A 56,492-nucleotide genomic window follows, 5' to 3' on the forward strand; every position below is an offset into this window, starting at 1 on the left:
GCGCTCCCGCAGGAGCCGGGCCCGGTATTTCAGCTTCGACGCCGTCACCGTGCCCGCCGACTTCAGCACCACCGCCTCAAACGCCGGCCTGGCCTCGGCCGGCACCGACCACGCCTGATCGATCACCGCCCGCGCATGCTGGTAGCTGACCTCCCCAGCCGCCAGCGCGACCCAGGTGGCGGGGAGCTCCTCGGCCAGAGCGCGGCTCTCCGCGATCAGGTTCTCCGCCGTGCGCCGCGGAATGCGGATCGTGCACGCCAGCTCGCTCACGAACTCCCGCTCCGCGACCTCGGCCGCGTCCCACCGGGACCCCGGAAGCCGCACGACCGCATTCGCCCGGGACTGCCCGAACCTCCGGCCCACCTCAACCAGCTCCGCCCGCCGCGCGAAAGCCGCGGCAATGGCCCGCTCGGCCTCCGCGATCGCCTCGAAATGCGCCGCGAGAGCCTCCTGCTCGGCAAAGAATGAGGGCCTCATGACACCCACGCTACGGGCACCCACCGACATTCCACGCGGCATCCGCTCGACTCCGAACGCCCTGTGGACAACCCGATCAGACGCGAATTGTGGAGGAACCAAGGCCGAGGAACTCCCGCAGCTGATCCACGCCCTCGACTCGCAGTTCGGTCTCGGACCGGTTCAGGGTGTCTGGTGTCAGAACCAGTCTCTGGTTCAGGGCCAGTTCGTCGTCGCGCCTCTTCACACGGCTGACTCCGTTCTCCCGGTATCCGACTTTTCTCGACACGGCGAGCGACGCCGGGTTGTCCAGGAACGCGGCGGAGGTGACCTCGGTGGCGTCCAGGTGGTCGAACATGAAGGTGCAGAGCGCCTGCCGCATCACGGTACCGATTCCCCGGCCGTGGTGCTTCAGGCCGAGCCAGGAGCCCGTTTCCCCTGTTCTCGTGACGAGGTAGTCCCTGGTGGATATGCTCTGACACCCCACGATCTCACCGTCGAAGCGAACCGTGGTCTCGAGGGTCCAGGCCTTCGGCGACATCTCGGCTCGTTGCGCCCAGTGGTACTGCGCGAGCCTCACTCGAACCTCGCCCGGGGAACCCACGGTCCAGGGGAAGAAGAACGGCATCTCAGTCGGCGCGTGGATGCCGGCCGCGACGAGCGCATCGAGTTCGGGCAGGTCTGGGTCGCGAACAGGAGACAACGTCACAGGCCCGCTGGTGATGGTCAGCCCAAAAGGCGGCCACAGCTCATCGAGCGATGTGGACAGGTGCACGTTTTCCTTCATTCCTGACGGAGTCGGCTTCGTTCTCGCCGGCCCGGTGCTCTTCGATCCGCGCACTGGTCGCGAAACCCTTCGTCGGCAGATTCGCGTGCTTCTGGAGCACCTCAAGCCAGACCCGGTATTGCCTGAGCGTTTCAAAGTAGTGGAGTTGCACGCGATCGATCGCTTCCACTGGCGGAGGTCCCGGTGCAACCTGCAGTTCCAGATCGAGCGACCGCCAGCTCTCCGCGAGCAGTACCAACTGATCCGCCAGGATCCAGCCGGGGCCCAATTCATCGTTCGCCGCCGGAACGGTGATCATAACGGGCGCCCACTCAGCCATCGATTCCTGCAGGCGACGCCTGGCGGAGGCCGTGACGCGCAACATCAGACCAACGAACTCCTGGTGCGTGCAGAGCTGACCAAGATCTGCCGCGAGCTTCCGGTCATCGATGTGGTTCCAGAACCCGCTGGTTGCTCCGATCTGGGGCTCGATGCCCAGCGAGCGGAGCGTGGCAAGGTTCTTCGCATGATCGGCCGCTACGAAACCGGGTATGCCCCCGGCATAGAGGTCGGCTCCGATGGCGGGAGCCAGAAGCATCCGTCCGACGTCGTTCACGGTTTGGGACAGACCACGAAACGCAATGGTAGAGATGCCCTGAAAACGTTCCTTGTCTCTGGCATCGGCCCGACTCTTGCCGAGGGTGTCCACGATTCGAGCGGTGATGAAGATGCCGATGAGACCGATGACCGCATCCCTGGTGTGCCCGAAACTCTCCGTCGCCGTATCCACGGCCGTGAAGTCCAGGAGGGACGGACTCAGAATCAGCACGCAGGCCGCCAGGACCAACCAGATGTGGCGGGCCACCTTCCCGATGCCACGTATCATTTTTGCCAATTCTTCCCCCAGGATGCAGTACCCACGTGCCTCTCCAGATGCTAGCAAGGAACCGTGCAGCGGCTGCAACAAAACCGAGGGTCTGATCCGTGGCGTTAATACCCCAGGGGGTATGTTATCCTCGATGCGACGGACCAGGAAAGAGGGCCACCATGTGCTATCAGATCACGTGTTCCAACTGCAATAAGGCAACCTGGGACGGCTGCGGCCAGCACGTCGACGATGCGCTCTACGGCGTAACCGCGTCCGACCGCTGCACCTGGCGTGATGGAAGCTGACGAGCAGACCGCTCTCACCAGGACGGACATTCTGCACGCCCGTGCCGAGGCCTCGCACGAGTGGTCGAGACTGCTCGGCGACACGAACTCGTGCGCCCTGGCGAAGGATGGCCGCTCACACCCCGCCGCCAAGTTCCAGGAGGGCCGGGTCGCTGCCCTCGGCGAATTGGCGCGCCGCATTGACGATGACACGGATGCCGGAAACGTCGCCGCCGAGGCCCTCGCCGTCACCATTCGCTGGGTACAACAAACACTGCCCGGCGCTCGTCAGGACCGCGACTGGGCGGCATACCGCACCGGAGGGATCGAGGCCATGACCGAGATTTCAACCGTGCTGGAGACGACCGACTGACGACCCAGGAACCGCCCGTCATCTTCGAGAGCTGACCCGCTCCGCGGACTACCCGGTCAGGGCCGGCTACCGGGCCAGGGAGGTGCACTCCGGCGCGGCGTCGAAGGCCTGCCCGATCGCGCTCGTGCCGTCGGCGGCGGCCGTTCCGATCGCCGTCACCGTGGTGGCGAGCGCTGTCAGGGAGGCACCGGCATCGCTGGCGACCGTACCGAGGGCCGCGACCAGTGCGGTGCCGGTGGCGCCATCCACGGATGCCACGCTCGACTCCAGATCGGAGATCGACGAACTGAGGTCATCCGAGGATTCCCTGACGGCGGACACCTGGGGATCATCTTCGCTGCCCCTCGGCACCGCCTTGATGGAGTCCGCGAGTGCGGCCGCCGACTCCTTGATGGTCTGCATCTGGGTGTTGAGCCGGGCCGACACGTCGGCCCCGCCCGCCGCCGCGGTCGATACCAGACCCTGAACATCCGTTTTCAGGGTGGCCGTCGACGAGCAGACGTCACCAGCCCACGCGGTCTGCTCCGCGGTGGGGGGCGTGCCACTGGCGGCCTCTGACGAGGTGGCGGATGGCGTGGGTGACGCGGTCGGCTCCGACTGGGTGCACCCGGAGAGAAGAGCGGCCGCGGCGAGAAGGCCGATCAGGGCTGCTGCGTTCAGCTTGCGGGCCGATTTCGTCATGGGAGCTCTCTCCTTCGGTGACTGACGGCATCCGGCCCGCTCCCCCGGTGGTGAAACGGGCCGGACACCCTGGACCGGGGTTTCCTTCTACTCAGTGTCGTCCGAGGTCAGCTGGATTGCCAGGCCCAGGGCCTCGGCGATCTTCCTCACGGCGGCCGCGGTGCGCGCGGTGCCGATGACCGGTGCCACGGCAACGAGCACGTCCTCGACGTCGTCGACGGACAGGCCCGGTTCCTCCGCCGACCCGATGTGCAGCAGATAGGACATCATCGGGGCCTCGACCGCGTCGAGAACCGCGATACCGATAGTGGAACGAGGACCCTGCCACGACACCACCCGAGTCGGGTGAACCGTTGCTTCCGGCGGCCATGGGTGTCGGCGGTCGTGGGTAACTCAGGACATCCGTCGCCGCCATGTCAAACCACTGCGGAATTAGGCGCAATCATCACGGATGTCCGGCCCGGCAGGACGGATCTCCTGAGTTAGCAACAACACCCGCCGGGGGCGCCGGGTGCGCCGGGGGTCCACGACGAGCTGGTCCCGCTGCGCGAACGTATTCGACGGAGATTTTGCCCGAAACAGACCAGAACTGGCCAAAACCCGGCCCATTTCCTAAAATCTCCGTCGAATTGGTTCGACCGGCTCTACGCTCTCGGTCTGCACAGGGTGCTCCGCCGGGACGCACCCGGCCCGTGCCGGCGGGTTACTCCTTGGCGACCAGGGTGAGAACGTCGTAGGTGGCGACGACCTCGTCGTTCTGGTTGTGCAGCACGGCGTCCCAGCAGACCTCGCCGTATTCGTCGGTCTCGCGGGGGGTGATTCGCTTGGCCGTCAGGGTGACCCGGATGCTGTCGCCAGGCGACACCGGGGTGACGAACCGCAACTTCTCCAGCCCGGAGTTCGCGAGCACCGGCCCGGGGGCCGCGTCGACGAACAGCCCGGCCGCCCAGGACACGAGCAGGTAGCCGTGCGCGACGATCCCGGGGAAGAACGGGTTCGCGGCGGCCGCCTCGGCATCGGTGTGCGCGTAGAACTTGTCGCCCGTGTCCTCCGCGAACGCCGTGATGTCGGCCAGCGTGACCACGCGCGGTCCGCCCTGCGTCTGGTCGCCCACCCGCAGCTCGGCCAGTGACTTGCGGAACGGGTGGATGCCCGTCTGCACCGCGGCACCGGTGTGCCACTCCCCCGTGATGGCGGTGAGCATGTCGGGCGAACCCTGGATGGCCGTGCGCTGCATGTGGTGGAGCACCGAACGGATGCCGCCGAGCTCTTCGCTGCCGCCGGCGCGCCCAGGTCCGCCGTGGACGAGGTGGGGAACGGGCGAACCGTGACCCGTGCTGCTACGCGCGTCGACCCGGTCGAGCATCAGCACCCGACCGTGGTGCGCGGCGATGCCGAGCACGAGTGCGCGCGCGACATCGGGGTGGTGGGTGGCCACGGTCGTCACCAACGAGCCGCCGCCGCGGGCGGCCAGCGCCACGGCGTGGTCCAGATCGGTGTATTCGATGATGGACGCCACCGGGCCGAAGGCTTCGATCTCATGCACGGCCGGGCTCTCCGGGTCGTGGAAGGCCAGCAGGATGGGCGCCATGAAGGCGCCTTCCGGGTCAGCTCCGGTCGGCAGGTCCTGCGAGCCCATCACGATGCGTCCGCCGCCGTCGATCAGGCGGGCGACGCTGGCAAGCACCTCGTCGCGCTGGCCGGTGCTGGCGAGGGGCCCCATGGTGACCCCCTCGGTGCGCGGGTCACCGAGGGTGACGCGGCGGGCCATCCGTTCGGACACGGCAGCGACGACCTGGTCGCGGCGGCCCGCCGGGACGATCAGCCGACGGATGCTGGTGCACTTCTGGCCGGCCTTGCTGGTCATCTCGGTGACGACAGAGGCGACGTAGGCGTCGAACTCGGCCGTGCCGGCCGCGGCGTCCGGGCCCAGGATCGCGGCGTTGAGCGAATCGGTCTCACTGGTGAAGCGCACGCCGCCCTCGACAACGTTCGAGTGGGCCTTGAGGGTGCGGGCGGTTCCGGCCGAGCCGGTGAATGCGACCAGGTCCCGGTAGTCGAGGTGGTCGATCAGGTTGCGGGCGCTGCCGGAGATGAGCTGCAGGGACCCGGGCGGCAGGATGCCGGAGGCGAGGATGTGGCGCACGACGGCCTCGGTGACGTAGCCGGTGGGCGTCGCCGGCTTCACGATGGTCGGCACACCGGCGATGAACGCCGGGGCCAGCTTCTCGAGCATTCCCCAGACCGGGAAGTTGAAGGCGTTGATCTGGCAGGCGACGCCGGGGATGCGGGTATAGATGTGCTGGCCGCTGAAGGAGCCGTCGCGGGAAAGGGCCTCTACGTCGCCGTCGATGTAGACCTGGCTGTTGGGCATTTCACGCCGACCCTTGGAGGACAACGTGAACAAAACCCCGATGCCGCCGTCGATGTCGACCATCGAGTCGTAGCGGGTGGCGCCGGTGCGGGCGGAGAGCTCGTAGAGCTCCTCTTTAACCCCGCCCAGGTACTGGCCGAGCTTCTTGAGCAGGATGGCGCGCTGGTGGAAGGTCAGCTCTCCGAGGGAGGCCTGACCGACCGTGCGGGCGTGGGCCACCACTGCGGCGAGGTCGAGACCATCGCTGCTGACCCGGGCCACCTCGGCCCCGGTGCTCGCGTCGAGCACGCTCTGGGCGCCTGAGTCGTCGGCGGGCGCCCACCAGGCATCCAGAACGTAGCTTGGCACAACTGTGCCGATGGTCTTATCAGTGCGTGAGTCAGTGCTTGTGCCATTGTTTGTGCCATTGCTGAGGAGTGTCATGATGCGTCCTTCCAATCGAAGAAGCCGCGGCCGCTTTTGCGTCCGAGGTCACCGCGGGCGACGAGGTCGCGCAGCAGTTGCGGCGGGGCGAAACGGTCGCCGAGCGTCTCGTGCAGGTGCTCGGCAATGCCGAGGCGAACATCGAGGCCGACGATGTCGGTGGTGCGGAGAGGGCCGACCGGATGCTTGTAGCCGAGCACCATGGCCGTGTCGATGTCCTCGGGGCTGGCCACGCCCTCCTCGACCATGCGGATCGCCTCGAGCGCGATCGCGACGCCGAGACGGGAGCTGGCGAAGCCGGGCGAGTCCCGCACCAGGATGGGCGTCTTGCCGAGCGCGGACACCCAGGACTGCGCCAGCCGGGCGAGCTCCGGGTCGGTGCTCTCCCCCGTGACGACCTCGATCAGGGTCGAGACCGGCACCGGATTGAAGAAGTGGAGTCCGATGAACCGTTCCGGACGGTCCAGCGCCTCGGCCAGATCGGTGATCGACAGCGAGGACGTGTTGGATGCGAGCCAGGCGGTGGGTGCGAGGTGCGCCTCGACCAGGCGGAGCGCCTGCGTCTTCAGCGCCACAACCTCGGGGACGGCCTCGACTACCAGGCCGGAGGCGGCGAACGCGGCAGCATCCGTTGCCACGGCCAGCCGGTCGACGAGCTCGGCGCGGGTAGCGGTGACACTGCCGCGACCGAGCGATGTGTCGACGGCTGCCAGCACCCGGTCTCGGGCGGCTGCGGCTGCGTCGTCACTCTGCTCCACGACGGTGACGTGGGCGCCGGCGATCAGGAACGCGTGGGCGATGCCGGCGCCCATCCGTCCGCCGCCGAGCACGCCGACCCGGTCGGGCACCGCCGGTCGGGCGAGGTCAAGCACGGCACCGGTCGCGGTGCCGGTCCGGGTGCTGTTCCGGGTATTGAGCGTCATCGCTGCTTCCTCTCCAGAAATGCGGTCATCCGGGCGAATTTCTCCTCGGACTCGAAGAGCCGGGCCTGAGCCGCGTCGTCGGCCAGCGGATGCGCGGCCGCCGGTAGGTGGAAGACCTCCTTGGCCAGCTGGGTGGCCAGGGGGTCCTGCGTGGCGATCCGGTCTGCCAGCGCGTGCGCGGCCGCCAGCAGGGCGTCCGGCTCATGCACCTCGGTGACCAGGTGCACGGCCAGCGCCTCGGCGGCGGTCAGGATGCGGCCCGCGAGGATGATCTCCTTGGCCACGGGTTCGCCGACCAACGCGGCCAGCCGCCAGAGTGCACCGGCAGCCGGGATAATGCCGAGCCCGGTCTCGGGGTTGCCGAGCCGGGCCGTCGTCGAGGCAAGCCGGAAGTCGGCGGCGTAGGCCAGTTCAGCCCCGCCGCCAAGCGCCCAACCGTCGATGGCGGCGATGACGGGCAGTGGCAACTTGGCGATCCGGCCGAACAGGCTGGAGTTGATGCCCTTCAGGGCGTCTTCCGCCCGGCGGTCCCGAAGCTGTGCGATGTCGGCCCCGGACGCGAAGACACCGTTCGTTCCGGAGAGGATCAGAATGCGCGGCCCGCGTTCGACCTCGCCACAGACCAGGTGCAGTTCGTCGATCAAGGTCTGGTCGATCGCGTTGCGCACGTGTGGGCGGTTCAGCTGCACGTGCACGCGGTCCGGACGGTATTCGACCAGCAGGGTCGTGAACTCCCGCGACACCTAGACGCGCTCCACGAGCAGGGAGGAGCCCTGGCCGACGCCCACGCACAGGGTGGCGACGCCACGGCGGGCACCCTCGCGCTGCATCCGGCCGAGCAGCGTGATCAGAATGCGCGAGCCGGACGATCCGAGCGGATGCCCGAGGGCGATCGCGCCGCCGTGACGGTTGACGATCTCCGGATCCAGACCGAGCCGGCGGATGCAGGCCAGGGACTGGGTTGCGAACGCCTCATTCAGCTCGACGGCGTCGACGTCGCCGATGGTCAACCCGAGGCGGTGCAGCAGCTTTTGCGTGGCCGGGACGGGACCGAGGCCCATGGTCTCCGGCGCGACGCCGGCACTGGCCCCACCGACCACCCGGGCGCGGGGCGTCAAGCCGAGGCGCTCGATCGCGGCCTCGCTCGCCACCACGATGGCGGAGGCGCCGTCGTTGAGGGAGCTGGCATTGCCGGCCGTGACGATGCCGCCCGGCCGCACGACCGAGCGCAGCCCGGCCAGGCGTTCCAAGGTCGTGTCGGCTCTGGGTCCCTCGTCGATCTCGATCACTCCGCCGCGGGTCGGAACACCCACGATCTCGGGCGAGAAGACGCCGTCCCGCTGCGCCTCGAGGGCCAACCGGTGCGAGCGCATAGCGAACGCGTCGGCATCCGCCCGGCTGATACCGTCGACGACGGCGACCTCTTCGGCCGTCTCCGACATGGAGAATGTTGCTTTGTCGCGGGCTTTCAGGCGCGGGTTCGTGAAGCGCCAGCCGATCGACGTGTCGACGATCTCGCCCGGTTTGGCGAAGGCCTTCTCCGGCTTGGCGAGAACCCAGGGCGCGCGGGTCATCGATTCGACGCCGCCGGCGATCACGAGGTCCGCTTCGCCGGCCTTGATCATGTTGGCCGCGAGGTGCACGGCCGACAGACCGGACGCGCAGAGCCGGTTTACCGTGATCCCCGGCACGCTGTCGGGGAGACCAGCCAGGAGCACGGCCATGCGGGCGACGTTGCGGTTGTCCTCGCCGGCCTGGTTCGCGGCACCGAGGATGACCTCGTCGATCAGCGCGGGGTCCAGGCCCGCCCGGGACACGACCGCTGCGAGCACGACGGCGGCCAGGTCGTCGGGACGGATGCCGGCCAACACCCCGCCGTACCGTCCGATGGGAGTTCGAACACCATCAACCAGGAATGCTTCGGGCATGGCTTCATCACCTTTGATCGCCGTGTTTACCAACTGACCGTTCGTTTTGTAAAGAATGACATACAAGGCCCCTCCCCGGCAACCGTGTCCGAGGACCGTGCCCTGAGACCCGGACTGAGGCAGACTTGGTATGTGAACGCAACGCCTGACACCGTCCCATCCGCCGCGGGCCCGGCTCGTCGCTCGGTCCCCCGCCTCGGAATCCGCCGCAATCTGCTGCGCCCGGACGATTCCGAGCAATCGGATCGGGTCACCTACATCGAGCTGTTCTTCGACCTGATCTTCGTATTCGCCCTGACCCAGCTATCGCGCCACCTCTACGAAAACCAGTCCTGGCAGGGCACTGCCGAGTCGGCCGTTCTGGTGCTCGCCCTGTGGTGGATCTGGGTGCACACCACCTGGGTGACCAACGTGCTCGATCCGGCACGTCTGCCCGTGCGCGGAGTGGTGCTGGGGCTCTCGCTGGTCGGACTCGTGGTGAGCGTCTCGATCTACGAATCTTTCGGCGACCGGGGGTTCATTTTCGCCGTCGCCTATGTCGTGCTGCAGCTCGGCCGCACGGCCTTCATGGCCCTGGCTCTGGCCCGCCACGACCGCGCCCTCCATCGCTCCTTCGTTCGGATCTTCGTCTGGTTGGCCACTGCCGGGCTCTTCTGGATCCTCGGCGGCCTGCTCCCGGCCGACTACCGGCTGCTGGCCTGGGCGATCGCGCTCGGGATCGAGTTCATCTCGGCCAGCTCCGGGTTCCCGGTGCCGGGCCTCGGCAGGGCCGCTCCCGGCGATGCCGAGCTCTCCGGCCCGCACATCGCGGAGCGCAGCGCCCTGTTCGTCATCATCGCGCTCGGGGAGTCCTTCCTGGTGACGGGATTCGCCTTCGTCGACCAGGACGTGTCCGTGCAGGGCGTGATCGGGCTGCTACTGGCCTTCGTGAGCGGAGCCGCCATGTGGTGGCTGTATTTCGACCACGGTGAGCGCGCGGGCAGCAAGGCGCTCGCCGCCAGCACCGATCCCGGCCGGATGGCCCGGCTCGCCTATACCTATGTGCACGCCCTGATCATCGCCGGCGTAGTGCTGACCTCGGTCGGTGACAAAGAAGTGCTGGGGCATCCGGATTCCCCGGTGAGCTTCGGGGCGGCCGTCGCGATCACCGGCGGCCCGCTGCTGTATTTGCTCGGCCTGGCCCTGTTCCGATTCGTGGTGGCCCGTGAGGTGCTGGTGTCGCACCTGGCGGGCATCGCGCTGCTGCTATTGGCGCTTCCCGTTGCCTTCGCCCTGTCGCCGCTCTCACTGGGGGCCGTGTGCGCGGGCGTGCTCACACTCGTCGCCTGCTGGGAGACGATCGTGCGCGTGCGGAACGGTACCGACGACGAGAAGGCCGGCTAGCCGAATCCGTTCGGAGAAACGACGGCAAGGAGGGGTGGCACCGGAGCGACAGTCCTCATTCCTGTCGGTTCAGGCCCACATCTTCGGCTTCTGCGATTGCGGCCGTTGCTAGAAGAAGTCGTCGGGGGTGCCGGCGGCCTTCGTGACCGAGTCGGTGCCGATGCGGGCGGCGGTGAGCTGAGCCATCGCGACGCGCAGCCCGGATTCCATCTGCGATGCCCAGACCTCGGTTTCGCGGCTGGCGGCGTCGGCGGCATCCGCTCGGGCGATCGCCTTCTCTTTCTCGGCGCGTTCGCTGCGCACCTGCTGGATGCTGAGAGTGATGCCGTAGTAGGCGGCCACCATGGAAGCGATCGGCGTGGCGAAGACGGCCAGCGCGTTGATGCTCTCGCTGGACACCCCCACCAGGAGCATCACGATGAAGGCCACGGCCAGGGCCGCGATGCCGGCCAGCACGACCAGAGAGGTGCGCTGAGTGGCCGTGGTCGTCAGTCGCGGGGCCGGCTTGGGTACAGGCCGGGCGACGGATGCCGCGGTGGGCTCGGCCTGCACTGCGGGGTCCAGGGACTCGAGGGTCTCGGTCTGATCACTTTGATCCGACAGCGACATGGTGCGGGTGGGCGTACTCGCGGAGGAGAAATCAGTCATGGTGCGGGCTCCGTCATCAGTGTGCATCGGGGGAAGAGGTGCTGGGCTGGGTGGGGATATTGTCTGCTGCCGGTTCGACGCGGTCAAGGCGGGCATCCGGATCGCCGTCGAGGAACACCCTTTTGTAGCTGCGTCCGTCGGGGAGTTCGATGGTTCGACCGGAGACCTTCCCGCGGCTCAGCTGCAGGTAGATCGCCTGGGCCGTCACCCCCAGCTTCGCAGCCGCCTCCGACACCGACAGCCCGGGCAGATCGGTGGGCACCGCGCTGGGCCGCGCTGCGCGCTTGCGGCCGGCCGCCTGGCGGGAGGCGATCTCGGCGTCGGTGCCGCTCCAACGCCACTTCGCCGCGGCCGGCTTCAGCTCGGCGGCGTCGGAGATCTCGTCCCAGCTCTGGCCCACGCGCAATGCGTCGCGCACGCCTACCAGGGTGGCCGGGTCGGCGTCGAGCTCGAGGAGCAGAGAACGGATGGCCTGGATCCGGTCCAGCGGCGCCGAACCGGGGCTGCCGTCCACAGCTGCCAGCCGGGACAGTGCCGCGCTGGTCGCGGGAGCGAGGAAATAGCCCATAGTGTCTCCCGGGCTAATCAGGGGTGCAGGGTGGAGGGACGATGGGCTTCCGGGCCGGCTTCGCCGCCGATGGCTGCCGCGAGGCGTTCGCGGGCGCGACCCAGGTGCTCATCGAGCAACCGGGCGGCGCCCGGGCCGTCGCCTTCGGCGATGAGTTCGAGCAGACGCTGGTGTTCGGCCTGGATCAGCGCCGTGTCGAGCAGATTCATCGACTGCACGCGGGTCATGCACAGGCGAACCTCGCTGACCAGGGAACGGTACATCTTACTGATCCGCTCGTTGCCGACGGCGTCGATCAGGCTGGTGTGGAAGCGCATATCGGGTTCCACCACGGCGAGCGCGGAGTCTCCGGCGACGGCTGCAATGTCGAGGTTGGCCTGCACGGCTCCGTCGGGGACGGTGCGGGTGAGGGCGAGGCGGCGCAGCACCTCGCTTTCGAGATAGGCGCGGGCCAGGTAGATGTCACGCACGGAGTCCGGGCCGAGCTCGGCCACCCGAGCGCTTTTGTGCGCACCGCGCACCAGCAGGCCCTCGGCTACGAGCTTCTCGATGGCCGCTTTCGCCGTCGGGCGCGCCACGTCGTAGCTGGCTGCCATGTCCGTCTCGGTCAGTGCCACCTCGGAGGTGAGCTCCCCCTCGAGGATGCGGGTTCTCAGGTCGTTCGCGATGGCATCCACAATCGATGTTGCCGTTACTCGCGCTACCACGGAGCCCACCTTTCCCTAGTCCGAATCCCATCCTGCCAGACGACACCACCTTTTTTGTTGACTTACTTGCACACTCGCTAGACCATCGTGGAGGTGTCACGATGGCGTGACCATGACCTCAGTGTGGAGACCTCATCTTTCAACAGATAGTCGCTCCAATTCTCGGATCCCTCGTCCTCTCGGTCATCTGTGCCGCATTGCCGCTCATCCTTCTCGTCGTCCTTCTCGGCGTGTTCCGGGTCAAGGCGCACACGGCCGCACTGGCCAGCCTGTTCCTCTCGGTCGTGCTCGCGGTCGTCGGCTGGCAGATGCCCGTCGGCCAAGCCCTGAGCGCGACGGCAGCCGGCATTTTCTACGGCCTCTTTCCGATCCTCTGGATCCTGGTCAACGCGTTGAGGATTTACGAGCTCACCGTGGCAACCCCCTGGTTCGAGGTTTTGGGCCGCACCATCCGTTCCACCTGGCTCTGGCCGGCGAGCTGGAGAAGGACTTCGTCGACGAGGGTGTGGAGACCTGCGCGGTCGACGGCATGTGCCAGACCGCCTGCCCGTTCAACATCAGCACGGGCACCATGCTGAAGCAGATCCGGTGCGGCGAGACCGGCCGGCTGATCAACGCCGTCTGAAACGCCGTCTGGAACACCGCGGCCACGAACTGGAGTGCCATCACGCGCGGGGCCGGGCTGGCCCTCACGGTGGTGCGCACGGTTCCGACCCCGGTGCTGATGTTGCCCAACAAGCTCGGCCGGGCGGTGCTCGGCACCGACACGCTGCCGCTCTACTCGAGCAAGCTGCCGGGCGGCGGCGGCCGTCGCACCCGGGCGGCTCCGGCCCTGGCGCCGCGGGCCGTTTACTTCCCGGCCTGCGTGCAGACCATGTTCGGTCCGGCCACCGAGGGCACGCCCGGCGTGCAGGGCAGCTTCGAGCAGCTCTGCGAGCGGGCCGGCATCACCCTGTTCGTTCCCTCGGGCATCGACGGGCTCTGCTGCGGCACGCCGTGGTCCTCGAAAGGCCTGGCGGCGGGCGAGGCCACCATGCTGGCCGAGACCCTCGCTGCGCTCCGCACGGCCACCCGCAACGGCGAGCTGGCCATCATCTGCGACGCCTCGTCGTGCACCGAGGGGTTGCGAACAACCATCGACGGTGACCGGAACGTGCCGCACCTGCGGGTGGTCGACGCCGTCGCGTTCGCGGCCGAACGCATCCTGCCGTCGCTGTCCGAGTTCAGGAAAACCGATTCGCTCGCGCTGCACCCGACCTGTTCCTCCACCCGGAGGGGCATCAACGACTCCCTGCTGACCCACGCGGGCGGAGTCGCCGAGACGGTGCAGGTGCCGGAGAACTGGGGTTGCTGCGGCTTCGCCGGGAACCGCGGCATGCTGCAGCCCGAGCTGACCGAATCCGCCATCCGGGCGCAGGCCGCCGACGTTGCGACACTGGATGCAACGGCGTTCGTGTCCTGCAACCGCACCTGCGAGCTCGGGCTGACCCGGGCCACCGGCATGGAATAAGGCCACGTGCTCGAACTGCTGGAAGAGGTCGCCCGGCCCGACGCCGACGATCCGGACGCCGCCGCATCCCACCAGGCGGAGTCGGGCGTGGCCTGAGCTGCGCCCACTCGCGGCGCAGGTTGGGGAGGCTGGCGCACGGTCTACCGTGCGCCAGCCTCCGTAGGGTGCGCCACGAGGCCCGAGGCCCGAGGCCCCGCTGACTGCGAGCTACTCGGGGGTGCCGAGGATGGCGACGGAGTGCGGCGCGAGGGTCACCGCGGAGGGCGTGCGGGACCGGACCGCGTCGCCGTCGGGGGCGAAGGATGCCAGCAGGGCCACGGCATCCGTCGGCACCGTTCGGGCCTCCGTGCCCAGGTTCACCAGGATCTCGGTCTCGCCGCGGCAGAGCCGCAGCCACCGCTCATTTTCGTCGACCTCGACCGCGACCCGGCCGAAGCGCGGGTCCGTGATGTCCGGACGGGACCGACGCAGCCAGGCCAGGGACTGGTAGAAGCCGAGCAGGCGCGCATGGCCCGGCTCGGACACCTCGGTCCAGTCGAGTACCGACCGTTCGAACGTCGCCGGATCCTGCGGGTCGGGCACCACGGACGGGTCCCAGCCCATGCGCCCGAATTCGCCGATCCGGCCGGTGCGCACGGCCTCGCCGAGTTCGGGTTCCGGATGCGAGGTGAAGAACTGCCAAGGTGTGCTCGCGCCCCATTCCTCGCCCATGAACAGCATGGGCGTGAACGGCCCGAGCAGGGTGAGCGTGGCGGCGATCGCCAGTTGTCCGGCGTCGAGGGTCGCGCTGAGACGGTCGCCCGTGGCCCGATTGCCGATCTGGTCGTGGTTCTGGTTGGCGACGACGAGGCGCCAGGCCGGCATCCGCGCCCTGTCGATCGGGCGGCCGTGGGTGCGCCCGCGGAAGGTCGAGAAGATGCCGTCGTGGAAGAACCCGTGGGTGAGCACCTTCGCGAGGGCGCCGAGCGGCTCGAAGTCGGCGTAGTAGCCGGTGGTCTCGCCCGTGACCGCCACGTGCACCGCGTGGTGGAAGTCGTCGCTCCACTGGCCGGTGAGCCCGTAGCCGCCGCTGTCCCGCGGCGTGATCAGCCGAGGGTCATTGAGGTCGGACTCGGCGATCAGGCTGAGCGGGCGCCCCGAGGTGGCGCTCAGCACGTCGACCTCGGTGGCAAGCTCCTCGAGCAGGTGGATGGCCCGCTCGTCGCGCAGGGCGTGCACCGCATCCAGCCGGAGTCCGTCGACGTGGTAATCGCCCAGCCACATCAGGGCGTTGTCGAGGATGTAGCGGCGCACCGGGTCGGAGTCCGGGCCGTCGAGATTGAGCGAGGATCCCCAGCCCGTGTCGCCCGCTTCATTCAGGTACGGGCCGAACTGCGGCAGGTAGTTGCCGCTCGGGCCGAGGTGGTTGTAGACGACGTCCTGGATGACGCCGATCCCGGCCTGGTGGCAGGCGTCCACGAACTGCTGGTACGCGGCCGGTCCGCCGTAGCCCTCGTGCACGGCGTACCAGAGCACGCCGTCGTAGCCCCAGTTGTGCGGGCCGTTGAAGGCGTTGACCGGGAGCAGTTCGACGAAGTCGACGCCGATCGAGACCAGGTGGTCCAGCCGACCCGCCGCCGCCTGGAGGGTTCCCTCCGGCGTGAAGGTGCCGATGTGCAGCTCGTAGACGGTGCTGCCGGCCAGCTGGCGGCCGGTCCAGGCGCCATCTTGCCAGACGTGTTCGCCGGGATCGAACGTGCGGCTTCTGGCATGCACGCCGTTCGGCTGGTGCCGAGAGCGCGGGTCAGGGTAGGGACCCTTGCCATCGATCAGGAACGCGTAGTCGACGGACTGGTCGGCCTGTCCGTCGGCGGGCGCGGTCACCGAGCGGGGTGCGTGCCACCATCCGTCGCCCCGCGGGGTCATCGCCAGCGTCTGGTCGGCGACTTCTACCGCCACGGCCCCGGCGGTCGGAGCCCAGACCTCGAATTCAGCGGACATGATCGACCCCTTCGTGGTCGGTTGCACGGGTCGTGCCGGCGGTGTCGGCGGTGTCGGCGGGCACCAGCAGCGCCACCGGGTAGCGCCGCAGCAGGGCTGAAACACTGACGACTCCGCCCGGGTATCGCTCGCCGGTCAGCCGGTCGACGACCGGTTCTCCGGCCAGGACCACTGTCGTGTCGCCCCAGCCGCCCCCGGCAGCGAGGCCGAGGGGCAGCCGGGTGGCGATGGTGACCGCGCCGCCGCGGTCGAAGGCAATCACATGCTCGGCGGCCGCGCCGAACGCGGCGACCGGGCTATGACGGAAGAAGCGTTCGGGTTCGTCCCGGCGCAGGCGCAGCGCCCGCGTGGTGACAAGCAGTTTCGCTGCGCCGGTCTCGTCGACGGGTGGCAGCCAGCCGCCCTGCACGCGGGCCAGGTAGTCGCGCCGCAGGGCGTAGTCGACCGGGCGGCGGTTGTCCGGGTCGACGAGGGAGCTGTCCCACAATTCGCTGCCCTGATAGACGTCGGGCACGCCCGGCGCCGTCAGCTGCACGAGCTTGTTCGAGAGCGCGTTGCTCCAGCCGGCGCCCCGCACCCGGTCGACGATGGCGGTGAGCGTCCGCGTGACGACCGGGTCGTCGAAGGATGCCGTCACGAGGGCGCGCATGGCGGTCTCGAATTCCTCGTTCCGGTCGGTCCAAGTGGTCGACGTTCCGGCCTCCCTGGCCGCCTTCTCGGCGTAGGCCACGAGGCGCTCCGGTGTGGCAGGCCAGGAGCCGACGATGGCCTGCCACAGCAGGTTCTCGAACGGAGCGTCGCCGAGCGGCGCGGCCGCGCGCAGGGTGCCCAGGGTGCTTTCCCATTCGGCGGGGATCTCGGCGAGCACCGAGATGCGGGCCCGCACATCCTCACTGCGCTTGGTGTCGTGCGTTGACAGGGTCGTCATCGCGGCCGGGAAGGTGGCCAGGCGCGTCTGCTGGCGGCGGTGGAACTCGGCCGCGTCGACCGCGAACTCCCCCGGGTCGGCGCCGACCTCGTTGAGCGAGGTCAGCCGGCTGAACCTGTAGTAGGCGGTGTCTTCGACACCCTTGGCCATGACCATCCCCGAGGTCTGCTGGAAGCGCACGGCCAGCGGATGCCCAGAGTCGCCGAGAAACGGCAGCAGCCGGACGATCTCGCTCGCAAGGTCGGGCCGGTGACGGGCAGCCTCGGCGGACGCGTGGCGCAACTCGTCGATACCCACCGGGAGGTAGGAGCGGTAGACCGGGAAGCAGGCCAGGAGTTCTGCCAGCGCGTCGACCGTCGTGGCGCCGGCGGTGGCGCCGCCGCCGCCGGGCGTGAGCCGGGCCAGGCGCGCGACCTCGGCCTGCAGCGTGTGGTCGGCGATGACACGCTTGCGCGCGTGCACCAGATCGGCCCAACTCGCCGGCGCGTCCCTGCTCGGCTCCACGGCCTCGGCCTGCAGCCGGGCCTCGAGCGCGTCGAGCGCGCCCTGCCCGGCCGGGTCCACGAGCAGCCGGTCGAAGTCGCCGAGGGCATCGTAGCCGGTCGTGCCGGCGGTGGCCCAGCTGGTGGGCAGCTGTTCGTCGCCCTCGAGAATCTTCTCGACGAGCACATAGGCTCCGTCGGTCGCATCCCGCAGCCGGTCGAGGTAGCCGCCCGGGTCGGCGAGGCCGTCAGGGTGGTCGACCCGCAGCCCCTGCACAAGGCCGTCCTGCACCCAGCGCAGGATCTCCCGGTGCGACTCGTCGAAGACCCACGGCACCTCGACCCGGAGGCCGGCCAGGGTGTTCACGGAGAAGAAGCGCCGGTAGTTCAACTGCGCGTCCGCGCGGCGCCAGTTGACGAGTTCGTAGTGCTGACGGGAGTGCACGACGCGGGCCTCCGCACCGTCGTCGGCGCTGCCGGGAGCCAGCGGGAACCGCTTGTCGTAGTAGCGCAGCTCGTCGTCGACCACCTCGAGCCGGTCCAGCTCACTCTGCCCGTCTGCGTCGTCGCCGAGCACAGGAAGCAGAATCCGATCGCCGGTCGCAGCCCAGTCCACATCGAAGGCCTCCGCGTAGCGCGAGGCGGTGCCCGCGCGCAGCAGGTCCCACCACCACGGGTTGCGGTGCGGGGTCGCCACGCCCATGTGATTGGGCACCACGTCCACCAGGATGCCGCGCCCGGCATCCGTCGCCGCCGCCGCCAGGCGGGTGAGCGCCTCGGCACCGCCCCGCACCGGGTCGATTCTGGAGTGGTCGATCACATCGTAGCCATGGTCGGAGCCCTCCTCGGCGGCGAGCAACGGGGACAGGTAGAGCCAGTCGGCACCCAACTCGGTCAGGTAGTCAAGCACACCCTCCGCGGCAGCCAGATCGAACTCGGCCGTGATCTGCAGGCGGTAGGTGGACAGCGGGACTCTCACGGCTTGACCAGCTGCGCCGGGTCGACCACGGAGATGGTCCCCGTCATCAGGCCGGCCAGGGAGGCCGCGACGGAGCGGTCCGGCGCGGTTTCCGGCGCGTGGTACGCCCGCAGCACCACGAGCGACCGCGAAATCACCGTGTGCAGTGAACCGGCCGACCGCGGGACCGCGTCGGCACCTTCCCCCGCCGTGTCCACAACGATTTCCCATTCCGCGGCGTACTCTGCCGACGGCAGCGTGAACTCGACATCCTCGGCGTCGGCGTTGAAGCAGACCAGGAAGTTCACGTCGGTCACCACCTGGCCACGCGAGTCGCGCTCCCGGATGCCGTCCCCGTTCAGGAACATGGCGACGGTCCGGGTGAGGTGCTCGTCCCAGTCCTGGGACTGCATTTCCTGCCCGTCGGGGGTGAGCCAGACGATGTCGCTCATCGGGTCGCCGGCGGCGCGCGCGCCGGGGTGGCCGTCGAAGAAGCGGCTGCGGCGGAAGGTCGGGTGCTCCCGGCGCAGCCTGGACACGGCGGCCGTGAACTCGATCAACGGGTGATCGGCGTCGTCCCAGTGGATCCAGCTCAGCTCGTTGTCCTGAGCGTAGGTGTTGTTGTTACCCTGCTGGGTGCGGCCGAGTTCGTCGCCGTGCAGAATCATCGGCACGCCCTGCGAGAGCAGCAGACTCGCCAGGTAGTTGCGCTGCTGACGAGCCCGCAGGGACAGCACCGCCGCGTCATCCGTCGGGCCCTCGACGCCGGAGTTCCAGGACCGGTTGTGCGATTCGCCGTCCTGGCCGTCCTCACCGTTGGCGTCGTTGTGCTTCTCGTTGTAGGAAACCAGGTCGGAGAGGGTGAACCCGTCGTGGGCGGTGACGAAGTTGATCGAGGCCACCGGGCGGCGCCCGGAGTGCTCGTAGAGGTCCGCGGAGCCCGTGATGCGGGAGGCGAACTCCCCCAGCGTCGACGGCTCGCCGCGCCAGAAGTCCCGCACGGTGTCGCGGTACTTGCCGTTCCACTCCGTCCACTGCGCGGGAAAGTTGCCCACCTGGTAACCGCCGGGACCGACGTCCCAGGGCTCGGCGATGAGCTTGACCTGCGACACGATCGGATCCTGCTGTACAAGCTCGAAGAAGGTGGAGAGCTTGTCGACGTCGTACAGGTCACGGGCGAGCGCCGAGGCCAGGTCGAACCGGAAACCGTCGACGTGCATTTCGATCACCCAGTAGCGCAGCGAGTCCATGATCAGCTGCAGCGAGTGCGGGTGCCGCACGTTCAGCGTGTTCCCGGTGCCGGTGTAGTCCATGTAATAGCGCTTGTCGTCGTCCATGAGCCGGTAGTACGCCTCATTGTCGATGCCCTTGAAAGAGATCGTCGGGCCGAGGTGGTTGCCCTCCGCGGTGTGATTGTAGACCACGTCGAGGATGACTTCGATGCCCGCGTCGTGCAGGCTGCGCACCATGCCCTTGAACTCCTGCACCTGGTTTCCGAGGTCACCGGTGGAGGAATAGGCGTTGTGCGGGGCGAAGAACCCGATGGTGTTGTAGCCCCAGTAGTTGTTCAGGCCCTTTTCCTCGAGGGTGCCGTCGTTGACGAACTGGTGCACGGGCATCAGCTCGATCGCCGTCACGCCGAGTTTCTGCAGGTGGTCGATGACCGACGGATGCGCGACGCCGGCATACGTTCCGCGCTGAGCCTCGGGCACGAGCTCCTGCAATTGGGTGAGGCCCTTGACGTGGGCCTCGTAGATCAGGGAGGCGCTGTAGGGCGTGCGCAGGGGCCGGTCGCCGACCCAGTCGAAGAACGGGTTGACGACAACGCCGAGCATCATGTGCGGGGCGGAGTCTTCGTCGTTACGCGAATCGGGGTCGCCGAAGTTGTAGGAGAACAGGGACTGGTCCCAGTCGATGGTGCCGCAGGTCGCCTTGGCATAGGGGTCGAGCAGTAGCTTGTTCGGGTTGGCTCGGCTGCCGGCAGCGGGGTTATAGTCCCCGTGCACGCGGTAGCCGTAGCGCTGGCCCGGCTGAATCAGCGGCAGGTAGCAGTGCCAGATGAACGCGCTCGACTCCACGATTTCGATCCGGGTCTCCTCGCCGTTGTCATCGAAAAGGCAGAGCTCTACTCGGTGTGCGGCTTCGCTGAAGAGTGCGAAGTTCGTGCCGCTGCCGTCATACGTTGCCCCAAGCGGGTAGGCGGTACCGGGCCAGGTTTCCAAAGGGTGCTCCTCGTGCTTCGAGTCTGGTGCTGTCGGCTTGCCGACCGGGCCGATGGGCCCATAAGTACGCTACAGTCTGCTGCGGCCGGTTGACACACCCTTCGTTTTCCCGGTTGAGTGATCTGGGTATGATGCCGCTGTGAATGAGGTTGTCGTCTTCGCTCCGTCCCCGGTTCTCACGGTCACCGTGGAGGGCCACCTGAACGCTGCCGACATCCATCTGCACGCCGGCGGTCAGGGCGTCTGGCAGGCGCGGATGCTGCTGGCCCTCGGTTCCTCCGTGACGATGTGCTGCGTGTTGACGGGTGAGACCGGGCAGGTGCTCGGTCATCTGGTCACCGATGAGGGCATCCGGGTACTCGCGGTGCACCGAACCGGCCGCGGAGCTGCGTATCTGCACGACCGGCGTGGCGGCGACCGGATCCACCTCGCCGACACCCAGGGCGATGCGCTGTCCCGCCACGACCTGGACGAGATCTACGACCTCACCCTGCGGGCTGGACTGGAAGCGGACGTCATCATCCTCAGCGGGCCGGCGGGAAACGACGTGGTGCCCGCGGATGTCTACCGCCGCCTCGCCGCCGATCTGCGCGCTACCGGACGCCTGGTGATCGCCGACCTCGCCGGGGACCGGCTCACGGCGGCGCTGCGTGGCCGGGTCAGCGTGGTCAAGGTCAGCGACGAGGAGTTGCTGGCCGACGGGCGCGTCAGGCAGAACACCGTGGAGCAGATCGTGCCTGCCATGCACGCCCTGCAGGACGAGGGGGCCGACACCGTGATCATCAGTCGCGCGGAGCGGCCCATGCTGCTGCTGGCCGGCGGCATGTTGAGCGAGGTGCATGTGCCCACGATGCAGATCGCCGATTCGCGCGGCGCCGGCGACTCCCTGACGGCCGGCGTCGCGGCCACCCTGGCCTCCGGCGGCACGATCGAGGAGGCCGTGGCGGTCGGCGCTGCGGCCGGTGCCCTCAACGTCACCCGACACGGACTCGGCACCGGGCGCGCAGAGACCGTGCGCTCACTGCGCCAGCTGGTCTGCATCTATTCGATGACCGAGCTCCCCGGCATGACGCGGAGCCTGACCCCTGATCAGCTCGCGCACAGGGTGCAGCGCCAGTGAGCCAGTCCTTCACCACCCTCATCACGAATGACGACGGAATCGGCTCCCCGGGATTGCTTCGGCTCGCCATCGCCGCCTACGACGCCGGGCTCGACGTGGTCGTCGCCGCCCCCGCCGCGGAATCTAGCGGCAGCGGCGCGGCCATCACCGCGACCGAGAGCGACGGACGCATCCTGGTCGATCGGCGGCGCCTGGAAGGCCTCGACGGGGTGCCCTGCTTCGCCGTGCACGCCGCCCCTGCCCTGATCACCCTGATCTCCAGCCATGGCGCGTTCGGCCGGCCACCCGAGCTGGTTCTCTCAGGGGTCAACCCGGGAGCCAACCTGGGCCGGGCCATCCTGCACTCCGGAACCGTGGGGGCGGCGTTGACCGCCGGGGTCAACGGTGGTCGCGGTCTGGCCGTCTCCCTCGATGTGACCGGCAACCCGACGACGCTGCGATGGGGGGTCGCAGCGCGCCTGGCCGCGCAGCTGATCCCGTTCCTGCTCGACCAGGCCGCCGGCACGGTGCTCAACCTCAATGTACCCAACGTGACGGGAGACCAGGTGCCCGAGTTCCGAACGGCCAAACTGGCCCGCTTCGGCATCGTGCAGACCACGATGACGCAGCAGGACCGGCACCAGATCAGGCTCGCCGTGGCCGACACGTCCGCCCACGCCGAGCCTGGCAGTGACGCCGACCTCCTCGGCCAGGGCTTCGCGACCGTGACCAGCATTCGTTCGGTCGACGAGCGACCGCTTGACGACCTGGTGCTTTAGCGCGCGGCACCTACTGGCTCACCCCGTTCCGGCAGGTGATCGCGAGCGGCACGGCGTGGAAGCCGTCCCGGAGACGCCTTTCGTCAGACGTGGGTTGCGGCGTCGCGGGGCGCGCCCAGTGTCGAACCAATTCGACGGAGATTCTCGTGACAAACCGTAATTTCAGCCTGTTTCGCGCCGATTCGCGTATAAACACCGTCGAAGGCGTTCGGGGTGCATGGCCACGCGCGTCGCGGATGCCGTAACAGCCCAAGCGCTGCTGCTCCTCCGGTGGGCGGTGTGGCCAACTCAGGAGATCCGCCCGGCCGGGGCTGACATCCGCCCCAGTTCCGCACTGGTCCCTGGAGCAGGTAAACCCGGGCGACGGATGTCCTGAGTTAGCCACACCCACACCCACACACCTACACACCTACACACCTACACACCCACACACCTAGGCTCAGCCGGGCCTGCCCCACGGAGCCAGAATCTCCACCGAATTCATCTGAAGTGTGGAGCGGAGAACCGAGCGGTTCGCATCGAGGCCGTGCACAGGGGAACCAATTCGACGGAGATTCTCATGACAAACCGCCATTTTCGCGGGTGCAGCTCCGATCCGCGCAGAATCTCCGTCGAATTCGTTCGGGACTGATGCGTTTTCGAGGTCATTGGCCCACGGCGTCGGCGCCAGCGTTCACGTCGTCGGCGCGGTCGACGGCCACCAGCTCCCGCACCAGCGGGGCCACCTCGGTGCCGTAAAGCTCGATGCTGGCCATCAGCTTCTCGTGCGCGAGCGTGCCCAGGCTGTACTTGAGATCGAAGCGGGAAAGGCCGAGTCCAAGCGCCGCGGCGGCGATCTTCGTGGCCACTGTCTGCGGCGAACCCACGAACAGGGCACCGTCCGGGCCGACGTCGTGCTCGAAGCGTTCGCGGGTCACCGGGCCCCACCCGCGCTCGCGTCCGATCCGGTCCTGCATGGCGGCGTAGTGCGGCCACATCTCCTCGCGGGCTTGGGCATCCGTCGCCGCGACATAGCCCGGGGAGTGCTCGCCGATCGGCCTGGTCGGCTTCTCGAATTGGGCCAAGGCACGGTGGTAGAGCTCGACCAGAGGCACGAAGGCCAGCGGGGAGCCGCCGATGATCGCGAGCATGAGCGGCAGGCCGTAGTGCGCGGCACGCACGACCGACTGCGGGCTGCCACCCACGCCGATCCAGGTTGTCAGGCCACCGGATTCGGTGGGCGGAAACACAAGCTGGTTGCGAAGCCCGGCCCTGGTCTCGCCCGACCAGGTGATCGGTTCCTCCTTGAGCAGCTCGGTGAACAGGTTGAGCTTCTCCTCGAAGAGGAGCTCGTACTGCTCGAGCTCCAGACCGAACAGGGGGAACGATTCGGTGAAGGAGCCGCGTCCGAGGATGACCTCGGCGCGCCCGTTGGAGACCGCGTCCAGGGTGGAAAACCGCTGAAAGACGCGCACGGGGTCATCGGAGCTGAGCACGGTGACCGCGGACCCGAGACGGATGTCGCGGGTCCGCCCGGCGATCGCGGCGAGGACGACCTCAGGGGCGGAAACGGCGAAATCTTCCCGATGGTGCTCCCCGATCCCGAAGAATTCCAAGCCGACCTGGTCGGCCAACACCCCCTCAGCCACCACGTTGCGCAGTGTGGCCGCCTGGGAGAGCCGGGAGCCGGAGGCGTCAAAGGTGACGTCGCCGAAGGTGTCCAGCCCGAGTTCGAACTTCATATTCATCAGGTGCGGGCTCCTAGCCGTGGTCTCTACATTCCCGTTGAAGTCTATGCAAATGCATTCAGTGGCGGAACCGCGGCCTGCCGCCGATTATTCCGGCCGGCGCTGAGGTTCACAGCGAATTCCGGGCCCCGAGGTGACGGCGGTTTCCGGCGGCGAGGCCGTCCCGAACCCGGCAGAATAGGGTCAGGGGCCACCGACCGGTCGGCCCGGCGACGGGAGATCACCATGACCGAGCACGACCTCATTTCGCTCTGGACCAAGGCCCGCTGGCACATCATCATGTCGCAGCTGGCACCGACCTTCCTGCTCACGGCCGTCGTGGCTTTCCTGTCCCTCGGCCTGAACGGGGCCGAACTCAGCGTGCGCATCGGGGCCGCGGGCATTCTGCTGGCTTCCGGCATCCTCGGCGCTCTCGCTCAGATCGCCGCCGCGAACGAGGGACTCGCCATCATCTCGGATCTCCGCGGGCTGCCGGCGGCGAGTGCTCTCGGCCGCAGCGTGATTGCCTCCGCGCCCTGGATCAACGTGGTGCGTTTCGTCACCCCGGCGGTGTTCGTCGTGGTCTACTTTGCGCTCCTGGTTGCGCTTTTCCTGCCGGCCGCATAGCCGCGGCTTCGGTGGCTCAGGCCCAATCAGCCGTGCTGCACGGCGTCCAGGTACACCCAGCGGCGGTCCAGGCGCACGAAGCGGCTGACCTCGTGCTGCTGCACGGCGGCGCCACCGGACCGGCTGTGGGCCGTGAACTCCACGACACCCTCGCTGTCGAACGGGCCGCCTTGCACGGTCCGTACGATGTCTAGGCGCAACCAGCGCACATCGCCGTCGAGCTCCAGGGTCTCCGGGCGGGTGAGCGGATGCCACGTTGCGAGCAAATAGTCCGGCTCGCCCAGTGCGAAGGCCGCGTACCGGGAGCGCATCAGCGCCTCGGCGGTGGGCGCGGACGCGTCACCGCGATGGAACCGACCGCAGCATTCGGCAGAGGGGTTTCCACTCAGGCAGGGACACCGCGGCGGCGTGGGGATCGAAGTCTCGGACACCCTTCCAGTATCGGGGAGCACACCCGGCCATGGAACCCGGCCGGCTCGGTCTCTTATCCCTGTGACGGCGCCGGGCGCGGGCAGTACCTGTTCGGGCTCACTCCATTACAACTCGAACCGGGCTAGGGTGCGCCTGCGCGGGCAGTCGAGGAACCCGGTTGGCAGGGCGCCGGGCCTGCGCACGATGAACACATCCAGAAGCAGGCCGAGGCCTCTGCCATCTCGGTGGCCATCAGCACCCCGCCTGGCGAGAGGCCGAGCACCACAACATCCGGCCTATGCAGGTATTCCTACTGCTTCGCCGGCCGCCTTTCGGCGAGGACTCAATCTGTTTGATCGGCCATCGTTCCGTTTCCTGTGACCCCGAGAGTCAGCCCTGCCCCGGCGCACCACCAGGGCGGACAAGTCGGGCTCCGGCAGCTGCCATCCAGGCGCACAGGGGCTGTTTTGGAAAGCCAGACGAACGCGTTTAGAGTCAGCGCCATCATGGATGAGATCGCAATCGGAAGATACCGGCACTACAAAGGCAACGAGTACGAGGTGCTCGGCGTCGCCCGGCATTCGGAGACTGAGGAGCAACTGGTGGTCTATACCCCGCTGTACGGGGAGCGGGGGCTGTGGGTGCGCCCCCTGTCCATGTTCGCGGAAACCGTCAGCATCGACGGAGAACAGGTTCCCCGCTTCACCCTGATAGGCGGCGTTGACTAGCCGATCGCCGCGCCCCGGTGCTGACGTGAAACGAGCTGTGCTGCCCCGAAAACGAGCTGTTTCGGCCGGACAGGACCGGTGGAAATAGAACAGGCCCCGACCGAAGTCGGGGCCTGTTCTATGTTGTGAACTGCCTGGTGGATCCGAGGGGATTCGAACCCCTGACCCCCTGCATGCCATGCAGGTGCGCTACCAGCTGCGCCACGGACCCAGATTGTGTTTCGGAATTTCCCCGAAACAACTTCTCTAGGCTACTACATGTTTAGCCTGCTACTGACCACCGCTACTCAACGGCCTCGTGGGCCGGGAGCTCGATGGGAATGACCGGGCAGTCTTTCCAGAGGCGCTCGAGCGAGTAGTACACGCGCTCTTCCTCGTGGAAGATGTGCACGACGAGGTCGCCGAAGTCGACCAGGACCCAGCGACCCTCAGCGCGACCCTCGCGGCGAAGCGGCTTGTGCCCGGCTTCGGTCATCTTGTCCTCGATCTCCCCGGCGATGGCAACCACGTTGCGCTCGGAGCGGCCGGTGACGATGAGGAAGATGTCGGTGAGTGGAAGGGGATTGGATACGTCGATTGCGACGAGGTCCTCCCCCGCTTTCGAGTCTGCGGCGGCGGCGGCCACCTTGAGGAGCTCGAGAGCATGGGCAGAAGCGGTCATCGAATGAATCCCTGAGTTAGTAAAAGCGAAATGGATGGCACTAGAAGATATTCAAGACGTAGCCGGCCACGAACAGGGCCAGAACGCCGAAGGCGAGAACACCCGCCGTGACGGTCAGCACGGCAGGCACGGTCACGCCGCGTTTGACCGGCGGGGCCATGACACCCCGGGTCGAGGCGTGAGTGCTGACGGCGCGACTCGCGCTGACTGGGGCCACGTCACTGTGGTGGCCACCCTCGTCGAGTTGGTCGAGCATGTGGTCCATGTCGGACGAGTCGAACAGGTTCGGCAGCGCGCCGGTGGAACCGAGGCTTCGTGGCAGATCGATGGATCCGGTGACCATGATCTCGCCGGTGCTCGAAAGCGGACCGGACGTGGATCCCTGGTGCGGGATGGAGGGAAGCATAAGGGCGTTCGTCGTGGTGGGAATGCCGCCGGCGCTGATGCCTCGGGCCACGATCTGATCGAAGGGCTCGACCTGGGTCACGCCGGGAAGGCGGTCGTCGACCTCGTCGCGCGCCAGAGACCAGTGACCAACCGGCGGATGAAGCACACCGGGACGGGCCTTGACCTTGGTGCGCGGGGTGGCCTCGATCATGAACTCGACCGGCGGATCCACCTTGGCCGGCGACGCCGGAACGTGCAGGGCGGGAACGTGCAGCGCGTCAATGGCAAACGGATGAGCGCTCGGGGTCGCCTCGAAGGCTGGTGTGGAGAAGGCAGCGGGCGCGGGCGCCGAAGCGGGAACCGCCGCCGCCGAGGTCTCGTTGGGAGCGTCCTGGCGTGGCACGTGCTCATCGGTCTCAACGGACTGCGACGCGTGCAGGGCTCGCAGTTCGCGGCGGGACAGGGTGTGCTCGAGTGCGATATCAGCAGTGTGCCTGCTCCCGGCCGGGCGCGGGGCGAAGGCGGAGACGACAGGAGTCGGCATTGCGGAATCCGGCTTGACCGGGGAATCCGTAATCGGCGTCGCGACGGGGGCAGCCGAATCGGTGGCAGCATGATCGAGCCCATTCGCCAATTCGCGCGCTTGCCGCCGCGTCAGTGGCTGCGGGTTGTTACCCAACGTCATGCCACACTCCGATACAGATGATGCTTTGAGATGTACTGGACGACCCCGTCGGGGACCAGATACCAGACCGGGAATCCCCGGTTCACACGTTCCCGGCAGTCAGTGGACGAGATGGCCAGAGCCGGAACCTCCAATAAGCTTACGTCCTGGTTGGGCAATCCCGAAATACTGAGCTCGTGTCCCGGGCGACTCACAGCCACAAAATGGGCCAGGTCCCAGAGCTCCTGCACGTCTTTCCAGCCGAGGATCTGACCCATGGCGTCGGCGCCGGTGATGAAGAACAGGTCGGCCTCCGGCCGCTCGGCGTGCAGATCCCGGAGAGTGTCGATCGTGTACGTGGGCCCGGTGCGATCGATGTCGACGCGGCTCACGGTGAAGCGGGGATTGGACGCGGTGGCGATGACGGTCATGAGATAGCGATGTTCGCTCTCGGTCACATCCGCCTTCTGCCACGGCTGGCCGGTCGGCACGAAGATGACCTCGTCGAGGTCGAAGCTCTGCGCCACCTCGCTGGCAGCCACCAGGTGCCCGTGGTGGATGGGGTCGAATGTTCCACCCATCACGCCGATGCGCGGTGGTCGGACCCCGGGAGTATCGATGGTGGGTCCGATCGTTTAGTGGTCGCTGCGCGCGCCGCCGCGGGCGTCGGCGTAGGCTTTCGCCTTGGCCTGGTGACGGTTTGCGACGTCCCGGTAGGACCAGACGACGAAGCCCAGCGCGGCGAAGACGACCAGGCCGACGAGGCCGTAGAGGTACGTCGGCATGGGCAGGGCGACGTGCGCGGTCTCAGTCAGCACAAGGGTCAGAAACGACATGGGGTTCTCCATTCAGGGACACAGAACAGTATGCAAGCGCCACGGTAGACCATCCTAGCGGGGGCCTACCCGCGCACCTGGCCGGAGCCGCGCACGATCCACTTCGTGCTGGTGAGCTCGGGCAGGCCCATGGGGCCGCGGGCGTGCAGTTTCTGGGTCGAGATGCCCACCTCGGCGCCGAAACCGAACTCCCCGCCGTCTGTGAAGCGGGTCGAGGCGTTGACCATCACGGCCGCGGAGTCGACTTCGCCGAGGAATCGGTCGGCGTTGACGATGTCGTTGGTGATGATCGACTCGGTATGGCCGGTGGAATAGCGACGGATGTGCGCGATCGCCTCGTCGAGGGAATCGACGACCGCGACGGCCAGCTCGAGGCCCATGTACTCGGTCGCCCAGTCCTCCTCGGTGGCCGGAACGGCCGCCGGATAGATCTCTCGGACCCGCTCGTCGCCGTGTAGGACGACTCCGGACTCGGCGAGCTTCGCCAGGACAGCCGGCAAGAGGCGCCCTGCCGCGGCCCGGTGCACGAGGAGGGTCTCGAGGGCGTTGCAGACGCTGGGACGCTGCACCTTCGAGTTGTGCACGATGTCCACCGCCCACTGGAAGTCGGCCGTTTCGTCGAGGAAGATGTGCACGACGCCCGCCCCGGTCTCGATCACCGGAACGGTCGACTGGGTGACGACCGCCTGAATGAGGCCGGCACTCCCCCTCGGGATCAGAACATCGACGTAGCCACGCGCCTGCATCAGCTCAGTGGCCCCCGGGCGGCCGAAATGGTCGATGGTCTGAACGGATGCCACGGGCAGGCCGGCCTGCTCGATCGCGTTCTGGAGCAACCCCACGAGCACCCGGTTGGTGTTCTCGGCGGCGGATCCGCCGCGCAGCACAACCGCGTTACCGCTCTTCAGTGCGATGGCCGCGATGTCGACCGTGACGTTCGGGCGCGCCTCGTAGATCACACCGACCACACCGAAAGGCACCCGGACCTGGCTGATCCGCACGCCGTTCGGCAGGCTGGAACCGCGCACGACCTCACCGACGGGGTCGGTGAGCAGGCTGATCTCCAGCACGGCGTCCGCGAGGGCGTTGATACGCGCCGGATCGAGGCTGAGCCGGTCGAGCATTCCCGTGGACAGACCCCCCGCGGCGCCGACGGCGAGGTCCAGGGCGTTGGCGGCCACAATCTCGGTCACGCTTGCACGCAAAGTGCCGGCGATGCCGTGCAGGGCCTGGTTCTTCAGCCCGGTCGGCGTCGTTGCCAGGGTGCGGGCGGCGGTGCGGGCGGCTTCGAGGATCGGAGTGATCTGAGGTGAGTCAGTCTGCAGCATCTCGGTAGTTTACGGGAGGGCGGGCTCGAACCAGGTTCCAACTTTGTCCCCGCGGAGCGCCTCGGCCACCAGGCCGGTCGAAGTGACCAGTACCGCGGTGCCTGCCTCGGCCGCGATTCGGGCGGCCGACACCTTGGTTCCGGCGCCCCCGGTTCCCACTCCCGATCGGCTGCCGCCGAACTCCACGCCCGGCAACCAATCGCCGGAGGCGACGTGGTCGATGCGTTCGGCGCCCGGCAGGTGCGGCGCGCGCGTATACAGGGCATCGACGTCGCTGAGCAGCACGAGCAGGTCGGCCTGGATCAGCGTTGCGACCAGAGCCGCGAGCCGGTCGTTGTCGCCGAAGCGGATCTCATGAGTCGCAACGGTGTCGTTCTCGTTGACGATCGGCAGAATACGCAGGCCGAGGAGCCGATCCATCGCCCGGTGGGCGTTGCCGCGGTGCGCGGGGTTCTCCAAATCGCCGGCTGTGAGCAGCACCTGACCGGCGACGATGTCGTACCGGTCGAGACTATCCTGGTAACGGAAGATGAGCAGGTTCTGACCCACGGATGCCGCAGCCTGCTGGGTGGCCAGGTCGGTGGGTCGTTCATCGAGCTGCAGGTATGGCATGCCGGTGGCGATGGCGCCGGAGGAGACCAGCACGATCTCTGCTCCGCGACCGTGTGCTGCCGCCAGGGCGTCGACGAGCGGCGCGATCTGCCCGATGTTCGCACCGCTGATCGACGACGAGCCGACCTTGACGACGATGCGCGCCGCTGACGCGATCTCGTGTCGACCCAGCACGCTCACAGCAGGGCTCGGCCGGGCGCGGTCGGCATCGGCTCAAACCAGGTGCCGCAGTTGCCGCCGTCCAGGGCCCCCGCTGCCAGGCTCGTTGCGGTGACGAGGACGGCCGTTCCGGCGGACGCGGCGAGGCGGGCCGCCTTCACCTTGGTGGTCGCGCCGCCGGTACCGACGACGCCGGCACCCTTGTTGGCGGTGAATTCCATGCCCTCGAGCTCTTGGTCGAAGCCGATGAAGTCGATGGATTCCGCGCCCGGCAGATGCGGAGGCTTGGTGTAGAGGGCATCCACGTCGCTGAGTAGCAGCAGCAGGTCGGCCCGAATCAGGACCGAGAGCATGGCTGCGAGCCGGTCGTTGTCGCCGAAACGCAGCCCGTAGGTGGCAACCGTATCGTTTTCGTTCACGATCGGAATGATGCGCAGGTCGAGCAGCCGGTTGACCGCGCGCCGCGTATTGCTGCGGTGCGGTTCGTTGAGGAGATCTCCCTCAGTCAGGAGAACCTGACCCGCGGCGATGCCGTAGCGGTCGAGGGTCTCCTGATACCGGGCCGTGAGCACGTTCTGACCCACGGATGCGGCCGCCTGCTGCGTGGCCAGGTCGCCCGGCCGCTCATCGAGGTTCAGGTAGTCCATGCCGCTCGCCACGGCACCACTGGACACCAGCACCACCTCGACACCGCGCCCGTGGGCCTCCGCCAGGGCCTCGATCAGGGGCGCGATCTGGCCCGAGTTGTCGCCGCTGATCGACGAGGACCCGACCTTCACCACAATGCGTCGAGCGGAGGCAACCTGAGCGCGGGCGCGGTTGCTCATTCCGTGGTGCTCTCCTTGCGGGGCGACACCGGGACGGAACCATCGCCCGTGAGGGTGTCTCCGTTGTACTCCTCCTCGCCCGTGGACCACATGCCGGCCTCGCGTTCGCGGATGAGTTCGGCGCGGGCGGCCGCCTTGGCGTCCATCCGACCGAAGTACTCTTCGCGCCGCTCGTTGCTCGTGCGTCGCTTGGAGTCGTCCAGCCGGGTGTCAGTGCCTCGCGGGGCAGTGATCAGTTCAGCCGTGGAGGTCAGGGTGGGCTCCCAGTCGAAGACCACGCCGTTGCCCGGACCGATGATCACCGTGGAGCCGGCTATCGCTCCGGCCTTGAACAGCTCGTTCTCGATGCCGAGTTTGGCCAGGCGGTCCGCCAGGAAGCCGACGGCCTCGTCGTTCTTGAAGTCCGTCTGCTGCACCCAGCGCTCAGGCTTGGTGCCGATGATGCGGTAGATGTTGCCGAACGAGCCGCCCTCGACTTTGACGACGAAACCGCTGTCGTCGACGGGCTTCGGGCGGATGACGATGCGGGGCTTGACGGCCTGCGCAGCGGCGGCTTCGACCCGGCCGGCTTCGACGGTCTCGGCCAGCGCGTAGTTGAGCTGCTTGAGACCCTCGTGACTGACGGTTGAGATCTCGAACACGCGGTATCCGCGGGCCTCAAGGTCGGGCTTCACGAAATCGGCGAGCTCGCGGCCCTCTGGAACGTCGATCTTGTTCAGGGCGATCAGCTGAGGTCGCTCGAGGAGCGGCTTCTGGCCATCCGGAACCGGGTAGGCGGCGAGTTCGCCAAGGATGACGTCGAGGTCACTGAGCGGGTCACGGTCGGGGTCGAGCGTGGCGCAATCGAGGATGTGCAGCAGAGCCGTGCAGCGCTCCACGTGGCGCAGGAACTCGAGTCCGAGCCCCTTGCCTTCGCTGGCACCCTCGATCAGGCCGGGCACGTCCGCTACGGTGTAGCGCACCTCCCCGGCGTCCACGACGCCCAGGTTGGGGTGCAGGGTCGTGAACGGGTAGTCCGCGATCTTGGGGCGGGCGGCCGAGATGGCCGCGATCAGGCTGGACTTGCCGGCCGACGGATAGCCGACGAGCGCGACATCCGCCACGGTCTTGAGCTCGAGCTGGATATCGCCTTCCCAGCCGTAGGTGCCGAGGAGGGCGAAGCCGGGGGCCTTGCGCTTGAGCGAGGCGAGGGCGGCGTTGCCGAGCCCGCCCTGGCCGCCGGGAGCGACGACGATGCGGAAGCCCGGTTCGGTCATGTCGGCAAGCTCGTTGCCCTCGGCGTCCTTCACCACGGTACCGAGCGGCACGGCCAGTTCCATCAACTCGCTGCCGAAACCGGCGCGGTGGTCGCCCATGCCGGGACCGCCGTTCGCGGAGCTGCGGTGCGGGGAACGGTGATACCCGAGGAGGGTGGTCACGTTGGGGTCGGCGACGAGCACGATATCGCCACCGCTTCCGCCGTTGCCGCCGTCGGGACCGGCGAGAGGCTTGAACTTCTCACGCTTGACGGAGACACATCCGTTTCCTCCGTTGCCTGCTCGCAGGTGAAGAGTGACGTGGTCAACAAACGTGGCCATGGGGGTGCCCCTTTCAGGTGGCAAACAAACTCGGTGACGCCAAAACGGTGGTGCGGTGGAGACGAGGGGCTGTAGTACGTGGAGCTGCCTGACTGTGCTGCGATCAGGAACCTGCAGCCCTGAAACACGCAAAGGGCGAGCCGAAGCCCGCCCTCACGCTTACCGAAGTGGATGCCTACGCGGCCGCCACCACGATGTTGACGACCTTGCGGCCGCCCTTGGCGCCGAACTCAACCGAGCCGGGCTCGAGAGCGAAGAGCGTGTCGTCGCCACCACGGCCGACATTGACGCCGGGGTGGAAGTGGGTGCCACGCTGACGAACGATGATCTCGCCCGCGCTGACAACCTGACCGCCGAAGCGCTTCACGCCGAGGCGCTGGGCGTTGGAGTCGCGACCGTTGCGAGTGGAACTCGCGCCTTTTTTATGTGCCATCTGTTCTGCTCCTCAGGGCCTAGGCGATGCCGGTAACCTGAACGCGAGTGAGCTCCTGACGGTGCCCCTGACGCTTCTTGTACCCGGTCTTGTTCTTGAACTTCTGGATGACGATCTTCGGACCACGGAGGTCGTTCAAGACCTCGGCGGTAACCGTGATCTTGGCCAGTGACTGCGAGTCAGAGGTGATCGTGTCGCCGTCGACGAGAAGCACAGCGGCCAGCTCGACGTTGCCGTCCTTGTTGGCTTTGATCCGGTCCATCGTGACGATGGTTCCGACCTCTACCTTTTCCTGCCGCCCACCGGCGCGCACAACTGCGTAAACCACGTTACGTACCTATCTCTGGGGAGCCGTGAGGCCCCGTGATGGAAAGTTACTGCTTTGAACAGACCAAGTCGGCCCGTCGCTTTCAGAAAACCTCGGTGATCGCGGAGGCAAAGGCCCATCGCACACCAAAAGTCAACGTTAGCCGATCATTCTGCAGCGGTCAAACCGAGGGCCGACCATAGACTCTGACGATGAGCGTGTTGATCGACCAGCCCATGTGGCCCGCGCACGGCACGCTCTGGTGCCATCTTGTCAGCGACTCGTCCCTGGCCGAACTGCACGCGTTCGCGGCGGCCAACGGCATCCCCCGGCGCGGCTTCGACCTGGATCACTACGACGTGCCCGAACGCCTGCACGCGACACTGGTGGCCGCAGGGGCGCATCCGGTGGGCAATCGGGATCTGGTGCTCCGACTGCGCTCCAGCGGCCTGCGGGTGAGCGCACGCGAGCGGGCTGCCCGCACCGATCCCCCGACACCCTGACGTCGCGGCACCGTCAGTGGAGACGGGCGACCGGCGGCCGAGCGGCCCGACGGCCCCTCACACCATCGGTCGCCCGGGAGATTGGATCGTTACTGCTGCGGCTCCGACGACGACGCCGACGTCACGATCGGCTGGGCAGATCCGGTGGATCCTCCGGCCGTCGTCACCCGACGGCTGCGCGATCGCCCCTGGCCGGGCTGCTTGGGCTCGGGCAGGGAGTCCAGCACCGAGTCCAGCAGCTGGTCCGTGACCTGCTTGCTGACCGTGCGGCGGCTGCGTGAGGACTTCTTGACCGGGATGTCCAGGATGGCGACCGACTCGTCGTCAGGGCCGGACTCGGCGGCCTCGGACCGAGCAGACCTGACCGGAGCGGGCAGCTCGATCACGAGGGGCTCGGCCAGCGCCTGCCCGGCCTGGGCCTGCGGGTCCACGACGGGAGCCGCGGGACGCTGTCGGGTGGTCGAGGATGCCCGGCGGCTGCGGCGCGCCGGCGGGGCCGTCGTCTCGGAGGCGGTCGGCTCGGTCAGGACCGTCTCGATCGGATCGGCCGGGGCTGAGCCCGCGTGGACTGCCACAGTGGCCGCCGGTGCGGAATCGATCTGAACGGATGTCGTCGGTGCCTCCGCCGCCTCCTGAGGCACCCGGACGATGGGGATCGAACCGGTCAGCGCGCGCGGGATGGTGCGCGCGGCAATCAGTGCAAGAGCGTGCTTGGCGTCCTCGGTGATGCCGTGCGTGCCGTGGCCCGCCTTACCAACCTCGGCCTGGGGTGCGTTCGCGGTACCACCGGCATTGCCGCCGTTGTGGCCGCTGCCATTTCCGCCGCTGCGGTACCCGTTGCCGTTGTCGCCGCCTGAATTGTTGCCCGACTTCGTGCGCGGGCGACGCTCCATCGCCGGCTGGGCGGTCTGACGGTGCTTGAGCACCGGGTCGTGGTGGATGACGATGCCGCGCCCGGCGCAGGCCTCACAGTTCTCGCTGAAGGATTCCAGGAGTCCGAGGCCGAGTTTCTTGCGGGTCATCTGCACAAGGCCGAGCGAGGTGACCTCGGCCACCTGGTGCTTGGTGCGGTCGCGGCTCAGGCATTCGAGCATGCGGCGCAGCACGAGGTCGCGGTTGGTTTCCAGAACCATGTCGATGAAGTCGACCACGATGATGCCGCCGATGTCGCGCAGGCGCAGCTGGCGCACGATCTCCTCGGCAGCCTCGAGGTTGTTCTTGGTGACGGTCTCCTCCAGGTTTCCGCCCGAACCGACAAACTTGCCGGTGTTGACGTCGACGACGGTCATGGCCTCGGTGCGGTCGATCACGAGGGATCCACCGGACGGCAGCCAGACCTTGCGGTCGAGGGCCTTCTCGATCTGCTCCGAGATGCGGTACTCGTCAAAGGCGTCGTTCTCGCCCTCGTAGCGTTCGACGCGCTCGACCAGGTCCGGTGCGACCTGACGCAGGTAGGCCTCGATGACCTCGCGGGACTCTTCGCCGGAGATGACCATCTTCTGGAAGTCCTCGTTGAAGACATCCCGCACGATCTTGATCAGAAGGTCAGGCTCGCTGTGCAACAGGGCAGGGGCCTGAACCGTGTCGACCTGCTTGGCAATGGATGCCCACTGCGAGGTGAGCCGGTTCACGTCGAGTGTGAGCTGCTCATCGGTGGCACCCTCGGCCGCGGTGCGCACGATGACGCCCACGTTCTCGGGCAGGACCTCCTTGAGGATCTTCTTCAGGCGTGCGCGCTCGGTGTCGGGCAGCTTGCGGCTGATGCCGTTCATCGACCCGTTCGGCACGTAGACGAGATAGCGGCCGGGGAGCGACACCTGGCTGGTGAGGCGGGCCCCCTTGTGGCCGATCGGGTCCTTGGTGACCTGCACGAGGACCTTGTCGCCTGGCTTGAGCGCGAGCTCGATGCGGCGAGCCTGGCCACTGTTGCCCGAGTTCTCGGCGGCGGCTTCCCAGTCGACCTCGCCGGAGTAGAGCACAGCGTTTCGGCCGCGTCCGATGTCGACGAAGGCAGCCTCCATGCTCGGAAGCACATTCTGCACCTTGCCCAGGTAGACGTTGCCGATCAGCGACGCATCCTGGTTCTTGGCCACGTAGTGCTCGACCAGCACCCCGTCTTCAAGAACGCCGATCTGGATCTTGTTGTGCTTGGCCCGCACGACCATGACCCGGTCGACGGATTCACGGCGGGCGAGGAATTCGGCCTCGGTGATCACCGGGCGGCGACGTCCGGCGTCCCGGCCGTCTCGACGGCGCTGTTTCTTGGCCTCGAGCCGGGTAGACCCCTTGATGCGCTGGGGTTCGGTGATCAGCTCGGGTTCGCGGGGAGTGCGCACGCGTACGACGGTGTTCGCCGGGTCGTCGGATCCGGACCGGTTCTCGTCGCCGGTGCGGCGACGAGCGCGACGGCGGACCGTCGACGAGTCGTCGCCCTCGTCATCGTGGTCCTGACGCTGATCGGGACGGTTGTCCTGGCGCGAGTCCTGGCGCGTGCTGTCCCGGCGATCGCCGGTGCGGGCCGGCAGAGGCAGGATGACCGGGGCCTGGAACACCAGCGAAGTCGACGGGCGACGAAGCGTGTCGGTGGGCGGGGTGGGCGGCTGCGTCGTTTCCACGGCTGCGTCCTGTTCTGTGTGGAGGGCTCCGCCGAACGGACCGGCTGCAGCCGGCCCGGTCACGGCGTCATCGGTGTGGACGGGGATCGGCGGCATCGCTGCGACCGCCTCGGTCGTCGCCGGCGGGACGAGCGAATCGGCCGCCTTCACGTCGGCGGGCACGGCTTCCGTGATTTTCACGGGCGCGGCAGCACGCCTCGCGGTGCGTCGAGTGCCGAACAAACCCTTGCGTTTTTTGATGTTTTCGTTGTCTTCCACCATTACTGGTGCGCTCCTTGACCGGGTTGGGCGACCGCGCCACCCATCCGGCTACTCTCTCGTGGGAGGATCACGCTTGCGCGAAACCCTCGGGAATCCTCTTCGTTCGCAACCGGCTCATGGCTCTGGTTGCTAATACCTTTGGTCGTGGGACCAATGAATCTGGGCATTTACGGCCCATTAAGCCTTCTCTGGCGTCAGCTCGAGCGCGGCTCGAGCGACTGTTTCGATTATCGCATGCATTCTCAGGAACACGTGCGAGGCACATGACATAATCCGATGGTGCATCACACCGAGCCTGTCAAGCGCCCCATCGGGCTCGCCGTTTTCTTCATCATCGGGGGTGCGATCGCCCTCACCGCGGCGTTCCTGCTCACCCTGGACAAGTTCGCAATCCTGGAGGATCCGCAGGCCCAGCTGTCCTGCAACTTCAGCGTGCTGGTGGGTTGCAGCACCAACCTCGGTTCCTGGCAGGGCGCCATCCTGGGCTTTCCGAACCCGCTGATCGGGCTGATGGCTTGGACGGTCGTCATCACCATCGGCGCCGCGATATTGGCTGGTGCGCAGTTCTCACGCTGGTTCTGGGTCGCCCTGAACGTGGGCCTCACCGGGGCCCTCGCCTTCGTGATCTGGCTGATGGCCCAGAGCTTCTTCGTGCTTGACGTGCTCTGCCCGTGGTGCATGGTGACCTGGACGATCACCATCCCGATGTTCCTGGCCGTGACCCTGCACAACCTCACGGCGGGCAACCTGCCTGCCTCCCCCGCCGTGCGCCGCATGGCGGCGACCGCCTACTCCTGGATCGTCGTGATCACGATCGTGTGCTACCTGCTGGCCGCCGTCATCGCCCAGCTGGAAATGGACTTCCTGCACCGCCTCTAGGTAGGTAAGTCCCCGCAACCGCAGCCGAGGCCCTGCAGCAGCTCCCCCGAACAAATTCGACGGAGATCTTGCTCTCAACGGCACGTTGTGACTCAAAAACGGGTATTCGACCGAAAATTTCCGTGGAATTGGCTGTGCGCCGGGCGTGGGGCTTCGCCCGTGAGGGAGCAGTGACCGGGGCTCAGGAGAACCAGAGGGCAAGCTCGCGGGCGGCGGACTCGGGCGAGTCGGAGCCGTGCACGAGGTTCTGCTGAACCTTTGTGCCCCAGTCGCGGCCGAAATCGCCGCGGATGGTGCCGGGAGCGGCGGCGGTGGGGTCAGTCGTGCCGGCCAGGGAGCGGAAGCCCTCGATCACGCGTTCGCCGGCGATGCGCAACACGAGGATCGGGCCGCTTTCCATGAATTCGACGAGGGGTTCGAAGAACGGCTTGCCCTGGTGTTCGGCGTAGTGCTCGGCCAAAAGGGACCGGTCGGCCTGAACGAGCTTCGCATCGACGAGGGAGTACCCCTTCTGCTCGATGCGACGGAGGATCTCGCCGGAGAGGTTGCGGGCAACACCATCCGGTTTGACCAATACAAGAGTTTCCTGGACCTGAGTGCTCATGATTTCTCTTTCTCGTTGTTCTCGTTGTTCTCGTTGTTCGAGTTGAACTGTGTGTTCTGGTTGTCGATCCGGGAACCGGAGATCATGCAATACGCCCACATGGCCGCGAACATGCCGCCGACGAAGAACATGGCCGGGTTGAGGAAACCGGCCGCCACCATGATCAGCTGCAGGATCCAGCCGGCGACATAGGCCCACTCGTAGCGGAGCAGGGCCAGCACCGCCACCATGAGGAGGCCCAGCACGGCGCCCCCACCGAGGGCCGGCAACGGCGGCAGCGCCCCAAGGCCGAAGATCACGAGGGCGGCGAGGGCCACCACGATAACCTCGAAGCCGAGCACGATCGTCGCGAGCGTACGTTTGACCGACCGAGGTGCGGGGGTCATTTCGCCAGCCATTCCCGGGCGTCGGCCAGAGTGATGGCCTCCCCGACGAGTGTGATCGAGCCGGTCACGATCACAGCGCGCTTAGGTGCCTCCAGGGCCCATTCCCGCGCGGAGTCGAGCGCTTGGCCGAGGTCGTCGAACCGGATGGTGCTCTCCTCGCTGCCGATGCCGGCCACCAGGTCGGCGAGGTCGTCGACACCGATGGCGCGCTCCGACTGCGACTGCGTGACGTGGAACCGCGTGATCCTGGGCGCGAGTGCGGCGATGATGCCGGTCGCGTCCTTGTCGGCGAGGATGCCCACCACGGCCACGATCTCGTCGAAGTCGAAGTAGTCGGCCAGCGCCGCACTGAGCGCCGTGGCGCCGTGGGGATTGTGCGCGGCATCCACCAGCACGGTCGGTTCGATGCCGACCAGCTGCAGGCGTCCGGGCGAGGTGACCTGCGCGAGCCCCTCCTCGACCAGCTCGAAGGAGAGCGCGGTCGCGCCCGACCCGAGGAACGACTCTACGGCGACGATCGCCACTGCCGCGTTCTCGGCCTGGTGCGTGCCGTACAGAGGAAGGAACAGGTCGGCGTAGGTGCCGGCCAGGCCGCGCACGGAAATGAGCTGCCCGCCCACGGCCACCTGGCTGCTGAGCAGGGAGTAGTCCTCACCCTCACCGGCCAGAGTCGACTCGGTCAGCTCCACAGCACGCTCGAGCTCGGCCTGTGCAGCCTCGGTCTGCCGGGCGGAGACCACGGCGGCGGACGGCTTGATGATGCCGGCCTTGGTGCGTGCGATCTCGGCGATGGTGGCACCCAGTCGCAGGGTGTGGTCGAGGGCGATGGGCGTGAACACGGCCACCTGACCGTCGGCGACGTTGGTGGAATCCCATTCGCCACCCATGCCGACCTCAACCACGGCCACATCGACGGGGGCATCGGCGAAGCACGCGAAGGCGAGCACGGTGAGCGCCTCGAAGAACGTCAGCGCGTCGTCGCCGACGGCCACCAGCTCAGCGTCGACCATGTGCAGGAAGGGCTCGATGTCGGCCCAATTCGCGGCCAGGGCCTCATCGGTGATGGGCTCCCCGTCGATCACGATTCGCTCGTTCAGCCGCACCAGATGCGGGCTGGTCATCAGTCCGGTACGCAGCCCGTAGGCGCGCACAATGCTCTCAATCATGCGGCTCGTGCTGGTCTTGCCGTTCGTTCCGGTGACGTGGATCAGCGGATACACGGTCTGCGGGTCGCCCAGCAGTTCCAGCGCCCGCCGGGTCGGAGCCAGGCGCGGCTTCGGCGATCCCTCGCCCACCCGGGTGAGGAGTGCGGCGAAGACGGCGTCGCCGGCCTCGCGACCGGCCTCGGACGGCTGGCGCGACGTCTTCGACTCCGACTTTTTCGGTCCGGACTTGGAGGAGTCAGGTTTCTTCGATTCAGACATGGACCAGTCCGTTCTCTCGGGCGACGGCGACCAGGATGGTCCCCCGGTTGGCGTATTGCCCAGCGGCGAAGAGTACATAGTGCTCGACGGGGAAGCCGACCAGGCTCTGCAGCCATTCGGACGGCAGCCCGAACTCCCGGCTGTCGTCGGAGACCTCGGCCGCCACATGCGTGGTGAACCGGGTCGACAAGGTCTCCGCGGCCACGTCGACGCCCGGGGCCAGGGTGAAGGTGGCGGCATCAGCGTCAGAGTAGAAGACGAGGTCGAGACGGATGCGGTCGCTCACCTCGAATCCGGCCGACTTGCGGGTGTCCTGCACGGCCCGGATGAGGTCGCGGGCGAAGCCCTCGGCCTCGAGTTCGGGCGTGGTCTGCGTCTCGAGCAGCACGAAACCGCCACCGGAGAGGAGCGCCAGGGCCGGGGCATCCGCTGTCGGGGCCTCGTCGGTGGCGACGGCGGGACCGGTCTGCAGCACGAGTTCGTACTCCCCCGCGGCCAGATCGACGCCGCCAGCGGTGACGACGCCGTCTCTCTCGATCCAGTCGCCGGCGCGGGCGGCCTTGATGACGTGCTGCACCTGCTTGCCGAGGCGCGGGCCGGCGGCCCGGGCGTTCACGGTGAGCCGGGAGGTGATCCCGTAGTCGCCGGCACTGTCGTCGGCCAGCTCGACGAGGCGCACGCTCTTGACGTTCAACTCGTCGCGCAGGATTCCTTCGAACGGGGCCAGGGCGGCGGTGTCGGCGGTGACGACCGTGAGGGAGGCCAGCGGGAGACGCACGCGCAGCCCGGCCTGCTTGCGCAGCGAGAGAACGGTGGAGCTGATCGTGCGTACCTGGTCCATGGCGGAGACAAGCGAGGCGTCCGCCGGGAAGAGGGCGGCGTCGGGCCAGTCGGTCAGGTGCACGCTGCGACCACCGGTGAGCCCCTTCCAGATGCGCTCGGTGATGAGCGGGAGCATCGGCGCGGCCACCCGGGTCACGGTCTCGAGCACGGTGTACAGCGTATCGAAGGCCTCGGTGCCCGCCGTCGTGCCGGTCGAAGCGCCGGCCCAGAAGCGGTCCCGCGAGCGGCGCACGTACCAGTTGGTGAGCACGTCGGCGAAGTCCCGGAGCCGGGAGGTCGCCTGGGTGCTGTCGAGGGCCTCCAGGTCCGCCGCGACCTGCACGATCAGGTCTCGGGTCTTGGCCAACAGGTACCGGTCGAGCACGTCGGTGGAGTCGGTGCGCCAGCTGGCGTCGTAGCCGTTCTCGCCGGATGCGTTGGCGTAGAGGGAGAAGAAGTACCAGGTGCTCCAGAGCGGGAGCATGACCTGGCGGGCACCCTCACGGATGCCCTCCTCGGTGACGATCAGGTTGCCTCCGCGCAGCACGGAGGAGCTCATCAGGAACCAACGCATGGCATCCGAGCCGTCACGGTCGAAGACCTCGTTGACGTCGGGGTAGTTGCGCAGCGACTTGGACATCTTCTGTCCGTCGTTGCCGAGCACGATTCCGTGGCTGACCACATTCTTGAACGCCGGGCGGTCGAACAGTGCGGTGGAGAGCGTGTGCAGCATGTAGAACCAGCCGCGGGTCTGCCCGATGTACTCGACGATGAAGTCGGCCGGGTTGTGGCTGTCGAACCAGTCGGCGTTCTCGAACGGGTAGTGCACCTGGGCGAAAGGCATCGATCCGGAATCGAACCACACGTCGAGCACATCCGTGATGCGCCGCATGGTGGACTGTCCGGTGGGATCGTCGGGGTTCGGGCGGGTGAGCTCGTCGATGTAGGGCCGGTGCAGGTCGGTGGGGCGCACGCCGAAGTCGGCCTCGAGCTCGTCCAGCGAACCGTAGACATCGATGCGCGGGTAGTCGGGGTTGTCGCTCTTCCAGACCGGGATCGGTGAACCCCAGTACCGGTTGCGGCTGATAGACCAGTCGCGGGCGTTGCCGATCCACTTGCCGAACTGGCCGTCCTTGACGTTCTCCGGCACCCAGTTGATGTCCTGATTGAGGTCGACCATACGGTCGCGGAAATCAGTGACGCGCACGAACCAGCTCGACACGGCCTTGTAGATCAGCGGGTTGCGGCAACGCCAGCAGTGCGGATACGAGTGCTCGTAGCTGGCCTGGCGGAGCAGTCGCCCCTCGTTCTTGATCAGCTGCGTGAGTGGCTTGTTGGCATCGCTCCAGAGTTGGCCGGCCACCTCGGGCACGTCGGTGAGGAATTTTCCGCCCGCGTCGAGCGAGATGATCACCGGGATGCCGGCGGCCTCACAGATCTTCTGGTCTTCCTCGCCATAGGCGGGCGCTTGGTGCACGATGCCGGTGCCATCCGCGGTCGTGACATAGTCGGCCACGACGATGATCCAGGCATTCTGGGTGCCCCAGACCGCGGTGTCGGCGTAGTAGTCGAACAGGCGGTCGTAGGCGACACCCTCGAGGTCGGCGCCGAGAACGGTGCGCGACACGGCAGTGACAGCGTCGGCCGCCGAGTCGTAGCCGAGGTCTTTGGCATAGTTGCCGACGAGGTCGATCGCGATCAGGTACTCGGCCCCGAGAACCTCGGTGGCAGTGACGGATGCCGCGAGGCTTTCCCGCAGCACGGTCGCATCCGGGGTGCCGTTCGGCCCGGCCGGAACGACGGCGTAGACGATCTCGGGGCCAACTGCGAGCGCCAGGTTCGTCGGGAGCGTCCACGGGGTGGTCGTCCAGGCGAGGGCGCGCACGGCGGTCAGTCCGAGGGCCTCGGCCTTGGCACCCACCAGGGGGAAGGTGACCGTGACGGTCTGATCCTGGCGCATCTTGTAGACGTCGTCGTCCATGCGCAGTTCGTGGTTGGACAGCGGTGTCTGGTCGCGCCAGCAGTACGGCAGCACCCGGTAGCCCTCGTAGGCCAGGCCCTTGTCGTGCAGTCGTTTGAAAGCCCAGATCACGGATTCCATGAAGGTGATGTCGAGGGTCTTGTAGTCGTTCTCGAAGTCGACCCAGCGCGCCTGGCGGGTGACGTATTCCTGCCACACCTTGGTGTATTTGAGCACCGAACTGCGGGCGACGGCGTTGAACGCGCCGATACCCATCTTCTCGATCTCGCTCTTGTCGGTGATGCCGAGTTCACGTTCGGCTTCAAGCTCGGCCGGCAGACCGTGCGTGTCCCAGCCGAAGCGACGGTGCACCTGCTTTCCGCGCATGGTCTGGAAGCGCGGGAACAGGTCCTTCGCGTACCCGGTGAGCAGGTGGCCGTAGTGGGGCAGCCCGTTGGCGAAGGGCGGGCCGTCGTAGAAGACCCACTCGGGGGCACCCGCTCGGTTCTCGATCGACGCCTGGAAGGTGCCGTCGTTCTGCCAGAACGCGAGCACGTCGGTTTCGATCCCGGGGAAGTTCGGCGAGGGCACGATGCCGGCGGGCTGCTGGTCTGCCGAACCGGATTGCTGGCCTTGGGGGTACGTCATGTTTCTCCTGGACGAGTCGGGCAGGCGCTGCTCTTCCGTTGATGGAAGAGCGCGGATCTGCCCCTGTTCCACGAGGACGCCGACTCCGAATGGGACTCGCCGCGGTACCACCTCGCTTGCTTTCCGGGGCCGGAACCTCGGAAAACCGCTTGTTCTGAGGCTGTGACGGGCCCGACCCGTTCGGTTCTACTGGGAACCACCGCGAAGTGGCTTCCGTTCTTCCGAAGACTCACCGGTGATGGCCGGATCACAGTCATGCACGATGATTCTACCCCGCGTCGACTCCGGGGTGTGTCGACCGATATCCCGCGCAGACGGGTGCGATCGCGGCGCCGACATACGTCGCCAGCGCTCCACGGTTGACCCCGGTGCGGGCCCAGACTCCGGCGGCGGCAGCGGCGGCGGCCAGAACGGCCATGGCGAAGGCCCGGCTGGCGAGTTCGCTGCCGGGGCCCATGCGCGCCCCGGTGAAGCGCGTGACCAGCGACGCCTGAGCCATGAAGCGAGACAGGGCGGATGCCTCCAGCTCGCCGGCCGTGCCCATGAGTTCGTACTGGGTGAGCGCCCAGGGCACATGACCCGGACCGAAGGCGGCGCAGACCTGTAGCAGCGCCCGCTCCACGGTGTCCACGGCCTGCGTGCGCCCCGCCGCGTCAGCGCACTCCTCGAGCGCGACCGGGAATCCGGCCAGGCCGGCGTCGACGTCCACCCAGAGCAGGTCGCTCTTGGCTGCGAAGTAGTTGAAGAAAGTGGCCCGGCTGACGCCCGCGCGCCGGGTGATCTGCAGGATCGTGGTGCCCGCATACGTCTGTTCGAGGAACAGTTCAGCGGAAGCCTCTTCGAGCATCGCCCGCGAGGATCCACGGGGCCGCCCGGGCCGCCTTGGTCCGTGATCGGGCAGGTCATTACGGTGTTCTACGATGGGGTTGGTCCATTCTATTTGTGGACTGAGTCCAACAATTGCACGAGTCCAACACTTGCACACTCGGCCCACCGGGCGCCGCGGAAAGAGAACCACCATGCAGACTTCGGGGCACACCCACCGCGCATCGCGCACCTTGACCGGGCTGGTCGGCCTCGTCGCCACCGGCATCCTGCTCACCGGTTGCGCCACCACCGACTCCCCCGAGGCCACGGAACCCGTCTCCGGTGGCACGTTGACGTATGCCTCCGGCGACGCCGAGCCCACCTGCCTGGACCCGCACGTAGGCGGAAACTACCCGCAGGCCCTGGTCAGCACGCAGTACCTCGAGTCGCTCGTGTCCCGTGACGCCGACGGCACGATCATCCCCTGGCTGGCGGACTCGTGGACAGAGAGCGCCGATGGGCTGTCCTGGGACTTCACCCTTGCCGCTGGCGTGACCTTCACCGACGGCACCCCGCTGGACGCGGAAGCCGTGCAGGCGAACGTGGCACACCTCCAGGACCCGAACACGGGCTCGTCCACCGGCTACCTGGCCCTGGGCAAGGTCACCGGCACTGAGGCGGTCTCCGGCAACGTGGTGCGCTTCGTGCTCAGCGAACCCGACAGCGCTCTGCTCGAATCTCTTTCGCAGCCGTGGCTGGCCATCGAATCGCCCACTGCTCTGGCCCGCAGTCAGGACGAGAACTGCGCCTCCCCCGTGGGCACCGGCCCGTTCCAGGTGGAGAAGTGGGTGCAGCAGGAATCGATCACCCTGGTGCGCAACGACGACTACAGCTCGCCGCCGGAGGATGCGACCCACACCGGGCCGGCCTACCTCGACTCCATCGTCTGGCGCTTCATCCCCGACTCCGCGTCCCGCTATGCGGCGCTGCAGTCCGGCGACGCCGACGTGATCGACAACGCCCAGCCTGACACCATCGCGGCGGCCGAGAAGAGTGACGCCATCGTGCACCTCGACGCCCCGCGCCCGGGAGCGTCGAACCGGATCGAACTGAACTCCGGCCGAGCGCCCTTCGACGATCCCCTCGTGCGGGAGGCGTTCATCCGGTCGGCCAATGTCGATGACGCCGTGTCCAGCTTGTTCCAGGGCACGGCCAAGCGCTCGTACTCCGCCCTCTCCAGTGCTGAAACGCTCGCCGTTTCCCGTCCCGACCTTTTCGACTACGACCCCCAGACGGCCGCGGACCTGCTCGACGACGCCGGCTGGACCGAGCGGGATTCCGCCGGGTACCGGGTGAAGGACGGCCTGCGCCTCACGGTCGACTTCCCCGTGAGCACGAACCAGTCCATCCCGGCCGAGCAGTCTGTGTTCGAACAGATCCAGGCCACCGCGAAGGAGACCGGCTTCGAGGTTGTTCTCAGCCCGATGGACCTCTCCAGCTGGTACACCGCGCTGGGTGAGAACGACTACGACGCCGTCAGCGCCCCGTACACGAAGGTCGGACCCGACGTTCTGCGCATCCTCTTCCACTCCGACGGCATCACCCCGGCGCCCAGCGGCTACTTCGCCAACCACGCCCAGGTTGACGACCCGGCCATCGACGCCCTGCTCACCGAAGCCGGCCAGGTGACGGATGTCGATCAGCGCGCCGCCCTCTACACCGACGCACAGAACCAGGTGCTCGAGGGCTTCCACATCCTGCCGCTGTTCGACCAGCAGAACCACTACCTGCTCGGCACCGACGTAGTGGGCGCCCGAGCGCTGCCGACCGTGTCGACTCCCACCTTCTACGATGCGTGGCTGAAGTAGCGCGGGTCGCGCCGGTCGCACGGGCCGCCAGGGTCGTTCTGGCCCGCCTGGGCGGCGCGGCCTTCGTGCTCTGGATGGTGGCCACGCTCACGTTTTTCGCCGTGCGCCTGATCCCGGGCGACCCGGCCGAGGCCATCCTGGGCGGCCCAGGATCGCAGACCTCGCCGGAGGCACTGGCCGCGGTGCGTGCGGAGTACGGGCTCGACCAGCCCGTGTTGGTGCAGTACCTGGCGCAGCTGGGGCGCCTGATCACCGGGGATCTGGGCCGCTCCTATGCCCTCAATCAGGACGTCGCCCCGCTCCTGATCGGCCAGCTCGGAGGCACCCTGCTGCTCGCGGTGCTGGCTCTCGGAGTGGCCTGGCTGCTCGCCCTCGGCTTGGCGACCTGGTCCAGCCGAGGCGGACGCGTGGCCTGGACCGTGGGTTCGGGCCTGGAGATCGTGGCCGCGGCCCTACCGCACTTCTGGCTGGCGACGGCACTGATCGTGCTCTTCAGTGTCTGGCTGGGATGGCTGCCGCCGATCAGCACCCCCGGGGCCGCCGGTCTGGTGCTGCCGGTGCTGACCCTTGCCGTGCCGCTGGCCGGGTTCCTCGGCCAGATCATGCGGGAGTCCCTGCTCACCGCGCTGGAGTCACCGTTTGTGCTCTCCGCCCGCGCCAGAGGCGAGAGCGAGCTCGGTGTGCGTTGGGTGCACGCGATCCGGCACGCGTCTCTGCCGGCCATCAGCCTCTCCGGCTGGGCCTTCGGCTCCCTGATCAGCGGGGCCGTGGTGGTGGAGACGATCTTCGCTCGGCCCGGCCTCGGGCGCACGCTCCTGAACGCGGTGACGGTCCGCGACGTTCCCGTCGTGGTCGGTGCGGTGCTGATCGTAGCCGTCGGATACATTCTGATGACCCTGCTCACCGACCTGGCCCAGCGCATCGCCGACCCTCGGCTGCGAGCACGATGAGCGACCTCGAGATCCAGGCCGGGCTGGGCAGGTCGCCACGGACATCCCCCTCACATCGGTTTGGCGTGGCCGAGGTTCTGGCCGGACTGTTCGGCCTGTTCCTGATCACGGCGGCGCTGTTCCCCGCGCTCGTCGCCCCTGGGGACCCGCTCGGAATCGATCCACTGTCGGCGTTCCAGACCCCCTCTCCCGCACACTGGTTCGGCACCGACGAGTCCGGCCGAGACATTTACACCCGGGTCAGCCACGGCACCGGTAGCTCCCTCCTGATCGGCACCCTCGCCACCATGATCGGCCTCGGCCTTGGACTCGTCCTCGGAACCCTGGCCGGCATGCTCGGCCCCGTCGTGGACTTCACCGTGAACCGGTTCCTCGAAGTACTGTTCGCGTTCCCCGGCCTGCTGCTGGCTCTGCTCTTCATCCTGATCTTCGGACCGGGCGTTGCAACGGCGACCGTCGCCGTGGGCCTGGCGACCGCACCCGGCTATGCCCGGATCATCCGTGGCCAGCTCATTCTGGTTCGGTCTTCCGCCTTCGTCGAAGCGGCGACCGTGCTCGGGCGAAGTCCGGGCCGGATCCTGGTGCGCCACGTGCTGCCCAACGCCCTCGCGCCGCTCTTCGTGCTCGGGACGCTCGGCATCGGCCAGGCCATCGTCTGGGCGTCGGCGCTGAGCTACCTGGGCCTGGGCGCGGCGCCGCCCGCCGCGGAGTGGGGCGCGATGCTCGCCGCCGGGCGCACCTACATCGGCTCGGCTTGGTGGATGAGCTTCTTCCCCGGCCTGTTCATCGTGCTGACGGCGGTGTCGGCGACGGCGCTCGGCCGCGGCATCGAACGACGGATGAGGCACGCATGAGCGACGAGACCGACGTGGGTGTCCCCGGGGCCGCGAGTGTGACCGGCGCCGGTGAAGGGCCGGGCGGGGTTGCCGCGGGGGTTGCCCCGGCCGTGCGAGTAAGGAACCTCGTCGTGGGCTTCGGGCCAAAAGACGGCGCCGACCCTGTGCTGAACGGCGTCTCGTTCGAGGTGGCCCCCGGCGAGTGCCTGGCCATCGTGGGCGAGTCCGGCTCGGGCAAGAGCGTCACCGCGCGCAGCCTGCTCGGCCTGGCCGGCGACAACGCCTGGGTGCGTGCCGACGAACTGAGCCTCGCGGGTTCCGATGTGCAGAACCTCTCCGAGGCCCAGTGGCGGCGCCGGCGCGGGCGCGACGTGGGGCTGGTGGTGCAGGATGCCCTCGTCTCGCTCGACCCGCTGCGCCCGGTGGGCCGTGAGATCGCCGACTCGCTGCGGCTACACACCCGCCTGGACGCCGCCGCACGGCACACCCGCGTACTCGAGGCCCTCGAGCGGGTCGGTCTACCCGACGCCGGCAACGCCATGCGGAAACGCTCGGGCGAGCTCTCCGGCGGACAGCGCCAGCGCGCCCTGATCGCGGCCGCGATCGCCCTGGACCCGCCGCTGCTGATCGCCGACGAGCCGACGACCGCGCTCGACGTCACCGTGCAGGCGCAGATCCTGGACCTTCTGGCGACCCTGAAACGTGCCGGCACCGGCATCCTCCTGATCAGCCACGACCTCGCCGTGGTCGGGCGCATCGCCGACCGGATCGCTGTGCTGTGCGACGGGCGCATCGTGGAGCAGGGACCGGCCGACGAGGTGCTGACCCGGCCCCGGCATCCGGTCACCCGGACGATGATCGCCGCGATCCCGGTGGACAAGCCGCGCGGGCTTCGCCTGAACCCTCGGGCGGCCGAGCCCGTGCTGCCTTCCCTGAGCTACCAGTCAGGTGTGGCTCCCGGGTCGTCCCCGGACGATTGCGACCGCGACACCTCCCCCACCACCGTGCTCGAGGCCATCGGACTGGTCAAGCGCTTCACCCGGCCGGATGGCAGCGAGCAGCTCGCGGTCGACAGTGTCTCGTTCCGGCTCGAGCGCGGCACGACGCTCGGCATCGTGGGCGAGTCCGGCTCCGGAAAGACCACGTCGGCCCGCCTCGCGCTGGCGCTGACCCGCCCCGACGCCGGAGAGGTGCGAGTGCTCGGCCAGGCGTTCAGCGCCGTGCCGGAGAAGGAACGTCGCGCGCTGCGACCACACCTCGGCGCGGTCTACCAGGATGCGCTCAGCTCGTTCGACCCGCGGCTCAGCGTCGAGCAGGTCCTCCGGGACGCGGTCGCCGGCGGAGCCCGCCGCACCGGGCGCGTCGGGGCATCCGCCGGCGCTGCCGACCGGCTGCGCGTGCTCGGCCTGCTCGAAGCCGTGGGGCTGCCGCAGGGTCTGCTCGGCCGCCGCCCGCTGTCGCTCTCCGGCGGTCAGCGGCAGCGGGTCAGCATCGCCCGGGCACTGGCGTCGGGCCCGCAGATCCTGATCTGCGACGAGCCCGTGTCGTCACTCGACGTGACGGTTCAGGCTCAGGTGCTCGACCTTCTCGACGAGCTCCAGCGAAACCTTGGCCTCAGCCTGCTGTTCATCTCCCACGATCTAGGGGTGATCCAGCACGTCAGTGACCAGGTCGCCGTGATGTTGGACGGGCGCATCGTCGAGACCGGTGCCACGGCCCGGGTCTTCGCCGCCCCCGAGCATCCGTACACGCAGGCGCTTCTGGGCGCGGTGCCCCGGATCGGGTTCTGACGGGCTGACCGTGTTCGCCACTCGCCAAACAGCGATTACGTCCCGAACGAATTCGACGGAGATTTTGCCAAAAACGGCCCGAAACCCGTCTCACAAGCTCGCGCACGAGATAATCACCGTCGAATTGGTTGGCCCGGCCTCGCCACTCCACGCTTCGGCACCCTCCCTGATCGCGACCCCGGCGACCACGAGCGCTGCGACCGAATCGGCCCAGGCCCAGCCGAGGAGCGCGTTGGCCGCCAGGACGAGCCGCATCGCCCCAGACAGCCACGCGCAGAGCAATAGCTGACGGGCGTCGGCGATCTCGCAGGCGATGCCGAGCTCCACACCCGCGCGCCGCTTCGCGCCCGCCACCCGGGCATGATCACAAGGTTCAGGCAGGTGATTGCGATGGCGCGCAGAGCCGGTTTCTGCCACCGGTCCGGGTCACGGTAGGTGAACTGCCAGGAGCTGACCGCGGCGGAGAGCACTTCGATCACGGAGTCCAGGGGCCCTGCGCGACCTGGCGAGACCCGCAGTCGGGGGGAGTCGAGGCATCCGGTAAGTTAGGTAAGGCCCAATACTCAGGCACTTCACCAACGACACGGTGCCGCACAGATCGAATCGGAGAAACATGACCGCCGCCAGCGTTCCGGAAAAACCGGCCCTCGAAGGCCTCGAATCCAAATGGGGCGGCTCGTGGGAAGAGGCCGGCACCTACCGCTTCGACCGTGACTCTGCCACGCGGGAGAGCGTCTTCTCCATCGACACCCCACCGCCGACCGCTTCGGGCTCGCTGCATATCGGCCACGTCTTTTCCTACACGCACACGGATGTCGTCGCCCGCTTCCAGCGGATGCGCGGCAAGAGCGTCTTTTACCCGATGGGCTGGGACGACAACGGCCTGCCCACCGAGCGCCGCGTGCAGAATTACTACGGCGTGCGCTGCGACCCGTCGCTGCCCTACGCCGTTGACTTCACCGCACCGTTCGAGGGCGGCGACGGCAAGAGCACCAAGGCCGCCGACCAGTTGCCGATCAGCCGCCGCAACTTCATCGAGCTGTGCGAGCGCCTCACCATCGAGGACGAGAAACAGTTCGAGGCCGTCTGGCGCATGCTGGGCCTGAGCGTCGACTGGACCCAGACCTACCGCACGATCGGGCACGATTCCCTGGTCTCCTCGCAGGCGGCGTTCATCGGTAACATCGAACGCGGCGAGGCCTACCAGGCCATGGCTCCCACCCTGTGGGATGTCACCTTTCGCACGGCAGTCGCGCAGGCCGAGCTCGAAGACAAGGAGATGCCGGCGTCCTACCACCGGGTGGCGTTCACACAGCCCGACGGCGGCACGATCGAGATCGAAACCACCCGCCCGGAATTGCTGCCGGCCTGCGTGGCCCTGGTAGCGCATCCGGACGACGAGCGCTACAAGGCACTGTTCGGCACGACCGTGCGCACCCCGCTCTTCGACGTGGAGGTGCCGGTTCTGGCCCACCACCTCGCTCAGAAGGACAAGGGCAGCGGAATCGCCATGATCTGCACGTTCGGCGATGTGACCGACGTGATCTGGTGGCGTGAACTCGACCTGCCGAACCGAGCCATTATGGGCTTCGACGGCCGCATCATCGCTGACACGCCCGAGGCGATCACGAGCGAGGCCGGGCAGGCAGCGTTCGCGCAACTGGCCGGCAAGACCGTTTTCTCCGCCAAGGCGGCCGTGGTGGACCTGCTCCGCAGCAGCGGCGACCTGATCGGCGAGCCCCGCTCGATCGTGCACCCGGTCAAGTTCTTCGAGAAGGGCGACAAGCCCCTCGAGATCGTGTCGACGCGCCAGTGGTATATCCGCAACGGCGCCCGCGACGAGGAGCTGCGCGCCCGCCTGATCGCACACGGAACCGACCTGCAGTGGCACCCCGAATTCATGCGCGTGCGCTACGAGAACTGGGTCAACGGCCTCACCGGCGACTGGCTCGTCTCCCGCCAGCGTTTCTTCGGTGTTCCGCTGCCGATCTGGTACCCATTGGATTCCGCCGCGAACCCGCTCTTCGACCAGCCCATCGTCGCTACCCGCGAGATGCTCCCGGTCGACCCGTCCTCCGATACCGCGCCGGGTTACGCGGCCGAGCAGCGCGGCAAGGCGAACGGTTTCGTCGGCGAGGTGGACGTGATGGACACCTGGGCGACCTCCTCACTCACTCCGCAGCTGGCCGGCGGCTGGGAGCGCGACCCTGAGCTTTTCGCCCTGGTCTACCCGTACTCGCTGCGCCCGCAGGGCCAGGACATCATCCGCACCTGGCTGTTCTCCACCCTGCTGCGCGCCGAATTGGAACACGGTGTCTCACCGTGGCAGCACGCGGCCCTGTCCGGCTTCATCGTGGACCCAGACCGCAAGAAGATGTCCAAGTCCAAGGGCAACGTGGTCACCCCGGCGGACATGCTCGAGCAGCACGGTTCGGATGCCGTGCGTTACTGGGCCGCATCGTCGCGCCTGGGCACCGATGCCGCCTTCGACCCCAAGAATCCGACCCAGATCAAGATCGGACGTCGCCTGGCGATCAAGATCCTGAACGCGTCGAAATTCATCCTCGCCTTCGACGGGGCAGCCGACGCGCCCGTGACCGAACCTCTCGACCAGAGCATGCTTGCACGGCTCAGCGTCGTCGTCGGCCAGGCCACCGCCGCGTTCGAGGGCTACGACCACGCCCGTGCACTGGAGCTCACTGAGAGCTTCTTCTGGACGTTCTGCGACGACTACCTCGAATTGGTCAAGGAACGCGCCTACGGCGAGGCCGGATCCGGGCAGGCGTCGGCCGTGGCTGCCCTGCGCACCGCGCTGGACTCCCTGCTGCGCCTGTTCGCCCCGTTCGTCCCCTTCGCGACCGAGGAAGCCTGGTCATGGTCGAACGACACGTCGATCCACACGGCCCCCTGGCCTGTGCAGGCCGACCTCGGCGGAGGGCTTGGTGGCAACGTGGCTCTGCTGGACCTGTCCAGCCGGGCGCTCACCGGCATCCGCCGCGCGAAGACGGATGCGAAAGCATCCCAGAAATCCGCCGTTATTTCTGCTGTAATTGGTGGTACGGCTGCAGAGATTGCCCTGCTCAGGCAGGCTGCCGCCGATCTGAGGGCCGTTGGCCGCATCTCGGAGTTGGTTTTTATTGAAGGCAGCGAATTGGCTGTCACTGACATCGTGCTCGCCACGGTGACAGAGAACTAGGAGAACCGAATGTCAATCAAGGTACGCGCGCTCGGCGACAAAGACTTTTTCTCGTGGCTGGGACTCTTCGAGGGCTACAGCGAGTTCTACAAGAGCAGCCTGACCGATCAGAAGGCGCTCCAGGTCTGGAGCTGGATCATCGACAAGAACGAGTCCCTCACCGGCGCTGTCGCAGTCAACGATGACGGCGACTTCATCGGCTTCGCGCACTACCGCGAGGTTCCGAGCACCCTCACCGCCACCCGCGGCCTGTTCCTCGACGATCTGTTCGTGTCCCAGGACTCGCGCAGCACGGGTGTCGGTCGGGCTCTGATCGAATTCGCCACGGAATACGCCGCCACGCGCCACCTCGGTACGGTGCAGTGGCTGACCGCGGCCGACAACGAGACCGCTCAGCACCTGTATGACGATGTGGCCACGCGCACCGACTGGGTGACCTATGAGATTGAGCTGTAAATGAAGATGGGAAGCCGTTGGCCCCTCGGCAGCCCGGTACCGGCCGGGCTGCCGCACGTCGTGGAGATCGCCGTCCACGCGGTCGAAGAGGAACTCACCGCGCTGGCGGAAGACTCCAGCTCCTGGCGCTGGACGCTGACCTGGCTCGAGGGCAGCCCTGTGCTCGAACTCGACGACGGCACGGTCATCCGGTATGACAAGGACGAGGACAGCGCCACCATCACGCAGCCGTCGATCGTGCTCGACGACGAGGACGACTGGATCTAGCTTCTCTCGCAGTCAGACACTGGCGAGACGTGAGGCTTGCGGGGTCGGAGCATGCGTGCTGCCCTCATTCGTGTCTCGTCGGCGACATGGAGTGCGACTCCGGGCCCTCCCAGCGGAAAAGGGCGGCGACGCCCAGGCCGCCCGCGATGCTGACCGCCGCGAGGGCCGCTTCCCCTGGCTCCGCCGCGGCGCGGCACTGCTGCAGCAGTCGCAGCACCAGCAGTGCTCCGCTGGCGCCGAACGGATGCCCGAGAGCGAGCGCACCACCCTCGCGGTTGGCGTTCTGCTCCGGAATGCCGATCAGGTCGAGGGACGCGATCACCTGGGCGGCGAAGGCCTCGTTGAACTCGATCCTGGCCAAGTCCGCCCCGGTCAGGCTCTGCCGCGCCAACACGAGGCGGGCGGCCTCGGCACCGGCAATGCCGAGCACGTTCGGGTCGGTTCCAGTGGCCGCGGCGTCGACGAAGCGGAGGTAGCCGGTCAGGCCGAGTTCGTTCGCCCGCCGGCGACTGGTGACCAGCACCGCGACGGCGCCGTCGGCATCCGCGCAGGTATTTCCGGCGGTGACCGTTCCCCCCGGCCGGAAAACCGGTGCGAACCGCGCCAACAGCGCCTCGGTCAGACCCCGTCGAGGACCCTCGTCCCAGTTGACCGGGCCGGCCTCCGTGGGCACCGGCACGATCTCGGGTGCGTGCGCTCCGGCATCCGCCGCGGCAAGGGCCTGCCGGTGGCTGCGGAGCGCGAAGGCGTCCTGCCGCTGCCGGGACACACCGTAGCGATCGGCCACGTTCTCGGCGGCGACACCCATCTCGGGATCACCGACCGAATCCGGGGAGAAGCGTGCGCGGTCGAAGAAGTCCGGCAGCCCGGGGGCCGAGGTGAGCCGGTGTGCGCGCAGCGGCGAGGTACTGGTGCTCTCCACTCCCCCGGCCAGATAGAGGTCACCGGCACCCGCGGCAACCAGACGGCACGCCAGCACAATGGCCTCGAGGCCGGAACCGCACTGCCGATCGATGGTGAGGCCCGGCACGCTCGCCGGCAGACCGGCAGTCAGGGCGGCCAAGCGGGCCACATTGCCGCCACCGCCGACCGCATTGCCGATGATGACGTCGTCGATGGCGGATGCGGGCACGCCGCCCGCCGCGACCACGGCGTTCAGCACGGGGGCGAGGAGATCCTCGGCGCGGACCCGGCCGAAGACTCCGTTCCGGCGACCGAACGCGGTGCGTCGGGCGAGCACGATCACCGGTTCCCGGGCTGCGTCCGGGCCGAGCGCAGCGGCGGCAGCCGAGTCCTCGGCCGGCCAGCCCAGGTCAGCGGAGCGGGTGCACATGCGCGTCACCGTCCTCGATCCAGCGGCGCAGCATCACGCGGCTGATCTTACCGGACGGGGTGAGCGGCAGCTGCGCCAGGGCGTAGTACCCCCGTGGCCGGCTAGGTGCGGCGAGCAAGGTCGCCACGTGCGACCGAAGGCAGGTGGCGTCCACCTCGGGACCGGCGATGACCGCCGCCACCACGCGGGTTCCGCGCACAGGGTCGGCCACCCCGGTGACCACCGCGTGCTCGACGCCGGGGATATCGCGCAGGGCGGCTTCGACCTGCTGCGGGTAAACGTTGTGCCCGGACGTGACGATGAGGTCGGCGCGACGCCCGAGGTGGTGCAGCACGGCATCCCGGTCGAGGAAGCCGAGGTCGCCGACCGTGCACCAGTCACCCTCGCGGCGGAAGGCCTCGCCGTCGTCACCCCAGGCGTAGCCGCTGCCCACCAGCGGGCTGCGCACGAAGATAGTGCCCGCGATACCGGTCGGAAGAGCGCGCCCCGCGTCGTCCTGAATGCGCACCTCGACGCCAGGGAGAGCTTGCCCGACGGCGGTCGCCGAGAGGGGAACAGCGTCGCCGGGGCACAGCACGGATGCCGTCACGAAGCTCAGTTCGGCCGCCCCGTAGTACTCGAACACGCGTGCTCCCGGCGCCCAGCTCCGCAGCAGCTCCCGAGATGCCAGGTCGAGTTTGGCCCCGGCGCTCACGATGGCGGTGAGTCCCGTGCCGGGCGATCCAACCGACAGCGCATGCGCGGCGATGAGACGCAGCACGGTCGGCGCCGCCACGATCCGGGTGATGCCCTCCGCGGTGACGCTGGCGACGGCCTCGGCGGCGGAGAAGCGCGGCAGCGTGACGAAGGCGGCGCCAGTGTGCAACGATTCAGCGAGGGCGTAGAGGGTGAGGCTGGCAGACAGAGGCCCGGGCGCCAGGACACGATCGTGCCGGGTCAAACCGAAGAACTCAGCGCCCAGTGCGAACGAGCGCTGCCAGGAGAGTCGACTGCGTGTGAAGGCCTTGGGCGCGGACGTCGTGCCGGAGGTGAACCCGTAGAGGAAGTCCCGGCCGGGCGGGCCGTCGCGCAGTTCCGCGCCGAGCGGGGGCACGCCAACGTGCCCGACCACCGCAAAGGGCCCGTCCTTCCCAGCCGGCCCAGTCTCCGCGCCGAGTCCAGCCAGCCGCGCCTCCACGGCCAGGCGCTGCGCGACGGGCCAGCCGGGGTCCAGCACCGCGGCGTGGCGTCCTCCCGCTACGCCGGCGGCGAAGGCAATCGCGAACGCGGTGCCGTTGGGCCGGC

52 protein-coding genes, 1 tRNA gene and 1 pseudogene (1 of these 54 running past the window's edge) are annotated in these 56,492 nt (G+C 67.9%); 17 read left to right on the forward strand and 37 right to left on the reverse strand.

What is annotated here, in order from left to right; genetic code table 11:
• The 3 genes and pseudogenes from E3O65_RS03145 to E3O65_RS03155 form a co-directional block, all read right to left on the reverse strand.
• Positions 1 to 477, reverse strand: a pseudogene (locus E3O65_RS03145) (HNH endonuclease signature motif containing protein); the annotation flags it as partial.
• A gap of 76 nt (positions 478 to 553) precedes the next feature.
• The gene (locus E3O65_RS03150) at positions 554 to 1,243 is read right to left on the reverse strand and encodes a GNAT family N-acetyltransferase (RefSeq protein ID WP_134362306.1); all 690 of its coding nucleotides are present in this window, start codon (positions 1,241 to 1,243) and stop codon (positions 554 to 556) included.
• The gene (locus E3O65_RS03155; protein WP_134362307.1) at positions 1,206 to 2,189 is read right to left on the reverse strand and encodes a hypothetical protein; all 984 of its coding nucleotides are present in this window, start codon (positions 2,187 to 2,189) and stop codon (positions 1,206 to 1,208) included. Before E3O65_RS03155 ends, E3O65_RS03150 begins: the two co-directional genes overlap by 38 nt.
• Before the next feature lie 195 nt (positions 2,190 to 2,384).
• On the opposite strand from E3O65_RS03155, the gene E3O65_RS03160 reads away from it, so the two are divergent.
• Positions 2,385 to 2,747 (forward strand): hypothetical protein, encoded by a 363-nt coding sequence (locus tag E3O65_RS03160; RefSeq protein ID WP_134362308.1) that lies wholly within the window; start codon positions 2,385 to 2,387, stop codon positions 2,745 to 2,747.
• Between the two features lie 66 nt (positions 2,748 to 2,813).
• Here E3O65_RS03160 and E3O65_RS16580 read toward each other — a convergent pair whose 3' ends face one another.
• From E3O65_RS16580 to E3O65_RS16865, 6 genes are all read right to left on the reverse strand, one after another.
• Complete coding sequence (locus tag E3O65_RS16580; protein ID WP_166785637.1) at positions 2,814 to 3,428, reverse strand: hypothetical protein; 615 nt, start codon at positions 3,426 to 3,428, stop codon at positions 2,814 to 2,816.
• 87 nt (positions 3,429 to 3,515) lie between these two features.
• Positions 3,516 to 3,761 (reverse strand): hypothetical protein, encoded by a 246-nt coding sequence (locus E3O65_RS03175; RefSeq protein ID WP_134362311.1) that lies wholly within the window; start codon positions 3,759 to 3,761, stop codon positions 3,516 to 3,518.
• Positions 3,762 to 4,131: 370 nt separating this feature from the next.
• The gene (gene paaZ, locus E3O65_RS03180) at positions 4,132 to 6,225 is read right to left on the reverse strand and encodes a phenylacetic acid degradation bifunctional protein PaaZ (RefSeq protein WP_134362312.1); all 2,094 of its coding nucleotides are present in this window, start codon (positions 6,223 to 6,225) and stop codon (positions 4,132 to 4,134) included.
• On the reverse strand, positions 6,222 to 7,037 hold the full coding sequence (locus E3O65_RS03185; protein WP_241985655.1) for a 3-hydroxyacyl-CoA dehydrogenase family protein: 816 nt from the start codon (positions 7,035 to 7,037) through the stop codon (positions 6,222 to 6,224). Before E3O65_RS03185 ends, paaZ begins: the two co-directional genes overlap by 4 nt.
• Positions 7,038 to 7,144: 107 nt before the next feature.
• On the reverse strand, positions 7,145 to 7,891 hold the full coding sequence (locus E3O65_RS16860; protein ID WP_134362314.1) for an enoyl-CoA hydratase/isomerase family protein: 747 nt from the start codon (positions 7,889 to 7,891) through the stop codon (positions 7,145 to 7,147).
• Positions 7,892 to 9,076 (reverse strand): acetyl-CoA C-acyltransferase, encoded by a 1,185-nt coding sequence (locus E3O65_RS16865; RefSeq protein ID WP_134362315.1) that lies wholly within the window; start codon positions 9,074 to 9,076, stop codon positions 7,892 to 7,894. It lies immediately after the preceding gene.
• Positions 9,077 to 9,208: 132 nt separating this feature from the next.
• Between E3O65_RS16865 and E3O65_RS03200 the strand changes: the two genes are divergently transcribed.
• Positions 9,209 to 10,459 carry a low temperature requirement protein A gene (locus tag E3O65_RS03200; protein WP_198411655.1) on the forward strand — a complete coding sequence of 417 codons (1,251 nt, stop codon included), beginning with the start codon at positions 9,209 to 9,211 and terminating at the stop codon, positions 10,457 to 10,459.
• Between the two features lie 108 nt (positions 10,460 to 10,567).
• On the opposite strand, the gene E3O65_RS03205 is transcribed toward E3O65_RS03200, so the two are convergent.
• From E3O65_RS03205 to E3O65_RS03215, 3 genes are read right to left on the reverse strand one after another with little or no spacing between them, the layout of a single operon-like run.
• The gene (locus tag E3O65_RS03205; protein ID WP_134362316.1) at positions 10,568 to 11,107 is read right to left on the reverse strand and encodes a hypothetical protein; all 540 of its coding nucleotides are present in this window, start codon (positions 11,105 to 11,107) and stop codon (positions 10,568 to 10,570) included.
• 16 nt (positions 11,108 to 11,123) lie between these two features.
• Positions 11,124 to 11,675: a hypothetical protein gene (locus tag E3O65_RS03210; RefSeq protein ID WP_134362317.1), complete on the reverse strand. Its 552-nt coding sequence runs from the start codon at positions 11,673 to 11,675 to the stop codon at positions 11,124 to 11,126.
• Between the two features lie 17 nt (positions 11,676 to 11,692).
• Positions 11,693 to 12,382: a GntR family transcriptional regulator gene (locus E3O65_RS03215; protein ID WP_134362318.1), complete on the reverse strand. Its 690-nt coding sequence runs from the start codon at positions 12,380 to 12,382 to the stop codon at positions 11,693 to 11,695.
• Positions 12,383 to 12,579: 197 nt separating this feature from the next.
• Between E3O65_RS03215 and E3O65_RS03220 the strand changes: the two genes are divergently transcribed.
• Both E3O65_RS03220 and E3O65_RS03225 read left to right on the forward strand, forming a co-directional pair.
• A complete protein-coding gene (locus E3O65_RS03220; RefSeq protein ID WP_422386397.1) occupies positions 12,580 to 12,960 on the forward strand; it encodes an L-lactate permease in 381 nt (126 codons plus the stop codon).
• Positions 12,961 to 13,076: 116 nt separating this feature from the next.
• Positions 13,077 to 13,892: a heterodisulfide reductase-related iron-sulfur binding cluster gene (locus E3O65_RS03225; RefSeq protein WP_338419164.1), complete on the forward strand. Its 816-nt coding sequence runs from the start codon at positions 13,077 to 13,079 to the stop codon at positions 13,890 to 13,892.
• 207 nt (positions 13,893 to 14,099) lie between these two features.
• On the opposite strand, the gene treZ is transcribed toward E3O65_RS03225, so the two are convergent.
• From treZ to glgX, 3 genes are read right to left on the reverse strand one after another with little or no spacing between them, the layout of a single operon-like run.
• Positions 14,100 to 15,872: a malto-oligosyltrehalose trehalohydrolase gene (gene treZ, locus E3O65_RS03230; RefSeq protein ID WP_134362319.1), complete on the reverse strand. Its 1,773-nt coding sequence runs from the start codon at positions 15,870 to 15,872 to the stop codon at positions 14,100 to 14,102.
• Positions 15,862 to 18,261, reverse strand: coding sequence for a malto-oligosyltrehalose synthase (gene treY / locus E3O65_RS03235; protein ID WP_134362320.1), 2,400 nt, complete (start codon positions 18,259 to 18,261; stop codon positions 15,862 to 15,864). Before treY ends, treZ begins: the two co-directional genes overlap by 11 nt.
• The gene (gene glgX, locus E3O65_RS03240) at positions 18,258 to 20,462 is read right to left on the reverse strand and encodes a glycogen debranching protein GlgX (protein WP_134362321.1); all 2,205 of its coding nucleotides are present in this window, start codon (positions 20,460 to 20,462) and stop codon (positions 18,258 to 18,260) included. Before glgX ends, treY begins: the two co-directional genes overlap by 4 nt.
• Positions 20,463 to 20,601: 139 nt before the next feature.
• On the opposite strand from glgX, the gene E3O65_RS03245 reads away from it, so the two are divergent.
• Entirely contained in the window at positions 20,602 to 21,582 is a 981-nt protein-coding gene (locus tag E3O65_RS03245; RefSeq protein WP_134362322.1) for a PfkB family carbohydrate kinase, read from the forward strand.
• Entirely contained in the window at positions 21,579 to 22,340 is a 762-nt protein-coding gene (gene surE, locus E3O65_RS03250) for a 5'/3'-nucleotidase SurE (protein ID WP_134362323.1), read from the forward strand. The genes E3O65_RS03245 and surE overlap by 4 nt, the downstream gene beginning before the upstream one ends.
• A 644-nt stretch (positions 22,341 to 22,984) precedes the next feature.
• On the opposite strand, the gene E3O65_RS03255 is transcribed toward surE, so the two are convergent.
• The gene (locus E3O65_RS03255) at positions 22,985 to 24,067 is read right to left on the reverse strand and encodes an LLM class flavin-dependent oxidoreductase (protein ID WP_134362324.1); all 1,083 of its coding nucleotides are present in this window, start codon (positions 24,065 to 24,067) and stop codon (positions 22,985 to 22,987) included.
• Positions 24,068 to 24,292: 225 nt separating this feature from the next.
• Between E3O65_RS03255 and E3O65_RS03260 the strand changes: the two genes are divergently transcribed.
• Complete coding sequence (locus E3O65_RS03260; RefSeq protein WP_134362325.1) at positions 24,293 to 24,673, forward strand: hypothetical protein; 381 nt, start codon at positions 24,293 to 24,295, stop codon at positions 24,671 to 24,673.
• Positions 24,674 to 24,699: 26 nt separating this feature from the next.
• On the opposite strand, the gene E3O65_RS03265 is transcribed toward E3O65_RS03260, so the two are convergent.
• Entirely contained in the window at positions 24,700 to 25,104 is a 405-nt protein-coding gene (locus E3O65_RS03265) for a YchJ family protein (RefSeq protein ID WP_241985641.1), read from the reverse strand.
• A gap of 486 nt (positions 25,105 to 25,590) precedes the next feature.
• On the opposite strand from E3O65_RS03265, the gene E3O65_RS03270 reads away from it, so the two are divergent.
• Positions 25,591 to 25,812: a DUF1653 domain-containing protein gene (locus E3O65_RS03270; RefSeq protein ID WP_134362326.1), complete on the forward strand. Its 222-nt coding sequence runs from the start codon at positions 25,591 to 25,593 to the stop codon at positions 25,810 to 25,812.
• Between the two features lie 135 nt (positions 25,813 to 25,947).
• On the opposite strand, the gene E3O65_RS03275 is transcribed toward E3O65_RS03270, so the two are convergent.
• The 11 genes from E3O65_RS03275 to rplU all read right to left on the reverse strand — a co-directional run bounded on the left by E3O65_RS03275 (position 25,948) and on the right by rplU (position 33,624).
• A tRNA-Ala gene (locus tag E3O65_RS03275) sits at positions 25,948 to 26,023 on the reverse strand.
• 72 nt (positions 26,024 to 26,095) lie between these two features.
• On the reverse strand, positions 26,096 to 26,473 hold the full coding sequence (rsfS, locus tag E3O65_RS03280) for a ribosome silencing factor (RefSeq protein ID WP_134362327.1): 378 nt from the start codon (positions 26,471 to 26,473) through the stop codon (positions 26,096 to 26,098).
• A 40-nt stretch (positions 26,474 to 26,513) separates the two neighbouring features.
• Positions 26,514 to 27,404 (reverse strand): hypothetical protein, encoded by an 891-nt coding sequence (locus tag E3O65_RS03285; RefSeq protein WP_134362328.1) that lies wholly within the window; start codon positions 27,402 to 27,404, stop codon positions 26,514 to 26,516.
• A 137-nt stretch (positions 27,405 to 27,541) separates the two neighbouring features.
• Entirely contained in the window at positions 27,542 to 28,144 is a 603-nt protein-coding gene (gene nadD / locus E3O65_RS03290) for a nicotinate-nucleotide adenylyltransferase (RefSeq protein ID WP_277870408.1), read from the reverse strand.
• A gap of 15 nt (positions 28,145 to 28,159) precedes the next feature.
• The gene (locus tag E3O65_RS03295) at positions 28,160 to 28,360 is read right to left on the reverse strand and encodes a hypothetical protein (protein ID WP_174722256.1); all 201 of its coding nucleotides are present in this window, start codon (positions 28,358 to 28,360) and stop codon (positions 28,160 to 28,162) included.
• Between the two features lie 65 nt (positions 28,361 to 28,425).
• On the reverse strand, positions 28,426 to 29,688 hold the full coding sequence (locus tag E3O65_RS03300) for a glutamate-5-semialdehyde dehydrogenase (RefSeq protein ID WP_134362331.1): 1,263 nt from the start codon (positions 29,686 to 29,688) through the stop codon (positions 28,426 to 28,428).
• A gap of 9 nt (positions 29,689 to 29,697) precedes the next feature.
• Positions 29,698 to 30,480: a glutamate 5-kinase gene (gene proB, locus E3O65_RS03305; RefSeq protein WP_134362332.1), complete on the reverse strand. Its 783-nt coding sequence runs from the start codon at positions 30,478 to 30,480 to the stop codon at positions 29,698 to 29,700.
• Positions 30,477 to 31,286 (reverse strand): glutamate 5-kinase, encoded by an 810-nt coding sequence (proB, locus tag E3O65_RS03310; RefSeq protein ID WP_134362333.1) that lies wholly within the window; start codon positions 31,284 to 31,286, stop codon positions 30,477 to 30,479. Before proB (E3O65_RS03310) ends, proB (E3O65_RS03305) begins: the two co-directional genes overlap by 4 nt.
• Positions 31,283 to 32,863: a GTPase ObgE gene (gene obgE / locus E3O65_RS03315; RefSeq protein ID WP_134362334.1), complete on the reverse strand. Its 1,581-nt coding sequence runs from the start codon at positions 32,861 to 32,863 to the stop codon at positions 31,283 to 31,285. Before obgE ends, proB (E3O65_RS03310) begins: the two co-directional genes overlap by 4 nt.
• Before the next feature lie 175 nt (positions 32,864 to 33,038).
• The gene (rpmA, locus tag E3O65_RS03320) at positions 33,039 to 33,296 is read right to left on the reverse strand and encodes a 50S ribosomal protein L27 (protein WP_104169636.1); all 258 of its coding nucleotides are present in this window, start codon (positions 33,294 to 33,296) and stop codon (positions 33,039 to 33,041) included.
• Positions 33,297 to 33,315: 19 nt separating this feature from the next.
• Positions 33,316 to 33,624, reverse strand: a complete 309-nt coding sequence (rplU, locus tag E3O65_RS03325) for a 50S ribosomal protein L21 (RefSeq protein ID WP_104103412.1) — start codon at positions 33,622 to 33,624, stop codon at positions 33,316 to 33,318.
• Between the two features lie 191 nt (positions 33,625 to 33,815).
• Between rplU and E3O65_RS03330 the strand changes: the two genes are divergently transcribed.
• Positions 33,816 to 34,106 carry a DUF4031 domain-containing protein gene (locus tag E3O65_RS03330; protein WP_134362335.1) on the forward strand — a complete coding sequence of 97 codons (291 nt, stop codon included), beginning with the start codon at positions 33,816 to 33,818 and terminating at the stop codon, positions 34,104 to 34,106.
• An 89-nt stretch (positions 34,107 to 34,195) separates the two neighbouring features.
• On the opposite strand, the gene E3O65_RS03335 is transcribed toward E3O65_RS03330, so the two are convergent.
• The gene (locus tag E3O65_RS03335; protein WP_134362336.1) at positions 34,196 to 36,982 is read right to left on the reverse strand and encodes an Rne/Rng family ribonuclease; all 2,787 of its coding nucleotides are present in this window, start codon (positions 36,980 to 36,982) and stop codon (positions 34,196 to 34,198) included.
• A 279-nt stretch (positions 36,983 to 37,261) separates the two neighbouring features.
• On the opposite strand from E3O65_RS03335, the gene E3O65_RS03340 reads away from it, so the two are divergent.
• Positions 37,262 to 37,861 (forward strand): vitamin K epoxide reductase family protein, encoded by a 600-nt coding sequence (locus E3O65_RS03340; RefSeq protein ID WP_241985642.1) that lies wholly within the window; start codon positions 37,262 to 37,264, stop codon positions 37,859 to 37,861.
• 181 nt (positions 37,862 to 38,042) lie between these two features.
• Here the strand turns inward: E3O65_RS03340 and ndk are convergent, their stop codons facing one another.
• From ndk to E3O65_RS03365, 5 genes are all read right to left on the reverse strand, one after another.
• On the reverse strand, positions 38,043 to 38,465 hold the full coding sequence (ndk, locus tag E3O65_RS03345) for a nucleoside-diphosphate kinase (RefSeq protein WP_134362338.1): 423 nt from the start codon (positions 38,463 to 38,465) through the stop codon (positions 38,043 to 38,045).
• Positions 38,462 to 38,851, reverse strand: a complete 390-nt coding sequence (locus E3O65_RS03350) for a DUF4233 domain-containing protein (protein WP_166785639.1) — start codon at positions 38,849 to 38,851, stop codon at positions 38,462 to 38,464. The genes ndk and E3O65_RS03350 overlap by 4 nt, the downstream gene beginning before the upstream one ends.
• Positions 38,848 to 40,275, reverse strand: a complete 1,428-nt coding sequence (locus E3O65_RS03355) for a bifunctional folylpolyglutamate synthase/dihydrofolate synthase (RefSeq protein ID WP_134362340.1) — start codon at positions 40,273 to 40,275, stop codon at positions 38,848 to 38,850. The genes E3O65_RS03350 and E3O65_RS03355 overlap by 4 nt, the downstream gene beginning before the upstream one ends.
• On the reverse strand, positions 40,268 to 43,705 hold the full coding sequence (ileS, locus tag E3O65_RS03360) for an isoleucine--tRNA ligase (RefSeq protein WP_134362341.1): 3,438 nt from the start codon (positions 43,703 to 43,705) through the stop codon (positions 40,268 to 40,270). The genes E3O65_RS03355 and ileS overlap by 8 nt, the downstream gene beginning before the upstream one ends.
• 268 nt (positions 43,706 to 43,973) lie before the next feature.
• Positions 43,974 to 44,552, reverse strand: a complete 579-nt coding sequence (locus E3O65_RS03365; RefSeq protein WP_241985643.1) for a TetR/AcrR family transcriptional regulator — start codon at positions 44,550 to 44,552, stop codon at positions 43,974 to 43,976.
• 172 nt (positions 44,553 to 44,724) lie between these two features.
• Here E3O65_RS03365 and E3O65_RS03370 point away from each other — a divergent pair, with 172 nt between their 5' ends.
• Genes E3O65_RS03370 through E3O65_RS03385 form a run of 4 tightly spaced genes read left to right on the forward strand, consistent with a single transcriptional unit; the run spans position 44,725 to position 49,956 of the window.
• The gene (locus tag E3O65_RS03370; RefSeq protein ID WP_134362343.1) at positions 44,725 to 46,380 is read left to right on the forward strand and encodes an ABC transporter substrate-binding protein; all 1,656 of its coding nucleotides are present in this window, start codon (positions 44,725 to 44,727) and stop codon (positions 46,378 to 46,380) included.
• Positions 46,368 to 47,330 carry an ABC transporter permease gene (locus tag E3O65_RS03375; RefSeq protein ID WP_277870399.1) on the forward strand — a complete coding sequence of 321 codons (963 nt, stop codon included), beginning with the start codon at positions 46,368 to 46,370 and terminating at the stop codon, positions 47,328 to 47,330. The genes E3O65_RS03370 and E3O65_RS03375 overlap by 13 nt, the downstream gene beginning before the upstream one ends.
• Complete coding sequence (locus E3O65_RS03380) at positions 47,327 to 48,184, forward strand: ABC transporter permease (protein WP_134362344.1); 858 nt, start codon at positions 47,327 to 47,329, stop codon at positions 48,182 to 48,184. Before E3O65_RS03375 ends, E3O65_RS03380 begins: the two co-directional genes overlap by 4 nt.
• Positions 48,181 to 49,956 (forward strand): dipeptide ABC transporter ATP-binding protein, encoded by a 1,776-nt coding sequence (locus tag E3O65_RS03385; RefSeq protein WP_134362345.1) that lies wholly within the window; start codon positions 48,181 to 48,183, stop codon positions 49,954 to 49,956. The genes E3O65_RS03380 and E3O65_RS03385 overlap by 4 nt, the downstream gene beginning before the upstream one ends.
• 90 nt (positions 49,957 to 50,046) lie before the next feature.
• On the opposite strand, the gene E3O65_RS03390 is transcribed toward E3O65_RS03385, so the two are convergent.
• Complete coding sequence (locus tag E3O65_RS03390; protein ID WP_134362346.1) at positions 50,047 to 50,310, reverse strand: hypothetical protein; 264 nt, start codon at positions 50,308 to 50,310, stop codon at positions 50,047 to 50,049.
• Positions 50,311 to 50,569: 259 nt separating this feature from the next.
• Between E3O65_RS03390 and valS the strand changes: the two genes are divergently transcribed.
• Genes valS through E3O65_RS03405 form a run of 3 tightly spaced genes read left to right on the forward strand, consistent with a single transcriptional unit; the run spans position 50,570 to position 53,875 of the window.
• Positions 50,570 to 53,152 carry a valine--tRNA ligase gene (valS, locus tag E3O65_RS03395; RefSeq protein ID WP_134362347.1) on the forward strand — a complete coding sequence of 861 codons (2,583 nt, stop codon included), beginning with the start codon at positions 50,570 to 50,572 and terminating at the stop codon, positions 53,150 to 53,152.
• A gap of 9 nt (positions 53,153 to 53,161) precedes the next feature.
• Positions 53,162 to 53,608 carry a GNAT family N-acetyltransferase gene (locus E3O65_RS03400; RefSeq protein WP_134362348.1) on the forward strand — a complete coding sequence of 149 codons (447 nt, stop codon included), beginning with the start codon at positions 53,162 to 53,164 and terminating at the stop codon, positions 53,606 to 53,608.
• Positions 53,609 to 53,875, forward strand: coding sequence for a hypothetical protein (locus E3O65_RS03405; RefSeq protein ID WP_134362349.1), 267 nt, complete (start codon positions 53,609 to 53,611; stop codon positions 53,873 to 53,875). It begins immediately after the preceding gene.
• 64 nt (positions 53,876 to 53,939) lie between these two features.
• Here the strand turns inward: E3O65_RS03405 and E3O65_RS03410 are convergent, their stop codons facing one another.
• Together E3O65_RS03410 and E3O65_RS03415 are read right to left on the reverse strand one after the other, a co-directional pair.
• Positions 53,940 to 55,208 carry a thiolase family protein gene (locus E3O65_RS03410; protein WP_134362350.1) on the reverse strand — a complete coding sequence of 423 codons (1,269 nt, stop codon included), beginning with the start codon at positions 55,206 to 55,208 and terminating at the stop codon, positions 53,940 to 53,942.
• A protein-coding gene (locus E3O65_RS03415) for a class I adenylate-forming enzyme family protein (RefSeq protein WP_134362351.1) crosses the window boundary here: on the reverse strand, positions 55,189 to 56,492 show its 3' portion. Its footprint extends 148 nt past the window's final position; only the last 1,304 of its 1,452 coding nucleotides appear in the window; its start codon lies beyond the right edge, outside the window; its stop codon occupies positions 55,189 to 55,191. The genes E3O65_RS03410 and E3O65_RS03415 overlap by 20 nt, the downstream gene beginning before the upstream one ends.

The sequence above is a fragment of the Cryobacterium breve genome, assembly GCF_004402375.1.
Taxonomy (GTDB): domain Bacteria; phylum Actinomycetota; class Actinomycetes; order Actinomycetales; family Microbacteriaceae; genus Cryobacterium; species Cryobacterium breve.

Bases quoted from the DNA above. Each gene is read 5' to 3' on its own strand.
- E3O65_RS03150 (WP_134362306.1), bottom strand. From the start codon at position 1,243: ATGAAGGAAAACGTGCACCTGTCCACATCGCTCGATGAGCTGTGGCCG.
- E3O65_RS03160 (WP_134362308.1), top strand. From the start codon at position 2,385: ATGGAAGCTGACGAGCAGACCGCTCTCACCAGGACGGACATTCTGCAC.
- E3O65_RS16580 (WP_166785637.1), bottom strand. From the start codon at position 3,428: ATGACGAAATCGGCCCGCAAGCTGAACGCAGCAGCCCTGATCGGCCTT.
- paaZ (WP_134362312.1), bottom strand. From the start codon at position 6,225: ATGACACTCCTCAGCAATGGCACAAACAATGGCACAAGCACTGACTCA.
- E3O65_RS03185 (WP_241985655.1), bottom strand. From the start codon at position 7,037: ATGGGCGCCGGCATCGCCCACGCGTTCCTGATCGCCGGCGCCCACGTC.
- E3O65_RS16865 (WP_134362315.1), bottom strand. From the start codon at position 9,076: ATGCCCGAAGCATTCCTGGTTGATGGTGTTCGAACTCCCATCGGACGG.
- E3O65_RS03205 (WP_134362316.1), bottom strand. From the start codon at position 11,107: ATGACTGATTTCTCCTCCGCGAGTACGCCCACCCGCACCATGTCGCTG.
- E3O65_RS03210 (WP_134362317.1), bottom strand. From the start codon at position 11,675: ATGGGCTATTTCCTCGCTCCCGCGACCAGCGCGGCACTGTCCCGGCTG.
- treZ (WP_134362319.1), bottom strand. From the start codon at position 15,872: ATGTCCGCTGAATTCGAGGTCTGGGCTCCGACCGCCGGGGCCGTGGCG.
- E3O65_RS03255 (WP_134362324.1), bottom strand. From the start codon at position 24,067: ATGAATATGAAGTTCGAACTCGGGCTGGACACCTTCGGCGACGTCACC.
- E3O65_RS03260 (WP_134362325.1), top strand. From the start codon at position 24,293: ATGACCGAGCACGACCTCATTTCGCTCTGGACCAAGGCCCGCTGGCAC.
- E3O65_RS03270 (WP_134362326.1), top strand. From the start codon at position 25,591: ATGGATGAGATCGCAATCGGAAGATACCGGCACTACAAAGGCAACGAG.
- rsfS (WP_134362327.1), bottom strand. From the start codon at position 26,473: ATGACCGCTTCTGCCCATGCTCTCGAGCTCCTCAAGGTGGCCGCCGCC.
- E3O65_RS03285 (WP_134362328.1), bottom strand. From the start codon at position 27,404: ATGCCGACTCCTGTCGTCTCCGCCTTCGCCCCGCGCCCGGCCGGGAGC.
- E3O65_RS03295 (WP_174722256.1), bottom strand. From the start codon at position 28,360: ATGTCGTTTCTGACCCTTGTGCTGACTGAGACCGCGCACGTCGCCCTG.
- E3O65_RS03300 (WP_134362331.1), bottom strand. From the start codon at position 29,688: ATGCTGCAGACTGACTCACCTCAGATCACTCCGATCCTCGAAGCCGCC.
- proB (WP_134362333.1), bottom strand. From the start codon at position 31,286: ATGAGCAACCGCGCCCGCGCTCAGGTTGCCTCCGCTCGACGCATTGTG.
- obgE (WP_134362334.1), bottom strand. From the start codon at position 32,863: ATGGCCACGTTTGTTGACCACGTCACTCTTCACCTGCGAGCAGGCAAC.
- rpmA (WP_104169636.1), bottom strand. From the start codon at position 33,296: ATGGCACATAAAAAAGGCGCGAGTTCCACTCGCAACGGTCGCGACTCC.
- E3O65_RS03330 (WP_134362335.1), top strand. From the start codon at position 33,816: ATGAGCGTGTTGATCGACCAGCCCATGTGGCCCGCGCACGGCACGCTC.
- E3O65_RS03335 (WP_134362336.1), bottom strand. From the start codon at position 36,982: ATGGTGGAAGACAACGAAAACATCAAAAAACGCAAGGGTTTGTTCGGC.
- ndk (WP_134362338.1), bottom strand. From the start codon at position 38,465: ATGAGCACTCAGGTCCAGGAAACTCTTGTATTGGTCAAACCGGATGGT.
- E3O65_RS03350 (WP_166785639.1), bottom strand. From the start codon at position 38,851: ATGACCCCCGCACCTCGGTCGGTCAAACGTACGCTCGCGACGATCGTG.
- E3O65_RS03355 (WP_134362340.1), bottom strand. From the start codon at position 40,275: ATGTCTGAATCGAAGAAACCTGACTCCTCCAAGTCCGGACCGAAAAAG.
- ileS (WP_134362341.1), bottom strand. From the start codon at position 43,705: ATGACGTACCCCCAAGGCCAGCAATCCGGTTCGGCAGACCAGCAGCCC.
- E3O65_RS03365 (WP_241985643.1), bottom strand. From the start codon at position 44,552: ATGCTCGAAGAGGCTTCCGCTGAACTGTTCCTCGAACAGACGTATGCG.
- E3O65_RS03370 (WP_134362343.1), top strand. From the start codon at position 44,725: ATGCAGACTTCGGGGCACACCCACCGCGCATCGCGCACCTTGACCGGG.
- E3O65_RS03380 (WP_134362344.1), top strand. From the start codon at position 47,327: ATGAGCGACCTCGAGATCCAGGCCGGGCTGGGCAGGTCGCCACGGACA.
- E3O65_RS03385 (WP_134362345.1), top strand. From the start codon at position 48,181: ATGAGCGACGAGACCGACGTGGGTGTCCCCGGGGCCGCGAGTGTGACC.
- valS (WP_134362347.1), top strand. From the start codon at position 50,570: ATGACCGCCGCCAGCGTTCCGGAAAAACCGGCCCTCGAAGGCCTCGAA.
- E3O65_RS03400 (WP_134362348.1), top strand. From the start codon at position 53,162: ATGTCAATCAAGGTACGCGCGCTCGGCGACAAAGACTTTTTCTCGTGG.
- E3O65_RS03405 (WP_134362349.1), top strand. From the start codon at position 53,609: ATGAAGATGGGAAGCCGTTGGCCCCTCGGCAGCCCGGTACCGGCCGGG.
- E3O65_RS03410 (WP_134362350.1), bottom strand. From the start codon at position 55,208: ATGTGCACCCGCTCCGCTGACCTGGGCTGGCCGGCCGAGGACTCGGCT.